Here is a 57,671-nt window from a genome sequence, read left to right on the forward strand (position 1 = left end):
CTCGTCGGGCGGGGCGGGCGCGGCAGGTGCGGCACGGTCGGGCGCGTCCGCCGGCGTCGGCTGCGGTGGGGGCCGGTCCCCCCAGCCCGGCGGCCCCACCGTCCGCAGCACCGAGGCGACCCGCTCGTCGAGGGTGTCCGACGCCTCCGCCGGTCCGACGTCGGCCGGTCCGGCACCGGTCGGCGCACCGGCGGCGGGCGCGGCGCCGGATTGGGCGGCATCACCGGCCGCTCCCCCGCCGCCCGTGCCCTCCCTGCCCTCCCCGCCGTCCTCGCCGTCCTCGCCGTACAACTGCCGCCACCAGTCGTCCTCTTGGCCGCGCCGTGCTCCCTGCTCACTCATGGCGGGCATTTTTCCTGGCCGGTCGCCGTCGAAACAGGGCGCGCACGAGCCTTACGCGCCGCCGACCGGTCCTCCGGAGGAGCCCGTGTCGTCGAGTGTCGCGGGATCCCGCCGCTCGGGCGCACCGGCGCACCCCCGCCCGCACCGAGCAGACGCGACGCGGCACGCCCAACTAGCTTTCCCATACGACCAGTTGCCCCGCTGTTCGGGCTCGGCAGGGTGACTGGCGGAACCGAGCCGGCTCGGCGGGCACCGTCCGGCGGTCTCCGTGGGCACCGGGCCCGGCCGCCAGGAACCGAGGGCGGCCGGAGCGCCGGTACCGCCTTTCCGGCCGGCCACAAGGGTGCGGCGGGGTGAGCACCCGCCCACGACAGGCGTGCCGCCAGGGCACCGGGCCGCCGGCTGACCCTCCTGCGGCCCGGCCGGCAAGCGCGTCCGGGCCGCTTCCGGCACTCTTGGGCCATGAACGTGCGCAGCCCACGAGCCGTCACGGGGCCTACGCCCGCCGGGAGTGAGGCCCGAGCATGAGTTCCTGGCAGCTGGTCGCGGTCGGCCTGGTCATGCTGCTCGGGCTCTTCGGCGTGCTGGTACCCGGCACCCCCGGTCCGCTGCTGGTGTGGGCCGCCGTGCTGTGGTGGGCGGTGACCGACAAGTCCGCCCCGGCCTGGACGGTCCTCATGGGGGCCACCGCGCTGCTGCTCCTGAACCAGGTGCTGAAGTGGCTGCTGCCCGCCCGCGACCTGCGGGCCGCCGGGGCGCCGTACCGCACGCTGTTCCTGGCGGGCACGGCCGGCATCGTCGGCTTCTTCGTGATCCCGGTCATCGGGGGCCTGCTCGGCGCGGTCGGCGGCCTGTACGCCCTGGAGCGGGCCCGGCTCGGCAGCCACGGCGATGCCTGGGCCTCGACCCGTACCGTCATGCGCACCATCGGTCTGAGCGTGCTGATCGAACTGTTCTCCTGCCTGCTGGTGGTCGGGGCCTGGGCGGGAGTCCTCCTGGCGGGCTGACGACGGGCGGACGGGCGACAGGCCGGCAGAGGGCCGCTGCACGGGCGGACGGCGGGCGGCAGGCGCAGACGGCAGAGGGCAGACAGCAGGCGCTTACGGCCGGAGGCGAGGGCCTGGTCGGCGCCGCACGGTCAGCCGACGGGGGCCGCGACCGCCACCGGAGCGGCCTCCTCCCAACCCCTCCCGGCTTCCTCCGCCCTCCCCGGCAGCGCCCCGGCGCACCCCGACAGCTCTCCCACCGACAGCTCCCCCGCCGGAAGCAGCCCCGCCCTCCACAGATGGTGCACGGCATAAGCACCCCACGGCCGCCACGCCCCGGCCACCGCCCGCTCCCCCGCCGGGCCACCCTCCCCGGCGCCCCCGGAGTCCCCGGAGTCCGGATCCCCCAGTGCCCGCATCCTGATGTACGCGGCCGCCTTCGCGCCGACCCCGGGCAGGGCCGCCAGCGCCCGCTCCGCGGCGTACCGGTCGGCGCCCGCGTCCAGGACGACCGTGCCGTCCGCGAGCGCGGTGCACAGTGTCCGCACCGGCTCCGCGACCTCCTCTCCGGTCAGCTCACCGGGCGTGGGAAAGAGGTGGGTGAGCCCGCCGTCCACCGCGTCCAGCGGCTTGCCGTACGCCCGGACCAGCTCGGCGGCGCGCGCCGGCGGCCCGCCCAGCACGATGCGCACGGCCAGCTCCTCGGGGTTCGCGGCGCCGGGCGAGCGCAGCCCCGGGCGTTCGGCCACCAGCGGCCCGAGCGTCGGGTCCGCGCCCAGCCGCTCGGCGACGGCGTACGGGTCGGCATCGAGGTCGAACAGGCGGCGCATCCGCTGCACGGCCGTCGACAGGTCCCGCAGGTCGGTCAGGCGCAGCCGGCACTCCAGCCAGCCGCCGTCCGCCCCGCGCGCGGCCGGGCACACCAGGCCGGCCGGCGGCCGCTTCCGGGTGCGCGGCCCCGTGGGCTCGTCGACCTCGGCGATCCCGATGCCGTAGGTGAGCCGGAGCGTACGGCGGTAGGTGCGGGTGCCGTGGCTCCCGCGCACCTCCTCGACGCCGGGCACGGCACGTACCTGCAGAAAGTCGAAGATCTCGGCCGTCGCGTACGGCCCGCGGTAGGCGAGCCGCAGTGCGATACCGCCGGGCGCGGAACGGCCCCCTCCGGCGGCTCCCTGCGACGGGGCACCGGCCCGGCCCCGGCGTCCGGCCGCCGCTGCCCGCAGTTCGCTGGGCGTCCCCGCGTAGATCTCCCGCATCGTGTCGTTGAACTGCCGGATGCTGGCGAAGCCCGCCGCGAACGCCAGCTCGGTCACCGGCAGGTCCGTGGTCTGCAGCAAGACCCGGGCGGTGTGCGCGCGGCGGGCCCGCGCCAGGGCCACCGGCCCGGCGCCGAGCTCCGCCGTGAGCTGCCGCTGCACCTGCCGCGCGCTGTACCCCAGCCGTCGCGCGAGCCCGCCGACGCCCTCCCGGTCGACCACGCCGTCCCCGATGAACCGCATCGCCCGGCCGACCAGGTCGGCCCGCACGTTCCACTCCGCGGAACCCGGTACCGCGTCCGGCCGGCACCGCCGGCAGGCCCGGAACCCGGCCGCCTGCGCGGCCGCGGCGGAGACGAAGAACCGGACGTTGACCCGCTTGGGAGTGACCGCCGGGCAGCTCGGCCGGCAGTAGATCCCGGTCGTCACGACCGCGAAGAAGAACTCGCCGTCGAACCGCGCGTCCCGGCTGCTCACCGCTTCGTATCTGGCGTCGTCGTCCCTCATGCGTCCAGTCTGCGCCGCGCGCGGGGCCCCGACTGGCGGAAATCGGACCTCACCCTCACGGGGCGCCCCGACGGAGCGCCCCCGTGCACAGGGAGCCCGTGATCAGCTCAGCCCTGCCACCCCCGCCCCCGCTTCCGCTCCATCATGTGCCGGCCCAGTGCCTGCTTCTGCCGCCAGTCCCGCCGGATCTCGGCGCGCAGCCGGGCGTCCGTCTTCGCCACGATCCGCTGGTTCTCGCGCAGCAGCTTCCGGTAGCTCTCCAGCCGTCGTACGGGCAACTCCCCGCTGTCCACGGCCTCTTGCACGGCGCAGCCGGGCTCCGTCCCGTGCGCACAGTCGTGGAAGCGGCACTCCTCGGCCAGCGCCTCGACGTCCGAGAAGGTCCGGGCCAGCCCGCCCTCCGCGTCCCACATTCCGACGCCGCGCAGCCCTGGCGTGTCGATCAGCACCCCGCCGCCCGGCAGCGCGTGCAGGTCCCGGGTGGTCGTGGTGTGCCGCCCCTTGCCGTCCCGGTCCCGGATGGCCTGGACGACCTGCACGGTCGCGCCGACCAGCGAGTTCGCCAGCGTGGACTTGCCCGCTCCGGAGCGTCCCAGGAGTACGGACGTCCCGCCGGCGAGCACGGCGGCCAGCACATCGAGCCCCGCACCGGTCGTCGAACTGACCGCGAGCACCGGCACCCCGGGAGCCGCGGACTCGGCATCGGCGACCAGATGCGCCAGCCCGGCCGGCTCCCCGGCCAGATCCGCCTTGGTCAGCACCACCAGCGGCTGCGCCCCGCTCTCCCAGGCCAGCGAGACGAACCGCTCGATACGTCCCAGGTCCAGCACCTCGGCCAGCGAGACCGCGATCACCGCATGATCGACGTTGGCCGCGAGGATCTGCCCCTCCGAACGCTTCGAGGACGTCGACCGCAGGAACGAGGTGCGCCGCGGCAGCAACGCCCGCACCACACCGTCGAGATGGTCGCCGGTCAGCCCGTTCTCCAGGTCGATGACGGCCCAGTCCCCGGTGCACGGCACGCGCATCGGATCGCGGGTGGCGACCAGTGCGGTATCCGCCAGCACCGTCCGGATGCCGTCGCCTTCGGGCACCACGGCATCCATCCGTCCGCGATCCACCCGGACGACACGGCCGGGCACGAACCCCTGCTCGGCAAAGGGGGTGAAGCTCTCCGCGAACCCGTCGTCCCAGCCGTAGGCGGACAACGGGTGCGCAGCAAAGAAATTGAGGTCGAACAACGGGATGAACCCTTCGGAGAAGAGCAGCCCCGGCCACGCGCACACGGCGCGAGAAAGAACAGAGAAGTCGAGTCAGCCGGAGACCACGGAGGTGACATTGATGAACTCCTGGATGCGGGCAACGCCCTTCGCAAAGACAGTCATCAGTACTCACCTCCCGCATTCCTCGACGGCGACGAAGGCAGCCGTTGGCTGCCCTGAACACCGCCGACCCTAGACCAGCCCTCGACGACGGCGCCAACCCTTTTTTTCCGGACGCGGAGCCGCCCGCCCCCGGGCTCCACCACCCCCATGCCCCCACGTATCCCTCCGCGAGACGCTGAGACATGTAGGCGAGACGGAAAGCCATTCTGCGGATCGTTCGTGCTCTCTACGGTTGAGGACATCAAGCAGGGCACCACACGGCACACCGAGCCGGGGCAGCAGCAACCGGCCGCTATTGAAGGAGAATTACCGTGCGCGCAGTCATCCAGAAGTCCTTCGGCGGTCCCGAGGTCCTGGAGGTCGTGGAGACCGAGCGGCCGCAGCCGCTGTCCGGGGAAGTTCTCGTCAAGGTCCACGCCAGCGCGGTCAACCCGGTGGACGTGGCCGTCAGGTCCGGGGCCTTCCCGCTGCTCGGCGAGCCGCCGTTCGGGGTGGGCTGGGACATCTCCGGGGTGGTCGAGGAGGCCGGGCCCGGCGCCCGGTTCGCGGTGGGCGACGAGGTGTACGGGATGCCGTTCTTCCCCCGCGCCGCGACCGGGTACGCCGAGTACGTCGCCGTGCCGTCCCGCCAGGTGGCCCGCAAGCCCGCCTCGCTCGACCACGTGCACGCCGCCGCCCTTCCGCTCGCGGCGCTCACGGCCTGGCAGGGCCTGGTGCAGGCGGCGGACGTCAAGGCCGGCGACCGGGTGCTGATCCAGCGGGCGGCCGGCGGTGTCGGGCACTTCGCGGTGCAGATCGCCAAGGCCCGCGGCGCCCATGTGATCGCCGTCGCCAGTGCGGCCCGGCACGACTTCGTCCGCGGCCTCGGCGCCGACGAGATCATCGACTACCGGACCACCGACTTCACCGAGGCCGTCAAGGACGCCGACGTGGTCCTCGACTCCACGGCCCAGGGCGACCTCTCGCTCGGTGTGCTGCGCCCCGGCGGCGTCCTCATCAGCATCCTGGAGCACGGCAACCCGGAGCTCGCGGCGCGCGTCGAGGCGGCCGGGCGGCGCATCGCCGGCGTCTCCGTCGAGCCGGACTACGCCGCGCTCGAAGAGATCGCCGAGCTGGTCGACGCGGGCCGGATCCGCCCGTACGTCGAGCGGACGTTCCCGCTGGCGGAGGCCGGTAAGGCGCATGAGCTGGTCGGCTCCGGACACGTGCAGGGCAAGATTGTCCTGACGGTCTGACGCCACGGGCCACGAGGGGCGGCGAAGGGCCGCGCCGGGGGAAACGAGGGAGGGCGAGGCGGATGGACATCCTCACGGAGGCGCTGGCCTCGATGCGCACGGGGCACCCGGCGTCCGTACGGACCAACGGCCGCGCCCCCTGGGGCCTGCGGCTGCCGCCGGTCGCGGGCGCCGGGTTCCACGTGGTGCTGTACGGCACCTGCTGGCTGATCCCCCTCGACGACGCGCCGCCGCATCTGCAGCCGATACCGCTGAACCCGGGGGACGTCGTCTTCCTGCGGGACGGCCGGGGGCACATCCTCGCGGATCAGCCCGCCACCCCGGCCGAGGAGCCCAACGCCGAGCAGTACCGGGCCGGTTCACCGATCGGCTCGGTCACGCTCGGCGGCGACGGGCCGGAGACCAGCCTGCTGTGCGGCAACTACCACCTGGACCAGGGCCGCCCGCACCCGCTGGTGCGCCAGCTGCCCGAGGTGGTCCACCTGTCGACGCGGCACGGCCGCCATCCGGAGCTGAGCGCCGCCGTCCAGCTCCTCGGCTCCGAGCTGGAGAACCCGCGCATCGGCTCGGACGGCATCGTGCCCACCCTGATCGACTCGCTGCTCCTCTACATCCTGCGGGCCTGGCTGGACGATCAGCCGCCGGCCGACGCCAACGGCTGGGCCGCGGCCCTGAGCGACTCGGCGGTGGCGCCCGCCCTGTCGGCCGTGCACGGCGACCCCGCGGCTCCGTGGACGGTCGAGTCGCTGGCCGAGCGGGCCGGGCTGTCCCGCGCCGCCTTCGCCCGGCGGTTCGCGGCGCTGGTGGGCGAGCCGCCGATGGCCTACCTGACGCGCTGGCGCATGACCACCGCCGCCCGGCTGCTGCGCGAGAGCGACGCCCCGCTCACCACCGTCGCCGCGCGCAGCGGCTACGGCTCGGAATTCGCCTTCGCCAAGGCGTTCAAGCGGGAGTACGGGCAGGCCCCGGGCAGCTACCGGCGCCAGGCCAGGGCCGCCTAGGGGTGTCCTTCGGGCGGGTCGGGTCTCCGCTGCCGTACGGCAGGGCCGGTGGCGCCGGCGCTGTGCGAAGGTGGGGGTGTGACGTCGTTGGAGGACCTCGTCCGGCTGCGCCGGGCCCGTGACCTGATGGACCGCGCGTACGCGAAGCCGCTCGACGTTCCGGCGCTGGCGCGCTTCGCCCTCATGTCGCCGGGCCATTTCTCCCGCAGCTTCCGCGCCGCCTACGGAGAGACGCCGTACAGCTACCTCATGACGCGCCGGATCGAGCGGGCCAAGGCGCTGCTGCGGCGCGGCGACCTCACGGTGACGGAGGTCTGCTTCGCGGTCGGCTGTACGTCGCTGGGGTCGTTCAGCTCGCGGTTCACCGAGCTCGTCGGCGAGAGCCCGAGCGCGTACCGGGCCCGCTCCCATGACGCGGGCGCCGCCATCCCGGCGTGCATCGCCAAGATCCACACCCGACCGGTCAGGAATGGAGAAGCGAAAGCCCCGCCCCGCCCGTAGCGTGAAGCGCATGGACATCAAGCTTTCGACGTGCTTCATCGCCGTCGACGACCACGACAAGGCGCTCGCCTTCTACCGGGACGTTCTCGGCCTGGAGGTGCGCAACGACGTCGGTTTCGAGGGGATGCGCTGGGTCACCGTCGGCGCCCCGTCGCAGCCCGACGTGAACATCGTCCTCGAACCGCCCCTCGCGGACCCGAACGCCTCGGCCGCCGACCGGCAGACCATGGCGGAGCTGCTCGCGAAGGGCCTGCTGCGCGGCATCATCTTCCACACCGACGACTGCGACGCCACCTTCGAGCGCCTCCGCGCAGCCGGTGGCGAGGTGCTGCAGGAGCCGGTCGACCAGCCGTACGGCGTCCGCGACTGCGCCTTCCGCGATCCCTCCGGCAACATGCTGCGCTTCACCCAGCCTCGCGGGAAGTGAGCCCCGCTCCCGCGCACCGGCAGCTACTCTGCCGGTGCGCCGGGCCGGGGAGGAGCGAACGAGCCACCCGAACACCGATACCCGGACACAGCGCTCGAAGCCGGCCGGATCGAGCCGGGCGACGCCGACGGAGACCGCACAGGCGGCCCGCGTGACAGAGGGAGACAGGATGAGCCGGGCCCCCGGGACGGACACGCAGGCGCCTGCACCGCACCTCGCCGACACCCACGACCTGATCCGCGTGCACGGCGCGCGCGAGAACAACCTCAAGGACGTCAGCATCGAGATCCCGAAGCGCCGGCTGACGGTGTTCACCGGTGTCTCGGGCTCCGGCAAGAGCTCGCTGGTCTTCGACACGATCGCCGCGGAGTCGCAGCGGCTGATCAACGAGACGTACAGCGCCTTCGTGCAGGGGTTCATGCCGACGCTGGCGCGGCCCGAGGTGGACGTCCTCGACGGGCTGACCACCGTGATCGCCGTCGACCAGCAGCGGATGGGCGGCGACCCCCGCTCCACGGTCGGCACCGCCACCGACGCCAACGCCATGCTGCGCATCCTCTTCAGCCGCCTCGGGACGCCGCACATCGGCTCGCCCGGCGCGTTCGCCTTCAACGTCCCGTCGGTCCGGGCGAGCGGTGCGATCACCGTCGAGCGCGGCACCAAGAAGGCGGTGAAGGCGACCTACTCCCGCACCGGCGGCATGTGTCCGCGCTGCGAGGGCCGGGGCTCGGTCTCCGACCTCGACCTCACGCAGCTCTACGACGACTCCAAGTCTCTCAGCGAGGGTGCGCTCACCGTCCCCGGCTACAAGCCCGGCGGCTGGAACTTCCGGCTGTACAGCGGGTCGGGGTTCTTCGACGTGGACAAGCCGATCGGCAAGTACACCAAGAGGGAGCTGCACGACTTCCTCCACCGCGAGCCGACCAGGATGAAGATCGAGGGCATCAACATGACCTACGAGGGGCTGATCCCTCGGGTCCAGAAGTCGATGCTCGCCAAGGACAGGGAGGCGATGCAGCCGCACATCCGGGAGTTCGTGGACCGGGCGGTCACCTTCACCACCTGCCCCGAGTGCGACGGCACCCGGCTCAGCGAGGCGGCCCGGTCGTCGAAGATCCAGGGGATCAGCATCGCGGATGCCTGCGCGATGCAGATCAGCGACCTGGCCGCCTGGGTCCGCGGCCTCACCGAGCCCTCGGTGGCGCCGCTGCTCACCACGCTCCAGCACACCCTGGAGTCGTTCGTGGAGATCGGCCTCGGCTACCTCGCGCTCGACCGGCCGTCGGGCACGCTGTCGGGCGGCGAGGCGCAGCGCGTCAAGATGATCCGCCACCTCGGCTCCTCGCTCACCGACATCACCTACGTCTTCGACGAGCCCACCATCGGCCTGCACCCCCATGACGTGCAACGGATGAACGACCTGCTGCTGCGGCTGCGGGACAAGGGCAACACGGTCCTGGTCGTGGAGCACAAGCCGGAGACGATCGCGATCGCCGACCATGTCGTCGACCTCGGCCCCGGCGCCGGTACGGCGGGCGGGTCCGTCTGCTACGAGGGCACCGTCGAGGGACTGCGGGCCGGCGGCACGGTCACCGGCCGCCATCTCGACGACCGGGCCGCCCTCAAGGAGACGGTGCGGAAGCCCACCGGCCGGCTTCCCATCCGCGGCGCGACGACGCACAACCTCCAGGGCGTCGACGTGGACCTCCCGCTCGGGGTGCTGTGCGTCGTGACCGGCGTCGCCGGCTCCGGCAAGAGCTCGCTCGTGCACGGGTCGCTGCCGGGGCAGTCGGAGGCCGCCGGCGGGGGCGTGGTCTCGGTCGACCAGAGCCCGATCCGCGGCTCCAGGCGGAGCAACCCGGCGACGTACACCGGACTGCTCGACCCGATCCGCAAGGCGTTCGCGAAGGCCAACGGCGTGAAGCCGGCGCTGTTCAGCGCCAACTCCGAGGGTGCCTGCCCCACGTGCAACGGCGCCGGTGTCATCTACACCGACCTGGCGATGATGGCCGGCGTCGCCACCACCTGCGAGGAGTGCGACGGGAAGCGGTTCGACGCGTCGGTGCTGGAGTACCACCTCGGCGGCCGCGACATCAGCGAGGTGCTCGCGATGTCGGTGACCGAGGCCGAGGAGTTCTTCGGCGCCGGCGAGGCGCGCACACCGGCCGCGCACAAGGTCCTCGAACGGCTCGCGGACGTCGGGCTCGGCTACCTCACCCTCGGCCAGCCGCTCACCACGCTGTCCGGCGGCGAGCGGCAGCGGCTCAAGCTGGCCACGCACATGGCCGAGAAGGGCGGCGTCTACGTCCTCGACGAGCCGACCGCCGGCCTGCACCTCGCCGACGTCGAGCAGCTGCTCGGCCTGCTCGACCGGCTGGTCGACTCCGGCAAGTCGGTGATCGTCGTCGAGCACCACCAGGCGGTGATGGCGCACGCCGACTGGATCGTCGACCTCGGTCCGGGCGCCGGTCACGACGGCGGCCGGATCGTCTTCGAGGGCACCCCGGCCGACCTGGTCGCCGCCCGCTCCACCCTCACCGGCGAGCACCTCGCGGCCTACGTCGGCTCCTGACCGGCGCCCTCGCGGCCGCTTGTGCATCGAGCGGGCCTCCCCGGCCCGCGCCCGGCCTGGGAGGTCCGCGAGGTGCCGGGTGCGCTGATGGCGGTCACGGGCCTCACCGGCAGGCCGTGCGGGAACCGAAAGGGAGTCAGATGCGGCGTATCCGCGCGGCGATCCCGTGGCCGAGCAGCAGGTAAATCACCGCGGGCAGACCGTAATTGAGGACCACGCGCAGACCCTCGACGTCCATGGTGAATATGTCCTGCGACCAGCCGGCCAGCCAGTCGGCCACGCCGTGCACAAATCCGACGAAGACATTTCCCTGGTTTGCTTCGAGGAGGTAAAGCAGGATCCACAGGCCCAGAAACCCTGCGGCGATGTCCGCGATCGTGTGGAGGGCCAGGGCTGCCCGGTTTGCCCCGGCGCCGTCCCGGGTGACCCTTCGGGTGTCGCGGTGGGGTTCGTAGGGGTGGTAGGCGTCGTTTACGGGCATGGGTTCATGAGGACCGTTCATGCCCCCTTACTTGCCTCGCACGGAATCCCGAAACGCCTTTCAAACCTGCGATTCGATATCGGTTTCCGGAGCCGGGATCCCATTTCTCCGGCCGTCCCGCGGATCAAAATCGGACACGGCATTACTTCTCACCGATTCGTGCACATGCGCCGCTCTTGGGGAAATGTATTCGCATCGCAGGGTATTGCGTCGCCGATTGCGGGGGAATCCGGCCCCGTCGGCACCGGGCGGCCCGCCCCTTACAGCAGCGGCCCGCCGAGACCCTGCTCGGCCCAGATGATCTTGCCTTCGGGGGTGTAGCGGGTGCCCCAGCGCTGCGCGAGCTGGGAGACGAGGAAGAGGCCGCGGCCGCCCTCGTCCTCGTCGGCGGCGTAGCGCAGGTGCGGGGACGTGCTGCTGGTGTCGGAGACCTCGCAGATCAGGGTGCGGTCGTAGAGCAGGCGGACCCGGATCGGGCCGGTGGCGTAGCGGATCGCGTTGGTGATCAGTTCGCTGAGGATCAGCTCGGTGGTGAAGGCGCTCTCGTCCAGGTCCCACCGCGTCAGCTGCTGGGAGATCTTCGCCCGGGCGTCGGCCACGGCGGCCGGGTCGGAGGGGACGTCCCACTCCGCGATGTGGTCGGGTTCCAGGAGGCGGGTGCGCGCGACGAGCAGGGCGATGTCGTCGCGCTGGCGGTCCGGGAGCAGGGCGCCCAGCACGGCCTCGCAGGTCTCCTGGGGCGTCCGCCCCGGGCGGGCCAGGGACGTGGCGAGGGTGCGCAGCCCGCTGTCGATGTCCCGGGCCCGGTCCTCGACGAGCCCGTCGGTGTAGAGGACGATGCTGCTGCCCTCGGGCAGCCGCAGGTCCACCGCCTCGAAGGGCAGGCCGCCGAGGCCGAGCGGCGGGCCGGACGGGAGTTCGGGGAACTGCACGGTGCCGTCGGGGTGCACGATCGCCGGCAGGAGGTGCCCGGCGCGGGAGAAGCTGCACACCCCGCCGGCCGGGTCGTAGATCGCGTACAGGCAGGTGGCGCCCGCGACCACGGCGTCCTCGTCCGCCACCACCGCCTCCTGGTCGATGCGGTTGACCAACTCGTCCAGGTAGCTGAGGAGTTCGTCGGGCGGCAGGTCGAGGGTGGAGAAGTTCTGCACCGCCGTGCGCAGCCGGCCCATCATGGCGGCGGCGTGCAGTCCGTGGCCGACCACGTCGCCGATGACCAGGGCGACGCGCGCGCCGGGCAGCGGGATGACGTCGAACCAGTCGCCCCCCACGCCGGTCTGGGCGGGCAGGTAGCGGTGGGCCAGGTCGAGGGCGTTCTGTTCGGGCAGGCCCCGGGGCAGCAGGCTGTGCTGGAGGGTGACGGCCATGGCGTGCTCCCGGGTGTAGCGGCGCGCGTTGTCGATGCACACCGCGGCGCGGGCCGCCATCTCCTCGGCCAGGGACAGGTCGCCCTCCTCGAAGGGGGGCCGCTCCCGGGTGCGCCAGAAGTTGGCCACGCCCATCAGGACGCCACGCGCCTGGAGGGGCACGGTGATCAGGGACCGGCAGCCGTGGTTCACGACCAGCTCGAAGCGCTCGGGGTCCTGTGCGCGCCAGTCGTCGGCGGCCCGCACGTCGGTGATGAGCACGGACTCCCCGGTGAGGAAGCCGGTGGCCATCGGGGTGGTGGAGGGGAACCGGTGGCTCTCGCCCGCTTCGTAGAGGGGATGGTCCTCGCGGATACCGGCGAGCGCCACCCGGAGCAGCTCCGGCGCCTCGCGGGACGACCCGGTCGGCGGCTCCTCACCGCTCAGCACGGGTTCGGCGAGGTCGACGGTGACGTACTCGGCGAACCAGCCGACGGCCACCCCGGTCAGCTCCTCGGCGGTGCGCTGCACGTCGAGGGTGGTGCCGATGGCGACGCTCGCCTCGTAGAGCAGCCGCAGCCGGCTCTGGGCGGCCTCCGCCTTCCCGGCCAGCGCGAGGAGTTCGGTGGAGTCGCGCAGCGTGGCCACGCTGCCGGGCGGGCCGCCCCCGCGGTCCGTGGGCCGGTTGTTCACCGCCAGCAATCGGTCCCCCACCGGGAGCACCTCGTCGGTGGCGACCCGCCCGGAGGCCAGCAGCTCGGTGGTCCGGGGGCCCAGTCCGAGGTCGGCGACCGGGCGCCCGTCGACGTCCGGATCGAGGCCGAGCAGCCGGCGCGCCTCGTCGTTCGCCAGCACCACGCGCCGGTCCGCGTCGACGATGACCACGCCCTCGCGCACGGCGTGCAGCACCGCGTCGTGGTGCTCGTACATGCGGGTCATCTCGGCGGGGCCGAGGCCGTGGGTCTGGCGGCGCAGCCGGCGGTTCGCCAGCGCCGAGCCGGCCGTGGCCACGGCGAGCGCGGCGGCCCCGGCGCCGAGCACCAGCGGCAGTTGCCGGTCGACCGCGCTGCTGACCCGCCTGACCTTCAGGCCGGACGACACCAGGCCCACCACCGCACCGCGCGCGTCGGTGACCGGGACGACGGCCTGTACCTCGTTCCCGAGCGGGCCGTGGACGCTCTCGATGGTGACGTGGCCGTTGAGCGAGGGCTTGATGGTGCCGACGAAGTGCTTGCCGATCTCCTGCGGCTTGGGGTGGGTGTAGCGGATGCCCTGCCGGTTCATGACGACGATGAAGTCGACGCCGCCCCGTTTGCGGGCGTCCTCGGTCAGCGGCTGGAGCACCGCGCTGGGGTGGGGGCTGCGCAACACGGCGACCAGGCCGGGGCTGTGCGCGAAGGCTTCGGCGGCGGCGACCGAGCGGTCCTTCGCTCCCTGGAACCGGTCGCTGCGGGACTGGACCACCAGCGTGGTCACCGCGGCCACGACGAGCAGCAGCACGATGAGGATCTGGAGGAAGAACATCTGGCCCGCGACGCTGCGGTTCCCCGTGAGCGCACGCAGCCGCCCCTTCGAGGGCTTGGCCGTCCCGGCCGAGCCGTCAGGGCGCTCGTGCCGGTCGTTGCGGCCCTGGCGCCGACCGGTGAACCGGCGCCTCCGAGGTGGCCACGGTACGCGGCCGGAGAATCGGGCCATGGCTCATATCTACCCTGCGTCCGAGGGGTCCGACGCACACCACGCCGGGATACCGCATGGCTGTGCGACGGGCCCGCCGGGCGGGCTGCCCGGTGGTGTCACGCCCGTTCCCCGGGTCGCGTACGGCCCGGTCACGCGCGCCTGACCGCCCGCAGCAGCACCATGCCGGTGTCGCCGTAGTCGGGACAGGTGGGGTCGGCCGGCACGTGCGTGAGCGAGAGCCGCTCGGTGTGCGGGGTGAAGACCGCGCGGATGACGGTGCCGTCCACGGGGCAGCCCGGCCACCGGGGTGCGGTGCCGATGCGGTACGTCGGCATGTTCTCCATGAAGGCGGCGACGAGGGGCCCGCCCGGCCGTACCGCGGTGATGAAGGCGCGGCAGAGCTCCGCGAACTCCTCGAAGTCCTCGGTGACGCTCTCGGCGACGAAGTTCATCGAGGCCAGGTCGTAGCTGCCGGCCGGCAGGGTGCGGACGTCCCGGTGCACCACCCGGACGTGGGCCAGCGCCTCCGGGAGGGTGGCGGGCAGGGCGGGGTCGAGCGCGCGGCAGAGCGCGTAGAAGGGCTGCCAGCTGGCGTCGGGGCCGTCGCGGAGCTGGCCGGTCAGGTAGCTGACGTTGGCCGAGCTCAGCTCGATCGCGTCGACGCGCCGGCTGGCGGCGCCGGCGAGCATCAGCGGGTAGAGGTTGGGCCCGGCGCCGAACTCCACCGAGCGGCCGATGCTGCCGGGCGGGAACTGCTGGTAGAAGGCGGAGTGGTGCCGGATGACGGCCGCGTCGCAGGGGTGGATCTGGCGGTAGTTCTCGGCGAGGTAGTCCAGCACCGGCCAGTTGTCCCAGTCGGCGTCGTCATTACGCACAAGATCCGGCGTGTCACCGGCGGGCTGCTTCATGTGCCCTCTTTCACGGAACGTGGGTCACTGTCCCGGTCCACCGAGCGTACGCCGGGGACGTAGAGGAAGACCAATGTGACGACGGCGCCCAGCACGCCGGCGCCGATCAGGGTCGGCCGTACGCCCACCGCGGACGCGACGGGCGCGGCGAGGGCGTAGGACAGCGGCAGCAGGGAGATCGAGACGAACCACTCGACGCTGGAGACCCGGCCGAGCAGCACGCCCGGCACCAGTCGCTGCTTGGCCGTGGCCCAGGCGATCAGGCCGGCGGTCTCGAACCCGTTGACCGCCGCGCAGGCCGCGGCCAGCTGCCAGGAGCCCTGGGACAGGCCGTATCCGGCGACCGCGAGGGTGGCCAGCGTCCACGACACGTAGATGAAGGTCATGAACCGCGACGGCACCCCGAGCTGCCCCACGGCCAGCGCCACCAGCACGGAGCTCAGGCCGCCGCAGGTCAGGACCAGGCCGAGGTCCCCGGCGGTGCCCCCCAGCTCGTTCTTGATCAGGAACGGCAGCAGCACCTCGGCCGGCCCGAGGAAGAGCAGGTAGGCGAAGGTCGCCGAGACGTACGTGGCCCACAGCCAGCTGTTGGCGCGGACGTAGACCAGGCCCTTGAGCAGGTCCGCCCACACCGAGCCGGCCGCCTGCGTCGGCGGCGGCATCGGGCGGATGCAGAGCAGGCAGAACACGGAGACCATGAAGGTGACCGCGTCGAACGCGAACGCCCCGCCGGTCCCGATGCCCGCGACGAGCACCCCGCCCAGCGCGGTCCCGCCGATCTGCACCGCCGCCGGGCGGACGAACTGGTCGAGCGCGTTGGCCTCGACCAGTTCGGACTTCAGGACCAGGGTCGGCACGATGGCGTCGTACGCCGGCGGGTAGAACCCGGCCGCGCCGCCGTACACCATGACGGCGATGATCAGCTGCCACAGCTCCAGCGAGCCGCCGAGGGCCAGCGTCGCGAGCGCCACCAGGCACAGCATGCGGACGATGTCGCTGATCAGCATGGTCCGCCGGCGGTCGAAGCGGTCGCTGACGACGCCGCCCAGCAGGACCAGGGCGACCTGTGGAACGGCGCGCGCCACACCCACCGCGGACATCGCGGCGGGCGAGCCGGAGAGCGTGTAGACCTGCCAGGCCAGGGCGACGAGCAGCACCCCGTCGCCCAGCAGCGAGATGCTCATCCCGATCCACAGGATCCGGAAGTCGCGGTGGGCCAGCGGTGTGAGCAGGCGCACCCGGCGGGCGCGGCCCGCATCGTCCATGACTCGCATTCAGGTCTTTCGCCGCAGTTCGAACCGCTCCGCCAGGACTGAGATCGTCTCGTTGAGCCGGGTTATGTCGTCATCGGTGTTCGCCGCGGTGATCTGGACGCGTACGCCGACGCGGTCACGCGGGACGAGGGGGTAGGCGGCGAGGGTGACGTAGATGCCGTGGTTCCACATGAACAGGCCGACGTCGTCCAGGTCCGCGCCGTTGGCGAGCGGGAGCTCGATGATCGGCAGCCCGCTGGTGTTGGGCGTCTCGACGCCGAGCCGGTGCACGTGCTCCAGCACGCGCGCGGTCTTGCGGTGCAGGTCCGCGCGGATGCCGTCGCCGCGCCGGTCGTTGACGTCGAGTCCGGCGAGCGCGGTGGCGAGCGAGGCCGTCGGCGAGGGGCCGGAGTACAGGTACGGCGCGGCGGTGACCTTGAGGTGGTTCTTCATCCACGTCGGCAGGGCCAGGAACGCCAGCAGCGAGGAGTACGCCTTGGAGAACCCGCCGACCAGCACCATGCCGTCGTAGGTCTCGCCGAGGTGCCGGACGATGCAGTTCCCGCGGGAGCCGTAGGGGGAGGTCTCGTCGGCCCGGCGTTCCCCGATGACGCCGAAGCCGTGCGCGTCGTCGATGTAGAGCAGGGCGTCCCGGGCGCGGCAGATGTCCACGAGGTGGGGGAGGTCGGGGAGGTTCCCGGTCATGCTGTCGACCCCGTCCAGGCACACCATGCGGGTGGCGCCGGCCGGTGCCCTGCTCAGCAGCGCCTCCAGCTCCTCCGGCCGGTCGGCGTGGAAGCGCTGGACCGTGGCGCCCTGTGACCGGGCGACCTGGCACCCGTCGTAGACGGTGCGGTGTGCCCGGGCCTCGACGAAGATGTGCCCTTCGCCGCCGAGCACCGGGATGACGGAGGCGTGGATGAGGGTGATGGTCGGCAGCAGCAGGGTGTCGGGGGCGTCGAGCAGCTCGGCCAGCCGCTCCTCGATCTCCGGGTAGAGCCGGGGGTTGCCGATCAGCCGTGACCAGCTGGGGTGCGTGCCCCAGCGCCTGACCTGCGGTTCGATCGAGTCCATGATCTCGGGATCGAGGTCGAAGCCCAGGTAGTTGCAGGACGCGAAGTCGATGAGCCAGCGTTTGCCGCTGCGCAGGTGCCGGCCCTTCACCTCGTCGATCACCGCATCACACATCGGGTTGGTCTGCCGGAGTCGTTCGAGCTCGCCCCACCGCGGGTCGTGCCGCGCGCCGCTCTGTGTCCCCAGTGCCTTTCGCACGTGATCCTCCTCCACCCCGTGCAGACCGGTGGTCCCCGTCCCTTGGGGGGCCGAGGGTGCGGTGCTCCGGGGAAGGCGGGCATGGCGCTGCGCGGCGTTGCCGGTGAGGGAGGGAAGCCTGTGCTCGCCCATGCTTCGCAGCAGTTGCTCCGCCTGGTCCGCTGTCATCGGGCGGGCGAACAGATAGCCTTGCCCGAATCGACATCCCATGGCAGCCAGCCGGTCTCTTTGTTCAACCTCTTCGATGCCTTCGGCGATGACCTGCAGACCGAGGGTGTCGGCGATGCGCACGATACCCTCGACCAGTGCGACTTGTTGCTTGTCGACGCCGATGTCGTCGATAAATGACTTGTCGACCTTGAGCAGGTCGATGGGGAATTCCCGGAGATAGCTGAGCGATGAGAATCCGGTGCCGAAGTCATCGATCGCCATCCCCACGCCGAGGTCCTTGAGTTCCCTCATCACCTCCCGGATCTGTTCGTCGGAGTGCATGAGGACGGTCTCCGTCAGTTCCAGTACGAGCGAACCGGCGGTGAGACCGGACGAACTGAGCACGTCGCGCACTTCGTCCAGGAAACCGGGGTCCCGGAATTGACGGGCGGAAACATTGACCGTGATGTGCAGGGAATGCGGCCTCGGGATGGACTGCTGCCAGCGGGCGACGTTGGTGGCGGCCTGTTCGAGCACCCAGGCGCCCAGCGGCATGATGTGCCCGGTCTCCTCGGCCAGGGCGATGAACTGGTCGGGCTGCACCAGGCCGTGGCGGGCGTGCGGCCAGCGGGCCAGTGCCTCGAATCCGGCGAGTTCGCCGGTCGCGATCTCCACGATGGGCTGGTAGCGCACGTCGAACGCCTCGCTGTCGATGGCGCCCTCCAGGCGGGCCCGGAGTTCGTGCCGTTCGAGCATTCCGCTGTGCAGTTGCGCCTGGTAGCGGCGCCACTGCCGCTTGCCGGCCGTCTTCGCCGCGTAGAGCGCGAGGTCGGCGTGGCCGAGGAGTTCCTCCGCGTCGGCGCTGTCCTGGGCGGTGGCGATGCCCACGCTGGCCGACATCCGGATCATCTCGCCGGAGAGCCGGAAGGGCTGGTTGAGGTTCTGTACGACCTGTTCACCGAGCACCTCGGCGTCCGCGGGGTCGCGCGCCCCCTCCATCAGCACCCCGAATTCATCGCCTCCCAGGCGGGCCGCGGTGTCGCTGACGCGCAGCGAACCGGACAGCCGCCGGGCCACCGCGACGAGGAGTTCGTCCCCCACCGAGTGGCCACTGGTGTCGTTGACGACCTTGAAGTCGTCGAGGTCGATGAAGAGCACGCACGGCACGGTCCGGTCCCGGCGGCCACGCAGCAACGCGCGCTGGATCCGCTCCACGAGGAGCACCCGGTTGGGCAGCCCGGTCAGGGAGTCGTGGAAGGCGCGGTGGGTCAGTTCGCGCTCCAGCTTGCGCTGCTCGGTCACGTCCCGCAGCGTCAGGACCAGTCCGTGCACGGTCTCGTCGTGCCGCAGGTTGCTGCACCGGGCCTCGACGTCGATGCGCGCCCCGCCCCGCTGGAGCACCTGCCAGTCGTCGCGGGTGTCCTGGTCGCCCTCTTCGCGCATGCGCTGCAGTGCGTGCAGGGCGCGGCTGCCGTCCTGGTCCGCCATCAGCTCGGTGAGCCGGACCCCGCCGAGCGGCGTCCGGCCGAACATCCCCTCGGCGGACGGGCTGGCGTAGCGGATGGTGTTGTCGTCGTCGAGGATCAGGATGACGTCGGAGGTGTTGTGCACGAGGGTGCGGAAGTACGCCTCGCTGTTGCGCCGGTTGATCTCCTGGCCGAGGGCCACGCGTTCCATGGCCAGGGCTACCTGGGAGGCGAGGGTCTCGAAGGAACTCCACCGCTCCACAAGGCTTTTTTCCGTGCCCGCCACGATCAGGGCGCCGATCAGTGAGTCCCCGGCCGGGCCGTTCCTGATGGCCAGCGGGCACAGCAGCGCCTTGGGCAGGGCCCCCAGGGCGACGGTCGCCGTCGCGCCGAGTTCCTCGACCGGCAGGAGCTGCGTCTCCCGGGCGAGGAAGTGGGGGCGCCAGGCGTCGGCCGTCTCGTCGGTCCAGCTGACGGACCAGTTCGCGCGGTGCGTGACGGTGCGTACGGCGCTCAGCCGGGCCTCGTCGGGGGCGAGCCGCAGCAGCGCGACCTCGAACCGCTCCCCCGTCCCGAAGAGGGGCTCCGCGGCGTGCTGGATGGACGTGGCGATGTCCTCCACGCCGGCCGCGGCGACCAGGGACGCGGCCGCCGTCCGCAGGCCCCGCTCCCTGGTCACCGCCATCAGGTGCACGGCGACCAGGCCCGACAGACGGGCGAGGACGAGCAGGAAGAGCACGGCGGAGAACACCGCGATCACGGGCACGTCGTGCATGTCGCCGCGCAGCGACTCCAGAATGAGCATGAGGGGCGCGATGAGCGACGCCATGCCGAGCACGACGAGCCGCCGCGGATGGATTCCGGACGGCCGCACGGGGGTCCGTTCGGTGAGTTCCACCATGGACGGATGCAGCGCGGCCAGCCCCCACGCGGTGAAGAAGACCACCCAGCCCAGGTCCATCGGCGTGCCGACCTGCCAGGTGCCCTTGAGCTGGAGGAGCCCGTACAGCACGTCGGAGAAGAGGATGCCGAGCGTGCCGAGGGTGAGGAACTGGACGGCGCGCGTCCGCACCGCGCCGGGGGCCAGCAGCCGGGCGAGCATCGCCAGCATCAGCACGTCACCGAGCGGATAGGCGATCGAGATCGAGCGCTGCACCCACGTCATGTCGGCGGCCGTGGTGTAGGGGTTGATCAGGAAGTCCCAGGACAGCAGCGCCAGACCGGACGTCAGGATCAGCGCGTCCAGCAGGCTCGCCATGTCGCGGCCGGTCCTGCGGTACCGGATGAAGCCCAGCAGCCCGGCGGCGAAAAGCGGGTAGGTCGCCAGGTAGAAGACGTCGGCCAGCGAGGGAAACGGATTCTGCTGGTCGAAGAAGGTGTTGAGCACGTTGTACGTGGTGTCGCCCGCGGTGAAGGCGAGGTTCGCGGCGGCGAGCAGCAGCCAGGGCCAGGCGTGCGCCGGCCGGTGGATCCGGATGCCGAGCAGGATGGCGCCGACGCTGGCGAGGCCGATCGCGGCCCAGGTGACGGTGTGGGCGGCCGGCACCGTCAGATAGACGACCGTGGGAGGGATCACCGCGAGGACGTACGCGGTCATCAGGTGGTGTGTGCGGATCACGGAGAACCGCCTCCTCCCGTTGCCGGACCGACGACACCAGCGTCTTCGTCAGCAACGCGTGATCCGCCAGCGGCCTGCCCGGCCACACCTCCTCCTGCTTCTGCACGGGGCTGCAACCCGGCGATTTCTTGATACTATGTCCGTTTTTGTTCATGCGCATGGCAGTCTGTTTGGCATATGCCAGTGACATGTGCGGACAGTTGGGCGCTCGACGGCGGCCCACCGAACGACCGCCGCTCACCGCCGCAACCCGCCCGCAGCGGGGCACCTCGGCGCAGTTGGCGGCGCCCGCCGTGAACCCCTCGCGGGTGACGAGGAGTTGAGGGCGTATACGACGTCGCGCCGGGTTGCCGGTGGTCGCGCTGTGCCGCGCGGGGTGCGCCGGGTGGACCGCCGCCGGGCGCGGGCAGTCGGTGAGCAGCCCTCAACGACTCGGACCCGGGCGGACCCGGCCGTCGGCCGCGTGGGGCACCCGCCGTGCGGGCACGACCGCTTCCCCACCGCGCGAGCACCGGCCGCTCACCGCCCCGCGAGCACGGGCCACCCGCCGCTCAGCAGCACAGTCGATCACCACACAAAGGGGCAGAATGCTAAATATGGGGCAGAGAGAAAATTTCCGGCGAGAGGGTGACGACCCCCGCGGCTCGTCGCCCTCACACCGGCAACGCCTTCGCTCCCTGCTGGACGTGCGCAGCGTCGCGGGTCAGGTGTTCGTGCTGCAGCTGGCCCTGGCGGTCCTGCTGGTCGTCGCGGCCGTACTCGCGCTGGTCTTCCAGGCACAGGACGCGACGGTGCGGGAGGCGCGGCAGCGCTCCATCGTGGGGGCGGAGACCTTCGCGCACGCCCCGGGCACCCTCACCGCCATGAAGTCCGCGCACCCCACCGCGCTGCTCCAGCCCCAGGCGGAGTCCGCCCGCAAACACTCCGGGCTCGGCCTGAACACCGTGACCCCGGTCGTCGACACCGGCCACCACGTCGTCGGCCGGGTTTCCGCCGGCATCCGCCCGGCGAAGGCCGACGAGCGGATCGCCGGCCAGCTGCCGCTGCTGCTCGGCTCGGCCGCCGGGGCGCTGCTGCTGGCCGTGGCCGGCACGGCGCTGGTCAACCGCCGGCTGCGGCGGCAGACGCACGGCCTGGACCCGGCGGCGATGTACCGGATGTACGACCACCACCACGCGGTGCTGCACGCCGTCCGCGAGGGGGTGCTGATCGTGAGCAGTGACGGGCGGTTGCTCCTGGCCAACGACGAGGCCCGACGGCTGCTCGAACTGCCCGCGGACGCGGAGGAGAACCGGCGCCCGATCGCCGACCTGGGTCTGGAGCCCCGGCTGAGCGCGCTGCTGACGTCCGGGCGGGAGGCCACCGACGAGGTCCATCTGTCCGGCGACCGGCTGCTGGCGGTGAACGTCCGGCCCACCGCCCCCTACGGCGGCCCGGCGGGGAGCGCGGTGACCCTGCGGGACACCACCGAGCTGCGGGCGCTCACGGGCCGGGCGGCGGTCGCCCAGGAGCGGCTGCGGCTGATTCACGACGCGGGACTGCGGATCGGCACCACGCTGGACGTGGGGCGGACCGCGGCGGAGCTGGCCGATGTCGCGGTTCCCCGGTTCGCCGACGTGGTCACCGTCGAGCTGCTGGAGCCGGTGCTGCGGGGCGACGAGCCGGAGTCCGGGACGACCGCCGACCTGCGGCGGATGGCGGTCCGGGGGGTCCCCCAGGAGTCGGCCATCTATCAGGTCGGCGACGTGATCAGATTCGTGCCCGGCACCCCGATGGCGGCGAGCCTGGAGAGCCGCCGCCCGGTCCTCGTGGACGATCTGCGCAGGTCGGACACGTGGCGGCGACAGGATCTAGAGGGCACCCAGCGGGTGCTGGACGCCCGGATCCGCTCGCTGATCGCGGTACCGCTCCAGGCGCGCGGCGTGGTGCTGGGGCTGGCCAACTTCTGGCGGTCGGACCACGCCGACGACTTCGAGGAGGAGGACCTCTCCTTCGCCGAGGAGCTGACCGCCCGCGCCGCGATCTCCATCGACAACGCCCGCCGCTACACCCGCGAGCACACCACGGCGGTCACCCTGCAGCGCAGCCTGCTGCCGCAGACCCTGCCCGAGCAGTCGGCCCTGGAGGTGGCGCACCGCTATCTGCCGGCCCAGGCCGGGGTCGGCGGCGACTGGTTCGACGTGATCCCGCTGCCCGGCGCCCGGGTCGCGCTGGTCGTCGGCGATGTCGTCGGACACGGTCTGCACGCCGCCGCCACCATGGGCCGGCTGCGTACCGCGGTGCACAACTTCTCCGCCCTGGACCTGCCGCCCGACGAGTTGCTGAGCCATCTGGACGAGTTGGTCAGCCACATCGACACGGACGAGGCGCGGGCCGCCTCCAGGGAGGCCGGCGGCCGGGGCGAAGGCGTCGAGGAGACGGTCCGGCCGGGCACCGGCAGCGACACCGACCGGGCCCGCCCGGACGCCGGGCGTACCGGCATCACCGGCGCGACCTGCCTGTACGCCATCTACGAGCCGGTCGCGGGCCGGGTGACCCTGGCCAGGGCGGGCCACCCGGGGCCGGCCGTGGTCCACCCCGACGGGGCCGTCACGTTCCCCGAGGTCCCGGTCTCCCCTCCCCTGGGCCTGGGCGGCAGCGTCCCGGTGGAAACCGCTGAGCTCACCCTGCCCCAGGGCTCCCGGCTCGTGCTGTACACGAACGGCCTCGTCGAGGACCGCGACCGCGATATCGGGACCGGCCTGGACCAGCTGCGCACGGTGCTGGCCACCGGGGCGGACCGCACCCCCGAGCAGACCTGCGCGGCGGTCCTCGACGCGATGCTGTCCGAGCATCCCAGCGACGACATCGCCCTGCTGGTGGCCCGCACCCACCTGCTGGGCCCCTCCCGGGTCGCCGAGTGGGAGGTCTCCTCGGACCCGGCGGCGGTCGCCCCCGTCCGGGCCGCCTGCCTGCGGACGCTGGAGTCCTGGGGCCTGGAGGCGCTGGAGTTCACCACCGAACTGATCCTCAGCGAGCTGATCACCAACGCCATCCGTTACGGCGCCCAGCCCATCCGTGTCCGCCTCCTCCACGACCGCGCCCTGATCTGCGAGGTCTCCGACGGCACCAGCGCCTCCCCGCACCTGCGCCGGGCCGCCACCACCGACGAGGGCGGCCGCGGACTGTTCCTCGTCGCCCAGTTCGCCCAGCGCTGGGGCACCCGCTACACGCCCGGCGGCAAGGTCATCTGGACCGAGCAGTCCCTCGACGAGGGCCGGCCGGGACGGGGCCCGGACGCGGCCGACGACGTCCTTGACCAGTGGGACGACGTGCCGGCGCTCTGAGACCGCAGAGCCTCTGGGCATATGCCTCCGGCGTGTGTTTGACCGTCCGGAACCCCCTGCCTAGGCTCGAATTGGCGACTCCTCAAGAGCGCACCGCTCACGGAGTCTGCCTGATGTCAGTGAGCAGGTCGGAGCCCTGCGAAGCCGCCCCACCGATGTGCCGGGGCCGCACGCGTTGCCGGCGCCCGGTGATGCGGCCAGGAGCTCCCCATCGATACGCCGAGCAATCGGCAACGCACCAGCCCCGAAAGGGGACGACCATGCGCACGAAGACCAGGACCCGTCGCACAGTCGCAGCACTGTGCGCGGTGCCCTTCCTCCTCCTGGCCGGCGCCGGCACCGCGAGTGCCGTTTCCGACACCGCACCCACCCACTCCTGGAGCTGCGACTCCTGGAGCTGGGACTCGGACTGCTACGGCGGCCACGGCGGCCACGGCGGCCACGGCTACGGGTTCGGTGACGGCGGATACGGATTCGGCGGCGGCTACGGCTTCGGCGGATTCGGCGGCGGCCACGGCGGCGGCGGATACGGCGACGGCGGTCACGGATTCGGCGGCGGCTACGGCGGCGGCGGATACGGCGGCGGAGGCTACGGCGGCGGAGGCGGATACGGCGGCGGAGGCCGCGGCTGAATCTCCTCGCCACGCCACGACAACCATCAACGGAACTCAACCAGAGGGGACCCACCCGTGCGGGCGGGTCCCCTTGCGCGGCCGGGCACCTGCCACCGCCACACCGCAGCCGAGCGGTCTCCGCTGCCCGGGGGCCCGTGCACTCCCGCCCCGTCTTCCCCGGCCGCCACGGTTGCCGCGGAACTCCTCCCCGGCCGGCCGCCGATCACGCAGACTCGGCACAGCGTGTTCAGCACTCGCCGGCCCACGACAGGAGCTCCCCGGATGACCGAGACCCGTCAGAACCCCGCCACCGCACAGACGCTGTACCGCGCGGTGGCCTTCGTCCGTGACGGCCGCTGGCACCTCGAGGTCACCAGCCTCGACAGCGAGCCCGACACCGGCGACACCGAAGCGCTGCTGGTGACCCTCCGGCCGGTCGACGGCACACCCGAGGAAAACGGCTTCCCCGCCGACGCGCTCCGCGAGCAGCTGCGCGAGAACGGCTTCGCACCGGCCGACCCCGCAGGGGGCGACGCCGGCTGGACCCCCGACGGCGACGACCGTTACACGGCCCGCTGCCGGCCGACGGACGAGCCCGCCTGAGCCGTCGTCCGGCCCCTCACGTTTCCGGTCCTTTGGAGCGGTCAGCCCGCGCCGATCGGGCGGACCGGCCCTAGGCTCGATGAAGGGGCCGACGACGCTCACGGGAGGCTCCGATGGTGTTGGTGCCCGACGCGCGTGATGTGGCTCCACGGCTGGTCACGGGCGCGTTCATCCTCAATTCCGGGCTGGAGATGCTGCGCGCGGACGAGGCGACCGTCGAGACCGTGCACGGCATGGCGGCCACGGCGTACCCGTTCCTGCGGCAGCTGTCCGCCGAGCGGTTCACTCGGCTGGTGGCGTGCTCGGAGGTCGCGGTCGGCGGTGTGCTGCTGGCCCCGTTCGTGCCGACCCGGTTGGCCGGGCTGGCGCTGACCGGCTTCTCCGGCGGTCTGGTCGGCCTGTACCTGCGGCTTCCGGGGATGCGCCGGCCCGGCAGTCTGCGACCGACCCCGGAGGGCATGGCGCTGGCCAAGGACGCCTGGATGCTGGGCATCGGGCTGGGTTTCCTGACCGCGCCGTGCCGGCGACGGGCCGCGGCGTCCCGCTCCAGGCGGGCGGCCGCGCGCCGGCACCACGGCCGTTGCCACTGCCCCTGCCACTTCCACTGAGGGCGGCGCCCGGCGGCGTCTCGGGTGTACCCCTGTGCGCCCGGGTGCGCTCGGCCGCCGTCAGCTCGTCCGGCGACGCCGCAGGCTCCGTACGGCAGCGGCACAGCCCGCGCCGGCGGCGCCCGCGAGCAGCAGCACCAGCAGGCCCGTCCGGTCCGGCTGCTGGAAGGCCAGGTCCGAGCGCTGGTGGAGCACGAACCCGTCGTAGAACATCCAGGACACCAGGGCCACCACGGGCATGAGCAGCGGCCTGGCCAGCGCGGACACGAGCAGCGTCAGCAGGGCGAAGCCGGCGAGGGCAACGGCGAGGGTGACGGCGGTGTGGGAGGGGTGGGTGGCGTGGCCGGTGCGGCCGGTCAGCAGCAGGCCGGTGGCCAGCAGGGCGGCGGCGCCGGCGCCGAGCGGTACGGCCAGGTCGCGGGCCAGGGTGCGGCCGGGCGTCGCCGTCCGGCGCACGGTGCGCGGCCGGGGCAGCGCCCGCGAGCGCGGGGTGCCGGGCCGCGGGGCGCGGGGGATGTGCGGGCGGTGGAAGGGCAGCGGGGGATGGAAGACGGCCATGGGAAGCACCTCCTGCCGTGGGGCCTGACGGCTCGGCCCCTACGGTCAGGCTGCGCGTCCCGGACCGGGGCGGGAGCGTTCCGGCGGTGTCCTTGACGCCGTCCGTACGGAGCGGCGGCGCACACTGACGCGCTCTTGACGCCGCCGTGACCGGCCTTGACGCATTCTTAACGCGGAGTGTCGCGCCAGGTGCGGGGTGGACCGTGGCCGGACGTCCGCAGTGATGCATACTCGCTGCTCGTTGCTCGAACCGACGACCGACGAACGGCAGGACACACCGGCATGACCACCCCCACGCAGGCGGACCCCGCGCCTGCCGCGCTCCCTTCCCAACGATGGCGCGGCTGGCTGCTGGACGGACTGAGCAGTCAGTCCGCCCGCCACCCCGGCCCGCACGGCACTCCGCCGGCCGAGCACAAGGGGCACACGTGGTGGCGCGTCATGTGCCTCACGGGTGTCGACTACTTCTCGACGCTGGGCTACCAGCCGGGCATCGCCGCGCTGGCCGCCGGACTGCTCTCGCCGTTCGCCACGCTCGTCCTGATCGCGCTGACCCTGCTCGGTGCCCTGCCCGTCTACCGCAGGGTGGCCAAGGAGAGCCCGAACGGCGAGGGTTCGATCGCCATGCTGGAGCGGCTGCTGCCCTGGTGGGCGGGGAAGCTGCTGGTCCTGGTGCTGCTGGGGTTCGCGGCCACCGACTTCGTGATCACCATGACGCTGTCGGCCGCCGACGCCTCGGCGCACGTGGTGGAGAATCCCTTCGCCCCGGCCGCGCTGCACGGCGCGAACCTGTGGATCACCTTGCTGCTGCTGGCCGCCCTCGGCGCGGTCTTCCTCAAGGGCTTCCGTGAGGCGATCGGCATCGCCGTCGGCCTCGTCGGGGTCTATCTGGTGCTCAACGTCGTGGTGCTGGCCACCTCGGCCTGGCAGGTGCTCGCGCACCCGGTCGTGGTGGGCGACTGGTGGGGGGCGATGACCGCCGCGCACTCCTCGCCGCTGGCGATCGTCGGGGTGGCGCTGCTGGTCTTCCCCAAGCTGGCCCTGGGCATGTCCGGCTTCGAGACCGGTGTCGCGGTGATGCCGCAGGTGCGGGGCGAGGCGACCGACACGGACGCCGCGCCGGCCGGCCGGATCCGCGGCACGCGGCGGCTGCTGACCACCGCGGCCCTGATCATGAGCTGCTTCCTGCTGCTGTCGAGCCTGGCCACCACCCTGCTGATCCCGCAGAAGGAGTTCGAGACGGGCGGCTCGGCCAACGGCCGCGCGCTGGCCTATCTGGCGCACCAGCACCTGGGCGAGGCGTTCGGCACCGTCTACGACATCTCCACCATCGCGATCCTCTGGTTCGCCGGTGCCTCGGCGATGGCCGGCCTGCTGAACCTCGTACCGCGGTACCTGCCGCGCTACGGCATGGCACCGGAGTGGACCAGGGCGGTGCGCCCGCTGGTGCTGATCTTCCTGGCCATCGCGTTCGGTATCACCCTCTTCTTCAACGCCAGCGTCGACGAGCAGAGCGGTGCGTACGCGACCGGCGTGCTGGTGCTGATGCTCTCGGCGTCCTTCGCCTCCACCGTGGCCGCCCGCCACCGGCGCCACCGCGCGGCCGCCGTCGGCTTCGGCGCGATCACCCTGGTCTTCGGCTACACCCTGGTCGCCAACGTCATCGAGCGGCCGGACGGCCTGAAGATCGCGCTGCTGTTCATCCTCGGCATGCTGCTGACCTCGTTCGCCTCCCGCGTCCACCGCGCCTTCGAACTGCGCGCCGTGCAGGTCGAGTTCGACGAGACCGCCGGGCGGCTGATCGACGCCGCGATCACGGCCGGGCCGCTGCGGGTGATCGCCAACGAACCCGACGAGCGGGACGCGGCGGAGTACCAGGAGAAGGAGTACAGCCAGCGCGAGGAGACCCATATACCTGACGGGCGGCCGGTGCTCTTCCTGGAGGTGACGGTCACGGACTCCTCGGACTTCACCACGAACCTGCACGTCCGGGGCGAGGAGCGGTACGGGGCGCAGATCCTTCAGGTGGAGGGCGCCGGCGTGGCCAACACCATCGCCGCGGTGCTGATGCAGCTGCGCGAGCGGACCGGCCAGGTCCCGCACGCGTACTTCAACTGGACCGAGGGCCACCCGCTCAGCCATCTGCTGCGCTTCCTGGTGTTCGGCGACGGTGAGGTCGCGCCGGTCACCCGGGAGGTGCTGCGGCGCGCCGAGCCGGACCCGGCCCGCCGGCCTCGGGTGCACGTCGGCTGACGTCCGGGGCGTCGAGCGGCCCCGGGCCCCGGCTACGGGCGGTGGGCCGCAGCCCCGCCCTCCCTACCTCTCCACCAGACCCGCCCACCCCCCGAAGGGGGGTGGGCGGTGGGGAAAAAAAATACGTACACGTCGCGGCGGCCTCAGTTCCGGCGGCCGGCCGCCTTCGCGCGGGTGTGTGACCAGCCGGCCAGCAGGACTCCGACGGCGACCAGCGCCGCGTGGGCGGCCAGGACGGGCCCGAATCCCCCGCCCAGCCAGCCGAGCAGCCCGGTGTTGTCGTGGTCGAAGAGCAGCCGGATCGCCCCCTGGGCGAAGACCACCGTCATGGCCGCACCGACGATCTGCAGGACGTCGTACTTCATGGTCACCGAAGTCCTCTCGAAGATTTCCGTTTGCCCCCTCAGGACGTTACGAACGTATCATTGAGTGAGAGGCGAAAGTCCCTTTAATTGGCAGGGGAATTCGCTTTACGTCACACAATTTAAGGGGCCGCGGAAAGAAATGGTGCGTGACGAAAAGGGGGCGGCGACCGGGCCTGTGTGCCGGATGTGCCGTACGGCCCTCAGCCCGGCGGGACGCGGCCGGCCCGCGCTGTACTGCTCGCGCAGCTGCCAGGCCAAGGCGTACCGGCGGCGCAGACAGGCCCCTCCGCCGCCGCCCGAACGGCCGGCGGCGGGCGGTACGCAGGCCCCTCGGCGCCGGCAGATCGCCGAGGCGCTCTGGCGGATCGCCGCCGAGCGGGGGCTGCACGAGGCGAGCCTGCGGGAGGTGGCCGCCGAGGCCGGGGTGTCGCTGCGGGCGGTGCAGTACCACTTCGAGAGCAAGCACCAGCTACTGGTGGACGCGCTGCACCTGCTCCACGACGACAACGAGCGGATCGCCCGCTCCCGTATCGACCACGACCCCGCCGACCCGCGCGCCCTGCTGCGCGCCGTACTCGAGGAGTTCCTGCCCGTCGACGCCCAACGTGCCACCGCACTGCGGGTGTTCGCGGCCTACTACGCCCGCAGCCTGACCGACCCCGCGCTCGCCGCGGTCTTCCTGGCCGCCGAGCAGCCCCTGGAGCGGCTGGTGGCGGATCTGATCGAGGCGGCGCAGGCGACGGGGCACACGGCTCCCGGTCTCGACGCCTGGCGGGAGGCCGACCTGCTGGTCTCCGGGGCGGTGGGGCTGGGCGGTGACGTCCTGCACGGGCGCCGCACGCTGGCGGACGTACGGCGCACCCTCGACTACCACCTCGACAAGATCTTCGCCGGTAACCCGGCGCGCTCGGCGCGGGTCCCCGGCGAAGGGGCAAGCGGGCGCGGTCAGCGGGTGGCGGGCTCCGGATAGAACTCGCGCGCACCGCCAGCGGCCCCCTTCGTCCGCGTAACGCTCGCATGACAGCCCTTCGAACCGAGCACATCGTTACGGCCCTACCGCCCGGTAAGCGCCAAGGTATCGGCTATACCCAGTAAGCCAGTTGATGCGTGAAATAGGACAGATAGTGCACATCTCTCGCCCGTGACGGCTCGGCGGTCCGACGCCTTCGACTCGAAGGGGAACTGGAGCTTCGTACCTATGGACCATCTGTTAATCTGCCCGCTCCTGGATGTTCCTCCATCTCTCCGCCCCCAAAGCACCCCTCCATCGCCGGGTGCAGCGAGGTGTCGCGTACGTGTACAGCACTCCCTTCTCTCCTGCAGAGGCCAGATCCGCGCGGGCCCGGGTGGGCCTGACCACGGCTCAGGTCGCCCAGTCCATGACGGCGTGCGGCGAGCCGGTACGTCCCGAGCTCATCGACGCCTGGGAGTACGGCTCCCAGGCGCCGACCGAGGGGCAGCTCTTCGTGCTGGCCGACGTCCTGTGGTGCCCGCCGACCACGCTGATGGGCATCGAGCCCCGCACCCTGGCCGAGCACCGCATGGCCCGGCAGCTGAGCGTGGAGCGGCTGTCCCAGCTCATCGGGATGGACCCGGCCGGGTACCGGGCGGCGGAGTCCGCGCGGCAGTGGAGCGGTGACTACCGCCAGACCAAGGCGTTGGTGGAGGCGCTGGGGCTGTCGCTGCGCAAACTCATCGGGGTGATGGGGCGGGACGAGGAACTCTCGGGGCACCTGCGGTCGGCGATCGAGGGGCGCTGGAAGGCGCATGTCGCACCGGTCATCGAGATCACCACGCTGAACAAGACGCGGGTGAGCGACGCGCTGCGCACCATGCACGCCGAGTTCGCGGAGTTCTCCGAGCGCTACATGGGACATCTGGTGGCGCGTAACGCCGACTCCCGGCTCAAGGAGATCGCGGCCGAGCGCTCGGCGTATCTGCGCCGGCTGGTCGACCACTTCTGGGAGCTGATCGGCGAGGCGGGCGAGGCCCCGCCGTTCAACACGGTGACCACCCACTGACCCCGGGGCGGGCCGGCGAGGGCCCGCCCCCGGGTGCGGAGCCGACGCCGCTCAGTGTGTCGGCAGACCCCAGTGCGGTCCCTGCTGGCCCGGCTGGCCCGGCTGGCCGTACGGCGCCTGGGGCGGCTGGGGAGACTGCGGTCCGTGCGGTCCCTGGGGGGCGTACGGGCCGTACGGGTCGGCCGGCTGGTACCCGCCCTGTGGCTCGTAGCCGCCGGCCGGCTCCTGCACCGCCGTCAGGTGCGGTGCGTCCGCGTCCGCGTCGTCGTCCTCGATCTCGTCCCAGTCGATCTCGATCGCCGAGCGGCGGGTGAAGACGTTGAAGAGCAGGTTGAGCAGGATCGCGGTCAGACCGCCCAGCGTGATCCCGCTGTTGAGGACCGCGCGGACGTCCTCCGGCATCCGGTCGAAGAACGGCGCGACCGCGGTGGGCAGCATCGCGGCACCGAGGCTGACGGCGAGGATGAGCGCATTGCGCTCCTCGCGCAGATCGACCTTGCCGAGAATCTGGATGCCGACCGTGGCGACCATGCCGAACATGGAAATCGCCGCACCACCGAGCACCGGATGCGGAATTGCGGCGACCAGGCTGCCCGCCTTCGGCAGCAGACCCAGGACGATCATGAAGCCGCCGGCCGCGACCACCACGAAGCGGCTCATCACCTTGGACATCCGCACCAGGCCGATGTTTTCGGCAAAGGCCACGTAGGGGAAGGAATTGAAAATTCCGCCGAGCACGGTCGCCACACCGTCGGCGCGCAGCGCCCGGGCCACCGTGTCGTTGTCGACCCGCTTGCGCGTGATCTCCCCGATGGCATAGACGTCGCCGGTGGTCTCCACCATCGTGATCAGCATGACGACGAGCATCGCGATGATGGGGAACACCTCGAACTTCGGCATTCCGTAGTGGAAGGGCGTGCTGACGCCGAACCAGTCGGCCTTCTGCACCGCGCTGAAATCCACATCGCCGAGGAGCCAGGCGACCCCGGTGCCGCCGATAAGGCCGAGCAGAACCGCGAGACTGCTCAGGTACGGCTTGCCGATACGGACCACGGCGAGAATGAACAGCAGGGTTCCCAGGGCATATCCGAGGTTCTTGAGGTCACCGTATTCGGGCTTGCCCATCAACTGCGCACCGCCGGCCGCGTCCTGCAGTGCCTGCGGTATCAGCGTGAGGCCGATGATGGTGAGGATCGTGCCGATGACGACCGGCGGGAAGTACTTCACCAGCTTGCTGAAGAACGGGGCGAACAGGAAGGTCGCGATGCCCGCGGTGATCACCGCGCCGTAGACCACGAGGAGCCCGGCGGTGCCGCCGCCGGCGCCCTGGCCGATGGCGATCATCGGGGAGACCGCGGTAAAGGTGACGCCCTGGACCAGCGGCATCCTCGCGCCGATCCGCCATACCCCGAGGGCCTGGATGATCGAGGCGATTCCGCAGGTCAGCAGGTCCGCGTTGATCAGATAGACAAGCTGTTCGTGGGAGAGCTCCAGGGCATTGCCGAGCAGGATCGGGACGATCACCGCGGCCGCGTAGAAGGCGAGGACGTGCTGGAAACCGTAGAGCGTGAGTTTGCCGACGGGGAGCACCTCGTCGACGGGGTGTGCCCGCTGGCGGGAGAACGTCTGGGGGTCTTGTCGGGGGACTCGTGCCATCTCTGCCTTGCCTTCACGAGGTAGGTGAATAAGAAGGAACCGGCACCGTCGTGTCCCGGATGACGGACGGGCCGGCGCGGTATTGCAAAGCCGACGTCTGGCGGTGTTGCCGACACCACGTAGCCCTGCGCTGCACTTTACGTCCTGGTTCGACAGGACTTCCTTCGATCAGCACAGCAAAGTCCGGCATTTGCTTGGAATTTGCAGGTGGGGCCAATCGGAGCGCTCACCTTAGTTGACCTGGGCTGTTTCTCGCGAGTAACCGGTCGTATTCACTCGCACATAGCGGGATCACACCCGAAATGCCGTTTTGCGGAGGGGTAATTGTGCCTTCGGCGGCGGGCGGTTGAAGAGGCGGGGCCCGCCCCGCCGCCGTAAAATCGCGGTATGGCTGAGCGGCCGGATGCGCCCACCGCGCCTGATCTCGTCGTCGAATCGGACGGCGGCACGCAGGTGATGAACCCCGGTCGCGTTTATCACGTCGGCCGGGACCCGGAGAGCGAGCTCGTCCTCGACGACGCCCGGGTCTCCTGGCACCACGCCGTGCTGGTCGCCCGGGCCGGCCACTGGATGGTGGAGGACGAGGGCAGTACGAACGGCACCTACACCGACGGGCGGCGCATTCAGGAGTCCGGCGTCGGACCGGGCAGCGTGATCCGGTTCGGCAACCCCGCCGACGGGCCGTCCGCGGTCCTCTCCCGGGTGCCGCCGCGACCGCCCCGTATCGACCGGCCCTCGGCCGTCTCCCACCCGGCCGGCACCCGCACCTTCCGCGCCCCCAGCTCCGTACGGCCCATCCCGGCCGCCCGCACCACCCGGATCGGCCGCGGACCGGACAACGACCTGGTCATCGACGATCTGTCGGTCTCCCGCCGGCACGCCGAGCTGCGCGCCGGCGCCGAAGGCTTCGAGATCGTCGACCTCGGCAGTCACAACGGCACCTACCTCAACGGCCAGCCGGTGGCGGACCGGGCCCCGCTGATCCCCGGCGACATCGTCGGCATCGGCCACTCCGCGTTCGCCCTCGTCGGCGACGAGCTCCAGGAGTTCATCGACAACGGCGAGGTCTCACTGGACGTGCAGGGCCTGGCGGTACGGGTCTCCGACGGCAAGAAGACGCAGAAGACGCTGCTGGACGGGGTGTCCTTCCCGGTGGGCGAGAAGTCGCTGCTGGCGGTGGTCGGACCGAGCGGCGCGGGCAAGTCGACGCTGCTCAACGCGCTGACCGGGCTGCGTCCCGCGGACGACGGCACGGTGCTCTACGACGGCCGTGACCTGTACCGCGACTACGCCGAGCTGCGGCAGCGCATCGGACTCGTACCGCAGGACGACATCCTGCACCAGCAGCTGACCGTGCGCCGGGCGCTCGGTTACGCCGCGCAACTGCGCTTCCCCGAGGACACCGCGAAGGCCGAACGGCAGGCGCGGGTCGACGAGGTGATCCACGAACTGGGCCTCGACCAGCGGGCGGACCAGCCCATCCACAGCCTCTCCGGCGGCCAGCGCAAGCGCGTCTCGGTGGCCCTGGAGCTCCTGACCAAGCCGTCGCTGCTGTTCCTCGACGAACCGACCTCCGGTCTCGACCCCGGCATGGACCGCTCCGTGATGCACATGCTGCGCGGCCTGGCGGACGACGGCCGCACGGTCATCGTCGTCACCCACAGCGTGCTCAGCCTCGACGTCTGTGACCGGCTGCTGGTCATGGCGCCGGGCGGGGCGATCGCCTACTACGGGCCGCCGGACGAGGCACTGCCGTACTTCGGGTTCACCCAGTGGCCGGAGGCGTTCGAAGCCTTCGAGAACGACACCGCCCGGCCCTGGGCGAGCGACTACCGCGCCTCACCGGAGCACCGCCGCTACATCGCGATGGACTCCCGCCAGCCGCCGAAAGCCCCGGAGCCGCCGAAGGGCCCGGTGGAAGCGCACAAGGCACAGAGCTGGAGCGGCCAGCTGAACACCCTGGTGCGGCGGTACGCGGCGGCGCTGAGTTCCGACCGGACCTTCCTGATCATCATGGTCGCGCTGCCCTTCGTGATGGGGGCGATGGCGCACGCCCTGGCCGGATCCAGCCTCACCCCGGACTCGGCGCTCAACGCCCTGCTGATCCTCTGCGTCGGCGCGGTGCTGACCGGTGCCGCCAACGCGGTGCGGGAGCTGGTGAAGGAGCGGACGATCTATCAGCGGGAGAGAGCCGTCGGCCTGTCCCGTTCGGCGTATCTGATGTCCAAGGTGCTGGTGCTGGGGGCGATCACGGTCGTCCAGGCCGTGGTGCTGACCATGGTGGGCCTGGTCGGGGTGAAGCTGAACACGCCCGGCGGCAAGGGCGTGTTGATGCCACCACTGATCGAAATCACCCTGGCCGTGGCCCTGTTGGCGTTCACCGCGATGATGCTCGGCCTCTTCGTGTCCGCGCTGGTGCGCAAGGAGGAGGTCACCATGCCGCTGCTGGTCCTCCTCGCGATCATCCAGGTCGTGTTCTGCGGTGCGCTGCTCAAGCTGAACGGCGTGCCGGGGCTGGCGCAGCTGGCCTGGCTGGTGCCGTCCCGGTGGGCGCTCGGCGCCATGGCAGGCACCATCGATCTGCACCGGCTGGTGCCGGGCGACATCACCGCGGATCCGCTCTTCCAGCACAAGCCGGCCGTCTGGCTGCTCAACATGGGCATGATGATTGTGCTCTCCCTGGTACTGGGGTTCCTGGTCACCCGCCTGCTGCGGCGGCACGAGCCCGAGATCATGCGCAAGTAGCGCCGAGGAGGCGCCCGTGACCTCTCCCGAGTTCGCCCCCAGCCATGTCGTTCCGCCGGAGGGCATGGCGACCTGGTCGGCACCGGACTCGTCGCTGCCGAGTTCGCCGCTCGATCCGCTGCTGCCCGTCCAGATCATCGACCGCCGTGGCGACTGGGCGCTGGCGCTGTGCTCCAACGGCTGGGCGGCCTGGGTCGACGGCCGGCTGCTGCTGGCCGTACCGCGGGAACCGCCGGCCGCCGGGCAGCCCGCCGCCCGGACCGCCGACCCCCGGCCGCTGCTGGGCGCCCTGGAGGGCGAACTGGCCCGCTACCGGCGGCTGGTCGAGGAGCTGGTCGCCGGGCAGCTGGACGGCGAGTCGTTCTCCGAGCGGAGCCGCGGCACCCGGATCGGCGTGGTCGTGGACGGCGACGCGCTGTGGCTCTACGACGTCCGGCACGAGCGCTGGTGCTACTGCGACGGGGTGTCGCTGCACACCTACGCGGTGGAGTCGCGGCCGTCGTCGAGGGGCTCCGGCGAGCAGCCGCCGCGGCAGCCACCGACGCCGCAGCCGGCCGAGCCCCCGCCGCGGTCGCAGGCGTACCCGCCGGGTGAGTACCGGTGAACGGCGAAGGGCACGACCGGAGCCGGGAGCGCTCCACCGCGCCCGACTCCTCCGGGCTGCGCGGCCGCCGGATCGCCGAGTACCTGCTCCAGGACGAGATCGGCCGGGGCGGCATGGCGGTGGTCTACCGGGCGGAGGACCTGCGGCTCGGGCGCACCGTGGCGGTGAAGCTGCTGGCGCCGGAACTTGCCCGCAACGACACCTTCCGCAAGCGCTTCACCCACGAGTCGCGGGTGGCCGCGGCCATCGACCATCCGCACATCGTGCCGGTCTTCGAGGCGGGCGAGACCGAGGGCATGCTCTACATCGCGATGCGGTACGTGCAGGGCCGGGACCTGGCGGCGCTGCTGGACCGTGACGGCCCGCTGCCGCTGGAGACCGCCTGCCGGATCGCCCTTCAGGTGGCCTCCGCGCTGGACGCCGCGCACGCGCACGACCTCGTGCACCGGGACGTCAAACCGGGCAACATCCTGGTCGCCGAGGGCACCGACAGCGACCGCCCCGAGCATGTCTATCTGACCGACTTCGGGCTGACGAAGAAGTCGCTGTCGCTGACCGGGTTCACCAGCGTCGGCCAGTTCGTCGGCACGCTGGACTACGTGGCGCCCGAGCAGATCTCGGGCCGCCCGGTGGACGGCCGGTGCGACGTCTACAGCCTGGCCTGTGTGCTGTTCGAGATGCTGACCGGAGGACCGCCGTTCCGGCGGGACGACGACATGGCGCTGCTGTGGGCGCACCAGTACGACCCCCCGCCGGCCGTCACCGGGCTGCGGCCCGACCTGCCGCCGGCCGTCGACGCGGTGTTCGCCCAGTCACTGGCCAAGGCGCCGGCGGACCGCTACGAAACCTGCCGCGGCTTCGTGGCGGCGGTGCGCGCGGCGGGCCGGACCCCGTCGCCCGAGCCGCCGCGGGACGGGCCGAAGAAGCATGATCTGACGCAGGTGGACGCGGGGCCGGGGAGCCGGAGCAGCTGGCGCAGCACCTCTCCCCCGCCGCCGCCGCGCTGGGCGGCTCCGGTCTTCCCGGCCCGCCGCACGGAGTAGCCGCCGCTCAGGCCGGCGGGTGCGGAGGGCGCCGGGTCTCCGGTCCGGGTACCTCGCCGCGGTGCCGTACGCCGCGGGCCAGCAGGCTGCCGAGGAAGCCGGTGACCAGTCCCCAGGCGAGGCCCACGCCCACCAGCCGGAGGAGCTGCGGTTCCACGGTGACCTCACCGCCCAGGTTGCCGCCGAGGTCACCGACGCCGATCAGGGAGAGGCCGTAGTGGGCGGCGATGCGGGTGAGCAGGCCGACGACGAGCAGGGTGAGCGCCAGCGCGACGGCCATCTCGACGGCGTGCCGCCAGGCGGGGAGCCGGGCCGGTGAGCGGACCGCGGCGAGGAAGGCGGCGGACAGCAGGACGACGGCGGCCACCGCCACCAGCAGCCAGGCCCGGCCGTCCTGTTCGGCGAGCGAGCCGACGTCGACGGTCTGCTGCCCGTGGCCGACCAGCACCTGGTCCAGGAGGTGCGGCACGGGCAGCCCGATGGCCTTGTCGACATGGCCCACCCAGGCGCCGCCGGCGCCGATGCCCAGCGCCATCCAGGCCAGGTTCGGCAGTCCGAGGAAGACCACCGCGAGGACGTCGGCCGGGTGCCCCTCCTTGAACAGCTCGACGACCGCGACGACCAGGCCGATCACCACGTAGACCAGCAGCGTCAACACCATCGCGTAGGCGGGCGGGCGTACGGAGTCCTGGAAGTGCAGCAGCCGGGGCGAGAGCGGGGCCCGGCGCGAGACGACGAAGGTCAGCACGAGCAGCGCCAGTATCCACAGCAACCCCACGCCGAGGGTGGCCGGGACATCGGCGTGGAAGCCGACGGTGGGGGTGCTGCCGAGTTCGGCGCCGATCCGGTCGGCGAGGTCGTTGCCCACCGAGATCGTGAAGTTGTGCCGGGCGGCGGGTGTGAGGAGCAGCAGGAGGAGCAGCCAGCACACCGCCGTACGGGCGATCCGGCCGAGCAGTTCGCCGGTGCCGGCCACCGCGCGGTGGCGCAGCGGCAGCAGGAAGAGGGCGGCGGTGACCAGCGCTCCGGCCAGGGTGACCGAGAGCGGTACGACGTCCAGGGAGGCGTCGGCCTGGCCGATGATCCCGGCGTCGCCGGCCAGGGTGACCGAACCGCCGGCGGCGGTCAGGACGGTGGCCGCGACCACCGAGGGAAACGCTCCGCCGGGCAGGTCGGCGGCGCCGGCCGCCCACAGGCCGAGCGCGGCGATCACGAGCATGGTGACGATGCCCGCCACGGCCGTGCCGAGGGCTTCCGCCCAGACGCGGACGACGGACGGTACGCCTCGGGCGCGTACCGGGCCGGGGGGACCGGCCGGCGCGGGGCCTCGCAGGTGGCTCACGCTGTCTCCCGGAAGGTCGGTTGCCTGGGGCCGGTCCACGAGGTGCCGATCACGGCATGTCACGCATCCCTCCCCCACCGTAAGCACGGCAGGTCCCGACCGCTTGCGGAGAGCCCCCTCTCCGGGCACACAATGATTCAGACAGGGATGAATGTGGGCATACCGCTCAGCGCGGAGGACCCACCCGCGCCGGAAGAGGGACCCGTGACATCTCCACCGCCGCCGGACAGCCACCCGACCGGGCCACCGACCGGCCCCCTCTCCGGGCCACCCGGCGCCCCCTCCGGCCGCCCCTCGCAGGGGCACGAGCCGACACAGGCGGGCAAGCCGTGGGAGCCCCAGCGCCAGCCCTCCCGCCCGGGCCCGCCCGGCGGACCCCGCGGACCCCGCGGCGGGGGCGGCGGGGGCGGTGGCGGAGCCGGCGGCGGGCAGCCCTGGTGGCGGTCCGCACCGCGGGTCGCGATCATCGCGGCCATCGTGGTCGCGGCCGTGATCGCGGCCGTCGTCCTCACCCGTCCGGGCGGTGGCGGCCAGACCGAGGTGTTCGCCGAACCGGCCGCGTCGGTCGGCCAGAACCCGGTCACCAGGTCGACGGCGAACACATCCACGGCTTCCCCGTCCCCCACTCCGGTGAAAGCCGGCAGCTCGAACGCAAAAACCGAGATCTCCGGCTCCACGGCGGGCCTGTACGGCGGCACCCAGCACAACGCGGCCTGTGACGTCGAGAAGCAGATCACGTACCTGCAGAGCGCCCCGGCGCGGAACCAGGCGTTCGCCGGTGTCCTGGGTGTCTCCCCGGGCGGGGTCCCGGCCTATCTGCGGTCGCTGACGCCCGTACAGCTCGGTTACGACACCCGGGTCACCAACCACGGCTACAAGGACGGCAAGGCGTACGAATTCCAGTCGGTGCTCCAGGCCGGCACCGCGGTCATGGTGGACCCGTACGGCGTGCCGCGGGTCCGCTGCAAGTGCGGTAATCCGCTGACGAAGCCGAAGCAGGTCCACGACATGAAGGTGGTCGGCGACAAGTGGGCCGGCTTCCAGCCGAACAAGGCCGTCGTCGTCGAACCGGCCCCGACCAAGGTCAAGGAATTCACGCTGCGCAACCCGAAGACGGGCGAGTGGTTCAAGCGGCCCGAGGGCGCCAACGGTCCGGCCGCGGACAGCCCGACCGCCCCGCCGGCCAATACGCCCAGCGGCCCGGCGTCCTCCCAGCCACCGCCCTACGGTTCGACGCCGCCCGGTGCCAGCTCCCCCGGCACCTCCGACACCACAGGTCCGGGAACCAGCAGCTCGGGTCCGTCGGGCGGCCCCAGCTCTCCCGGATCGCCGACGGGGACGGGCGAGTCGAGCACCACCGGCGGGTCCTCCACCAGTGGGCCCACCGGCTCCACCGGGGGCACCCCACCCGGGAGCGGGTCCGAGACGGGCGGCGGGTCCGAGACGGGCGGCGGCTCCACCACGGGAGGTAACTCCACCACGGGCGGTAACTCCACGACGGGCGGCGGCTCCACGGGTGGGTCCAACACCGGTGGTACGTCCACCGGCGGATCGTCCGGCAGCGGCGGCCCGGCCTCGGGCGGAGTCACACCACCGGCGACGTGACCGCCGGACCGGACCGGTAACCGTCAGGAAGGGCACCCGCCGCGGCGGGTGCCCTTCCGATATCGAACTGTGTCCTGATTATCCGGTACGCCGGACAACCTCCACAGCGGACAGACCCTCTGCATATGCGGCGGGTGCAACGGCGGGCTTTGAGGGTTTTGCCCCTCACGGAGCCCGGGCCCGCCACTGCCAGCCGTTCTGCTTTGGAGGGATCCCGTGCACGCCGCACTCCGCCGCCACCCCGCCCGGTTCGTACCCGTCCTGACCGCGGCGGCCGGTCTGCTGACCGCGTGCGGAGCGGGTGCCGGTGCGTCAAAGGCCGACACCCCGGCGGCCAAGGTGACCGTCACCCCGGCCGCGGGCAGCAAGTCGGCCAAGCTCGGCGCGCCGATATCCATACGGGCCGCCGGCGGAAAGCTCACCTCGGTCGAGGTGAAGGACGACAAGGGCGGCACGGTCGGCGGGCAGCTGGCCGGTGACGGCACCTCATGGACGTCGGACGGCAAGGTCCGGCCGCAGACCACCTACACCGTGAAGACCAGGGCGAAGTCGACCGAGGGCAAGGAGTCCGCCGCCACCTCCGTGTTCACCACGGAGCAGGCCGACAAGGTCAACAAGCTCACCAACACCCCGGGCGGCGGGCAGCACGTCGGCACCGGGATGCCGGTCTCGATCCTCTTCGACAACCCGGTGGCCAAGGACCGGCGCGCCGAGATCGAGAAGGCGCTGAAGGTCACCTCCCAGCCGAAGGTCGAGGGCGCCTGGGGCTGGGTCAAGGACTGGTCCGGCAAGGACCGGATCGACTGGCGTCCCAAGGACTACTGGCCGGCCGGCACCAAGGTCTCCGTGAAGGGCGCGCTGTCCGGCGTCAACTCCGGTGCGCAGGGCGGCTGGTTCGCCCGGGACTACAACTTCGGCTTCAGCGTCGGCGCCGACCACAAGGCCGTCATAGACGTCCCCTCGCACACCCTGACCATGTACGAGAACGGCAAGAACGTCGGCAGCATCAGCGGCTCCGCGGGCTCCCCGCAGGACCCGACCCGCGGCGGGGTGCACACCGTCCGCAGCAAGAACGCGGCGGAGACGATGGACTCCGCCACCATCGGCCACGGCTCCGAGTGGATGCTGGACTCCAAGTGGGTCACCCACCTCACCGCGTCCGGGACGTTCCTGCACTCCGCCCCGTGGAACAAGTCGATCGGCGTGGTCAACAACAGCCACGGCTGCTTCGGCATGACCACCGCGGACGCCAAGAAGGTCTACGACTTCCTCACCGTCGGCTCGACGGTCGAGGTGAAGGGCACCAGCAACCCCAACAAGACCGACGTCGGCAACGGCCTGGAGGTCTGGCAGGAGTCCTGGTCGCAGTGGCAGCAGCGCAGCGCGCTCAAGTAGGCAGCCGCACGACGCCGCTCACCTGCGGTGGCGCCGCGGGCTCCGTTCGCGGGTGAGCAGCAGATAGCCGGTGGCGAGCACGGCGACCGCCTGGGCGACGAGGGTGAGCTGCTTGTCGCCGGTCAGGAACGGTTCGTACATGTCGGGCAGCGGCCCCAGCGGGCCGACGTCGACGTAGGTGTAGAGCAGCAGCAACGCGAGTCCGCCGGCCGCCACCAGGCACGCGAAGGCGTCGGCGGCCGGCCGGCGCACGACGAGCACCAGCAGGGCGGCGAGGGCCGCCAGCGCGGCCTCGACGCGGAAGAGCAAGCCCTGGCCGATCGTCGCGGTGATCGCGTCGTACCGGCCGGCGAGCCGGGCGTGGACGTAGGCGTCCAGTGCCAGGCCGGCCGCCGCCAGCAGCCGGGCGGCACCTTCCGCCGGCGACCCGGTCCCGCTCCTCATGGGCGGACGGTGAGCAGTGCCTTCATGTACGGGTGGATGCTGCAGAAGTACGGGTAGGCGCCGGGCCTGGCGGGAGCGGTGAAGGTGGCCCTGGCGCCCGGCTTGATGCTGCCGGTGGCGAACGCCTTGCCGCCGGTGGCGGTCACGTTGTGCGTCACGGAGTCCTGGTTGACCACGGTGACCGAGGCGCCGGGCCGTACGACCAGGGCGGCGGGCTTGAAGGCGTAGTCCTTGACGGTGATCCGCCCGGCCGCGGGCGGGGTGGCGCTGGGGCTGGACGCGCCGGGGCTGCCCGCGGGCGAGGGGGCGCGGGACGTGGCGGGAGCGGTGCCGCCCCCGCCGCCCGAACAGCCACCGGTGGCCGTGGCGAAGAGGGCGACCGTGGCCACGGCGAGCGCCGTCCTGACGAAGTTCCTCATGGTGCGTCGCTCTCCTTCGTTCCGGCCCCGTGGCCGGCCTCCTGACCTCACTAGAGCGCAGACGCCGCCGCCCGGCCATCGGGGCGGCGGCGTTCGGCGTAGCGGGGGCGGCGGTGGCCGGTCAGCGGACCTCGTGCGCCGTGCGGCGGTAGGTCGAGCGGCGGTCCTCGATGTCGGCCCAGCGGTCGCCGTAGATGTTCTCGGTGATGGCCGGCTCGCGCACGAAGTCGTGCGGGAAGCCCAGCTCCACCGCGCTCGCCCGGTCGAGCCGGGCCAGCGCGTCGGCGTCCAGCTCGACGTCGACGGCGGCGAGGTTGTCGGCGAGCTGGCTCTCCTTCGTCGCGCCGATGATCGGGACGATGTTGCCGGGCCGGCTGCGCAGCCAGGCCAGCGCCACCTGCGCCGGGCTCCAGCCGCCCTGCTCGGCGACCTCCAGCACCGCGGTGACGGTCTCCTCCTCGTTCCGGCTCCGCGCGCCGGCCGGGGTGACGAGGTCCAGCCGGCCGGTCCCGCCCCGCCGGTACTTGCCGGTGAGCCTCCCGGCCGCGAGCGGCGCCCAGGCCAGCACGGCCAGGTCGAAGGCGCGGGCCTGCGGCAGCAGCTCCCGCTCCGGCGTCCGCTCCAGCAGGTTGTAGCGCAGCTGCGAGCCGGCGAACGCGGTCCAGCCGCGCAGCTCGGCGAGGGTGTTGGCCTGCGCGATCTCCCAGGCCGGCCAGTCGGAGACGCCCACGTACTGGACCTTGCCCGTGCGCACCACGTCATCGAGCGCCCGCATCACCTCTTCGACGGGGGTGAAGTTGTCCCGGGCGTGCACCCACAGCACGTCGAGGTGGTCGGTGCGCAGCCGCGCCAGGCTCTCCTCCACCGAACGGACCAGGTTCTTGCGGTGGTTGCCCGCCGCGTTCACCTCGCCCTTGTGGGTGGCGCAGGTGTACTTGCTGGCCAGTACGAAGCTGTCCCTGCGCCCTTCGAGCAGTTCGCCCAGGGTCCGCTCGGCGGTGCCTTCGGTGTAGTTGTTGGCGGTGTCGAGGAAGTTGCCGCCGGCGTCCGCGTAGGCGTCCAGAATCCGGCCGCTGGTCTCCTTGGCGGTGCCCCACCCCCACTCCTCGCCGAAGGTCATGGTCCCCAGGCTCAGCTCGCTCACCCGCAGGCCGGTCTTGCCGAACAGTGTGTAGCGCACGGTTTTTCCCTTCGCTCGTCGGTGCCTGCCACGCTAGGAGTTGGAGCGCGCTCCAGCGCAAACGTAACGGCGGTACCGGTCCCGCGCCTTCGGTCAGGTGCGGGGCCGGTACCGCCGTCGTGGTGCGGCGCCGGGCGTGCCGGGCGGTTCAGCCGGTGATGATCGCCGGGTCGCTGACGCCCGGCCGGCCGGTCTCGACGTGGCCGGCGAACCGGCGCAGGAAGGTCTTGTCGGTGTCGGAGGTGACCGACAGGTCGTACCAGCGCTTGCTGGCGCGCAGGTCGAAGGCGTGCTTGACGGTGGCGCCCGCGCGGACCGCGAAGGTCTCGTGCGCCCCGCCGTACGCCTGGGTGACGGTGAGGTGGCAGTCGGTGCCGGTGGGGTTGGTCAGGGTCAGCTCGACGCGGCCGGCGGTCGCGTCGTGACGGGCCGTCACCTCGGGGCCGGTCTTCTTGCCGTCGCCCTTGAAGGTGCGCAGGAAGCCGTTCGGGCCGAAGACCGTCAGGTCGTAGACGCCCTTGGAGTAGGCGGTGTTCCAGGTGTCGGAGAGCGTCTTGCCGGCCCCGGTGGTGTACGTCCAGGGGCCGTCGGTGCGGTTGCCCGCGGTGACGGTGAAGCAGGCGCCGGCCTTGGCCCCGGCACTGAAGGTGAGCGTGAAGCGGCCGGTGGAGGCGGTCCCCGCACCGTCGACCAGCGGCGCGTACGGCAGCGGGCGGGACGGACGGGAGCCCCGCTCCTGCTTGGGCAGCACGGGGTTGGCGGGCGGCTTGGGCACGTAGCTGTCGTGCCGGTCCTTGTCCGGCGGCTGGTAGCCGTCGGTGTCCGGGAGCGCGACCGGCTTGGTGTTCTCCAGGCCGAAGTCGAAAGCGGAGGTCAGATCGCCGCAGATGGCGCGCCGCCAGGGCGAGATGTTCGGCTCGTGGACGCCGAAGCGGCGCTCCAGGAACCGGATGATGGAGGTGTGGTCGAAGGTCTCGGAGCAGACGTAGCCGCCGGTGCTCCAGGGCGAGACGACCAGCATCGGCACGCGCTGGCCCAGGCCGTAGGGGCCGGCGGCGTAGGTGGCGTTGCCGGGGAAGTGGTCGAGCGAGGTGTCCACGGTGGACAGGCCCTGGTCGGCGGAGGCCGGCGGGAACGGCGGGACGATGTGGTCGAAGTAGCCGTCGTTCTCGTCGTACGTGATGAACAGGGCGGTCTTGCTCCACACCTCGGGGTTGGCGGTGAGCGCGTCCAGGACCTGGGAGACGTACCAGGCACCGTAGTTGGCCGGCCAGTTGGGGTGCTCGGAGAAGGCTTCGGGCGCCGCGATCCAGGAGACCTGCGGCAGCTTGCCGGCCTTCACATCGGCCTTGAGCCGGTCGAAGTAGCCGTCGCCCTGCTTGGCGTTGGTGCCGGTGCGGGCCTTGTCGAAGAGCGGGTCGCCGGGCTTGGCGTTGCGGTACTGGTTGAAGAAGAGCAGCGAGTTGTCGCCGTAGTTGCCGCGGTAGGCGTCGTCGATCCAGCCCCACTTGCCGTTCGCGTCCAGGCCGTCGCCGATGTCCTGGTAGATCTTCCAGGACACCCCGGCCTTCTCCAGCCGCTCCGGGTACGTCGTCCAGCTGTAGCCCGCCTCCTCGTTGCCGAGGACCGGGCCGCCGCCCGAGCCGTCGTTGCCGACGTGGCCCGAGAACATGTAGTAGCGGTTGGGGTCGGTGGCGCCGATGATCGAACAGTGGTAGGCGTCACAGATGGTGAAGGCGTCCGCGAGCGCGTAGTGGAACGGGATGTCCTTGCGGGTCAGATAGGCCATCGTCCCGGTGCCCTTGGCCGGGATCCAGTTGTCGTAGTTGCCGTTGTTCCACGCCTTGTGGCCGCCTCCCCAGTCGTGGTTGAGGCCCTCGATGAACTGCATGCCGAGGTCGTCCGCGTCGGGGTGGTAGGGGAGCACGTCCTTGCCGCCGTCGGGCTGGTGCCAGACGGACTTGCCGCTCTCCAGGATGACCGGGCGTGGGTCACCGAAGCCGCGCACGCCCTTCAGCGAGCCGAAGTAGTGGTCGAAGGAACGGTTCTCCTGCATCAGCACGACGACGTGCTCGACGTCGTTGAGGGAGCCGGAGGTCCGCTTGGCGGGGATGGCCGCGGCGCGGGCGATGCTGCTGGACAGCGCCGAGACGCCCGCGGTGGCGCCGGCGATCTGGAGGAAACGCCGCCGGTTGAGTTCAGGCATGAGTGTGGGAACCTCTTCGGATGTGGGGAATTCGCGGTAGGGGACGGACTGCGCGCTCGTGTGAGGGGACAACGGTCAGCAGAGTGTTCCAAGAGGAACGAGTGCCAGGGAAGGGGGGGTGTCACACGGATGACTCATCGCGGTACGCATGACGAACTCCCTGGTGGGGAGCGTTGTACGGCACTCCGGCCAGAACATTTCGGGCAACCGGCGCGTGCCGGGTCAAGACGGCGGCCGGGACGCGGGAGAGCCCGGCGCAGGCGATCACGGGGCGGGTGCTCACGGGGCGGGTGCCCCTTCGTCCCCGTCCGTCGGCGGGCACGGCGAAAGGGCGGGTGTCCGCCCGGCCGTTACCGACCGGGGCGGACACCCGCCCTGAGAGTGCGCGTTATTGGTGGTGCGTCAGGCGCAGGCCACCACCGGTGAGGCCGTCGCGGCCGGTCCGGCCGCGGCGACCTCGGGCACCGGCTCGACGAGCGGCTCGACCGGGAGGACCGGCGGCACCGCCGGCTGGCCCTTGGCGTCGGGCACGCTGCGCAGCGGCGTGGGGGCGGTCAGCGGGACCTTACGGGTCGCCTCGACCCGGCGGGTGAACCAGATGACCTTGCCGTCAGGGGTGCCGCAGGTGCCCCAACTGTCACTCAGCGCCGCCACCCTGGAGAGTCCGCCGCCGCCGGCGCTGGACAGCTTCGGCAGCCGCGGGCCCCCGTCGGCGACGGACGCCGTGAGGTGGCGGCCGGACCAGCGGAGTTCGACGACACAGGGGGCGTCCGGGCCGATATGGCGATGGACGTTGGTCAGGAGTTCCGCCACTCCCCGGCACACGGGCTCGATATGGAGCTCAAGGCTCCAATATCGCAGGTGCGCGGCCAGGATCCGCTGGATCTGCGGCACGCGCTCCGCCGAAGCGTGCAGTTCGACCGTGTAGTGCCGGTCGCTGGGAAGTGTCATGTCGTGGCTCCTCACCGCGAGGCTCACGCCCTTCACCTCGTTGGACCAACGAACCCCGAACACGAAGAGTGAGCATTTATCACGTATGGGTCATTTGTCATGGTGACCCGGCGGCGGGGGTTCCGCAACCGATCGTGAGCTGCCGCAGTCCGGGCGATCGGCCCGTCCTGCCGCCTCACAGGTACGGCAGGACCTTGTCCGGGGTCAGCGGGAGGTCGCGCAGCCGGGCGCCGGTGGCGTGCCACACGGCGTTGCCGATGGCCGCCGCGGTGCCGACGATGCCGATCTCGCCGATGCCCTTGCTGCCCATGGGGTTGAGGTGCGGATCGTCCTCGTCGAGCCAGTGCGCCTCGATCCACGGAACGTCGGCGCAGGCCGGCACGTGGTAGGAGGCCAGATCGCGTTCCGCGAAGTCGCCGAAGGCGGGGTCCAGGCTGCTGCCCTCCATCAGCGCCATGCCCAGCCCCATCGTCATGCCGCCGGTGAACTGGGAGCGCGCCGTACGGGGGTTGAGGATCCGTCCGGCCGCGTAGACGCCCGTCAGCCGGCGCACCCGCACCTCGCCGGTGACGGTGTCGACCTGTACCTCGGCGAAGGTGGCGCCGAAGGAGTGCCGGGAGTACGGGGACCGCTCGGAGGTCTCCTGGCGGGTGTCCGCGGTGACCGTGAAGCCGTCCGCCGGGAGCGGCCCCACGTGGTCCCGCAGCCGCGCCCGCAGCGCCGTGCACGCCTTGTGGACCGCCCAGCCCCAGGAGCCCATGCCCGCCGAGCCGCCGGCCAGCATCGCGGGCGGCAGATCGCTGCTGCCGATCTCCATGCCGACCCGCTCCTCCGGCACGCCCAGCGCGGCGGCGGCGACCTGCGCGAGCGCGGTGCGGGCGCCGGTGCCGATGTCGGTGGCGTTGATGCGGATGCGGAAGCCGCCGTCGGCCGTGGCGTGCGCCTCGGCGGCGGAGGCGGCGATCAGGACGGGGTAGGTGGCCGAGGCGACGCCGGTTCCCAGCAGCAGCCTCCCCTCGCGCCGTACGCCCGGGCGCGGGTCCCGCGGCTGCCAGCCGAACCGCTCGGCGCCCTCCCGCAGACAGCCCACGAGGTGCCGGCTGCTGAAGGCACGGTCGGAGTCCGGCTCGGTGTCCGGCTCGTTGCGCATCCGCAGCTCGACGGGGTCGAGGTCGAGGGCGACGGCCAGTTCGTCGAGGGCCGACTCCAGGGCGTACATCCCGGGGGCCTCGCCGGGGGCCCGCATCCAGGAAGGCGTCGGCACGTCGAGCGGCACGACCCGGTGCGTGGTACGGCTGTTGGGCGAGGTGTACATGACGCGCCCGGGCACCGCGGCCTGCTCGACGAACTCCGTGACGGTCGAGGTGTGGGTGACGCTCTCGTGCGCGAGGGCGGTGAGAACGCCGTCCCTGCCCGCCCCGAGGCGGACGCGCTGGAGGGTGGGCGCGCGGTGGCCGACGACCGCGGGCATCTCCCGGCGCGGCAGGGAGAGTTTGACCGGCCGGCCGGTGTGCCGGGCGGCCATCGCCGCCAGCACGGCCTGCGGCCGGGTCGTCCCCTTGGAGCCGAAGCCGCCGCCGACGTGCTCGGAGACGACGGTGACGTCGCTCTTCTCCAGCTTGAACAGCGCGGCGAGGTCCTCGCACACCTTCGTGGAGCCCTGGCTCGCGTCATGGACGGTGAGATGGCCGTCGCTCCACCAGGCGGTGGCCGCGTGCGGCTCCATGGGGTGGTTGTGCAGCGGCGGAACGGTGTAGAGGGCGTCGACGGTGACCGGGGCGTCGGCGAACGCCCCGTCGAAGTCGCCGCGCTCCCGGGTCGCCGGATAGCCGCCGTTGACGGTCTCCGGCTCGTAGAGCCGCGGATGCCCGGTGGTCAGCTCGACGTCGTGCTCCTCCGTCGCGTAGCTGACCCGGACCGCGTCGGCGGCGGCGCGGGCGGCTTCGAGGCTGTCGGCGACGGCGAGCGCGACGTACCAGCCGCGGTGCGGCACCCGGTCCTCCTGAAGGACCAGCAGCGTCGGATCGTCGGCGGTCGCGAGGCGGGGCGCGTTCTCGTGCGTCAGCACCGCGCACACGCCCGGCAGGGTGAGCGCCGCCGCGGTGTCCACCGCGGTGACCCGGCCGCGGGCCACGGTGGCCGGCACCGGCCAGGCGTAGGCGCAGGCCGGTGGGGTGTGTTCGGCGGCGTAGCGCGCGGTGCCGGTGACCTTCTCGCGGCCTTCGCGGCGGACGAGGGGCGCACCCAGGGGGTACGGGGGCGGGCCTGGGGGGAAGTGCGGATTCATGGGGCGAGTCCTTCGGGTGGGAGCGGTCAGGCCGGCCGGGACGGGCCCGGATCTGCCGGGTCCTCGATCTCTGCCAGGTCCGTCAGCACGCCGACGGCGAGGTTGCGGGCCAGCGGGACCTTGAAGCCGTTGTCGCGCAGCGGGCGGGCGGCGGCGAGTTCGGCCTCGGCGGCACGGGCGAAGGTGTCCTCGGTGGCGGGGGCGCCCTGGAGCACCTCCTCGGCCGCGCGGGCGCGCCAGGGCCGGTGCGCGAGCCCGCCGAAGGCCAGCGCGGCCCGCCGTACGACACCGTCCCGTACGTCCAGTACGGCGCCGACGGAGACCAGCGCGAAGGCGTACGAGGCGCGGTCGCGGGCCTTGCGGTAGCGCGAGCGGGTGCCCGTGGCCACCGGCGGGAGCTGAATCGCGGTGAGCAGTTCGCCGGGCCGGATCACGGTGTCCTGCTCCGGGTGGTCGTCCGGCAGCCGGTGGAAGTCGGTGGCCGGCACGCTGCGTTCGCCGTCGGGGCCGTGCAGGTGAACGGTGGCGTCCAGGGCCGCCAGCGCGACCGCCATGTCCGACGGCTGGGTGGCGACGCAGTGCTGGGAGTGGCCGAGTACGGCCAGGTCGCGATGGACGCCCTCCCGGGCCGGGCAGCCGGTGCCCGGAAGGCGTTTGTTGCAGGGCTTGGAGGTGTCCTGGAAGTACAGGCAGCGGGTGCGCTGGAGGAGGTTGCCGCCGGTGGTCGCGGTGTTGCGCAGCTGCCCGGAGGCTCCCGCCAGCAGCGACTGCGACAGCACGGGGTAGCGCTCGCGCACGGGGACGGACGCGGCGAGGTCGCTGTTGCGGACCATCGCGCCGATCCGCACTCCCCCGTCCGGCAGCTCCTCGATGCGGTCCAGCGGCAGCCGGGTGACGTCGATGAGCGTCCGCGGCTCCTCGACGCCCAGCTTCATCAGGTCCACGAGGTTGGTGCCGCCGGCGAGGAACCGGGCCCCGGGGTGCTCGCCAGCGGCGCGTACCGCCTCCTCGACGCTGCTCACGCGGAGGTATCCGAAGGGTTTCATCAGGCCACCCCCTGTCCCGGGCGGCCGGCCGCACCGGCCGGATGCCCGTCCGCACCGGCCGCGGCGACGTCCTCGACCGCTTCCACGATCCGCGGGTAGGCGCCGCAGCGGCACAGGTTGCCGCTCATCCGCTCGCGGATCTCGTCGGTGCTCAGCTCCACCGGGACCGTGGGGTCCGCGGTGGCCGGGGTGACGTGGGACGGGAAGCCGTCGGCCACCTCCCGCAGCATCCCGACGGCCGAACAGATCTGGCCCGGGGTGCAGTAGCCGCACTGGAGGGCGTCCCGCTCCAGGAACGCCTCCTGCAGCGGGTGCAGCCGCTCGCCCTCCGCCAGGCCCTCGACGGTGGTGATCTGCCGCTCTTCCTGCGCCACGGCCAGCAGCAGGCAGCTGTTGGCGCGCCGTCCGTCGACGAGCACCGTGCAGGCGCCGCACTGGCCGTGGTCGCAGCCCTTCTTGGCGCCGATGAGACCGAGGTGCTCACGGAGCACGTCCAGCAGGGTGGTCCGGTGGTCCAGGGTCAGCCTCTGCGGTGTGCCGTTGATGTGCAGCACGAGCGCGGAGCGCTGCTCGGCCGCCGGCTGGTTGGTGGGCTCCACTCGCTCATACCTTTCGACGCGGGTCGTGTACCTGGCTGTCTCCCCCGCCGCCGCCCACCGTGCCCGCGGGCCCGGGGCCCGTCCGCACACGCTCTAGCGGCTTTCCAGACGCAGTTCGACCTCCTTCTCCTGGTCTCCGGCGGCCATTCCGAGGACGTGCACCACGAACGCCGGCCCCAGGGCCTTGGTCAGCTGGTCGACCGCCCAGTAGCCGCCCTGGGCGCTGAGCAGCACCGGTGCGGTCAACCGCCGGGGCTCGGCCTGCTCCTTGATCTCGCTCACGTCGAAGGTCGAGGTCCACACGGTCGCCCCCGGCCCCGACATCTCCTCGGGCACGTCGTCGGCGGACCGGTCGGAGCTGAAGGAGGTGCGCAGCGCGCTGAAGACGGCGTGCGCGTCCTGTGCGGCGCAGCTCTCCAGCTCCACCACCACCTCGGCCGATACGTGTTCCGTGTGTGATGCCTGTTCCGCGCTGTTCACTGTGGGGCCTTCCTCTGGGGACCTTCCTCCGGCTGCCGGACGTTTCCAGGCTCGCCCCCCGGCCGGGTGTGTGCGACCCGAGGCTCGAACGAGTGGTTTGAACGGGCGCACCGGCACGCCGCGGGACGCGACCATTACGCTGTGTAGTCAATGCGAGCGCTCCGTAACCATCAGTGCGCCCGGCATACCGCCGCGGTGCGCACACCGGCCGGACGCGTCTCGCCCGGACACCGCCGTACGAGCGCCGAACCGATCAGGAGCCCCCGTTGACCAGCCTCACCATCGATCAGAAGGCCATCGCCTACAGCGTCCGCCATGCGCTGTGCATGGCGCGCGCCGCCGAGCTCGCGTACAAGGACGAGAAGGCCGTCGAGGCCGCCGCCCGGGACTGGGGCTTCGACCGGGTCCGGCACCACCACACGGAGTTCCGCCCGCCGTTCCCGCTGGAGGACACCCAGGCGTACACCCTCGGCGGCCGGCACATGATCATCGTCGCTTTCCGTGGGACGGAGCCGGCGAAGATGATCGACTGGCTGTCCGACGCCACCACGCCGCCGTGGCCCGGCCCCGGCGGGAAGGGGTACGTCCACTACGGCTTCGGTGAGGCGCTGCAGAGCATCTGGCCGCAGGTGCGCGCGGCCGTCGACGAGTTCCGCGACAACAACCAGACCGTGTGGTTCACCGGCCACAGCCTCGGCGGCGCGCTGGCGATGCTGGCCGGCGCCCGGCTGCATTTCGAGGAGCCGCACGTGACGGCCACCGGTGTCTACACCTTCGGCCAGCCGCGCACCTGTGACCGGCTGCTCTCGCAGGCGTTCAACTCGGCCTTCAGCGACCGGATGTACCGCTTCGTCAACAACAACGACATCGTGCCCCAGCTCCCCCCGGAGCCGTTCCACCATGTCTCCGCGCTGCGCTACATCGACGCCAAGGGCACCATCCACAACACCATGCCGCTGCTGACCGGCCTCGCCGACCGCGCCAAGGGCTTCACCGCGGACCTGCTCGCGCCCGCCTCCGACGGCGTCCGGGACCACTTCATGCACGCCTACATCGACGCGCTGGAGAAGAACCAGAACTGACCGGCGGGTCGAGGATCGCGCCGGAGACGGGGAGACCCGGCCGCGGCGTGACGTCACACGCCGCGGCGGGGGTTCACCGGCCGCGGCGGGGAGCGGTGAAGGTGACGTCGGCGGCCCGGGGGACGATCTCAACCTCGTCGCCCAGGGCCCACTCGGCGGCGCGGGAGGACAGGGCGGCCGGCACCCGCTCGCTGATCCCGGCCGCCGCGGGGATGTCGTAGGTGGCGTGGGCGTCGTGCGGGAGCACGACCCGGAAGTCGCGGGCCAGCGCGGTGCGGGCGGTCGCGGCGACGCACATCTCGGAGAGCACCCCGCACAGGGCCAGCGCCCGCACCCCGGCCCCGTCGAGCAGCGCGCCGAGCGGGGTGCCGTCGAAGCCGTCGTCCTCGCCCTTGCGGATCACGGACTCGCGGGGGCCCGGCTGGACGGGCAGGTGGAGTTCCCAGCCGGGCGTGTGCGGCTCGTCGACGGTGCCGGGCGCGCCGTCGTTCTGAAGATGGACGACGAGCGCGCCGGCCGCGCGGGCCCGGGCGAGCAGCGCGCGGCCACGGTCGAGCACCCGGGCCGCGTCGGGCACGGCCTCGTCGCCCGCGACGAAGGCCGTCTGGAGGTCGACGAGAAGCAGCGCCTCGACGGCCTCCGCCGCCCCGGCACCGGTGGCGGCACCGGCAGCGGTGTACTCGGCCGCAGCGGCGGTGTCGGTAGCGGGAGCGGCCTCGGTGGGAGTGTCGCTGTCGGAAGCGGTGTCGGTACGGGGCACGGGCGTCGCGGTCATGGTGACCATGGTGCGGGGGCGGCCGGGCGGTGCGGGCCGGCCGCGGCGCGATCCGGCCACCGGGGTGCGCGACGCCCTCCCGCCGCCCCAAGCGCCCCCACCCGCCCCTCTTCCCTCACCAGTCGCGACACCGGGCCGGTCCGCCGCCCGCCCTGTCCGGACACGCGCCGCTGAGCCGTCCGGCCGCACATGGTTGCCAGGGGCATCGACCGGGACGGATCATCCGGTAGGACACGTCGTACGCGCGTACGACGCACCGGATGACCGCACACGGACGACGTGAGGAGAGCCACCATGGGAGCAGCCACGGTCAGCGGCCACTGCGCACCGGGCTTCGACGGCGTACGGGAAGCGTTCGAGCGGAACTTCAGCGAGCACGGCGACGTCGGCGCGGCGGTCGCGGTGACCGTGGACGGTGAGCCGGTGGTCGACCTGTGGGGCGGTCACGCGGACGCCGGCCGCACCCGCGCGTGGGAGCGCGACACCCTCGTCAACGTCTACTCCACGAGCAAGGGGATGACCGCGCTGTGCGCCCATCTCCTGGTGGACCGCGGCGAGTTGGACCTCGACGCGCCGGTGGCCCGCTACTGGCCGGAGTTCGCGCAGGCCGGCAAGCAGGACCTGCCGGTGCGCTGGCTGCTCAGCCACCGGGCCGGTCTGGTCGCGCCCCGCCGGCCGCTCCCGGCCGGGCGCGCCTACGACTGGGACGCGGTGTGCGCCACCCTGGCCGCCACCGAGCCGTGGTGGCAGCCGGGCACCGCGCAGGGCTACCACGCGGTGACCTTCGGATACCTCGTCGGGGAGGTCGTACGGCGGATCACCGGGCAGTCGCTGGGCACGTTCCTGCGCAGCGAGATCACCGGGCCGCTGGGCGCCCGGGTGTTCATCGGCACCCCGGAGGAGGAGCACGCCTCCTGCGCGGACATGGTCGGGCAGCTGGACGAGGCGCGGCTCGCCGAGCAGTTCCCCGGCGCGCCCAAGCCGCCGTTCACCTCGATCGCCGACCACCCGCTGGCCGTTCTGATGCTGGCGCTGACCTCCATCCCCACCGGCGACGTCAACAGTGCCGCCTACCGCTCGGCCGAGATCCCGGCGGGCAACGCGCACGCCTCCGCGCACGGGCTGGCGACCGTCTACGGGGCCCTGGCGGGCGGCCGGCTCGTCGGGCCGGCGACCCTGGAGGCGATGCGCCGCTCCCAGAGCCTGCCCGGCGAGCCCGACCTGACCATCGACGCGCTCGCGCCGGGCGGCGCCTCGCTGCGCTGGGGGCTGGGCTACATGCTGAACCAGGGGCAGGCCGGGCCCAATCCGCGGGCCTTCGGACACGGCGGCGCGGGCGGCTCGTACGCCTTCGCCGACCCGGAGAACCGGCTGTCGTACGCGTACACCATGAACAGGTACGGCGGAGGCACCACCGGCACCGACCCGCGCAACGGCGGCCTGGTCGCCGCGGTCTACCGGGCGCTGGAGCAGGCCCGGAGCTGACGCCGGGGGCCACCCCCGGGCCCCGGCACCGCCCGGAGAGCTGCGCCCGCGCTTGCGGTTGCACGGCGCAATAATGGGAGGTGCGGCATGCATCCGGCCCCGCTGCGAGTGCGGCGGGCCCGGGGAGAGGGCGTGGTGACCATGGAACGGGACACCGAGACGGTTCACGAGGCGTATGCGTTCGTCTGCCTGCACTGCGGACACGGCTGGGAAGAGGAATACGAGATCCGGCACACCACGGATCTGGCCGGCCACCGGCGCGCCGACTACTTCACCCACGGCGTCCGGGTCGCCTCCCCGCTGACCCGGAACGAATGCCCGTCCTGCAACCTCGGCCCGATCCGGATCCTGCGCCCCGGCCGGGTGGACGCGGCCCGGACCTACCTGGCCTGACCCCGCCCCACCCCTGCCTGATGCCCCGTCACCAGCCCGTGTACAGCAGGTGGTTGAGCAACAGGGCGAGCACGGCCTGCGCCGCGAGCCAGGGCCGGCGGTGGGCACCGGGCAGCAGGGCGCAGGCCGCCAGCAGCCACCAGGCGAAGGGCAGCCAGATCCGTTCGGTCTCCGCCTTGCTCATACCGGAGAGGTCGGCGATCAGCACGGCCAGCAGCGCGGCCAGGACGAGGACGGTCAGACGGTCCGCGGGGCCGGGCGGAGGCCCGGCGGAGGGTCGCAGCCGCCGCAGGGCGGCGGGGGCCGCGGCGAGGGCGCGGCGCACCCCCGCCACGGTGGCCGGCCCGGTGATCAGCACGGCGCAGGCGAGGTTGCCCCACACCCAGTACGCGTACGGGCGGACGCCGGCGGCACCCTGGTAGTAGCGCTCGACCAGCAGGCGGTACCCCTCCCACCAGTCGAAGCCGGCGAGGGTGAAGGCCACCGCGACGGTCACCGCACCGGCCACCAGCAGCGGCACCGGGCGGGCGTTCCGGGCGAGCAGCAGCACCGCGGCGGCGGGCAGCACGATCAGGGTGAGGCCGTAGGAGAGGTAGCAGGTCAGGCCGAGGAGGAGGCCCGAGGCCAGGGCGGCGGCAGCGGGGACGGGGGCGCTCCGCCGGCCACCGCCGGTGCGCCGGGTGGCGGCGAGGGCGAGCAGCGCCAGGCACCAGGCGGCGACCGCGGCGAAGTAGCCGTCGGCGGAGGTGCCGACCCAGACGGCGGCCGGCGCCAGGACGAGGAACGGCGCGGCCCGGCGGGCGAGCGGCTCATCGGTCAGCGCGCGCAGCGCGACCAGGACCGCGGCCGCGGCGGAGGTGCCCACCGTGATGCACCAGACGCCGGCCCAGGCGCCGCCGCCCAGACCGATCCGGTCCAGTCCGACGAAGGTGAGCACCGCGGCCGGCGGGTGCCCGGCCACATGGGCGGGCCAGTGGTCCGGCGCGTTGTTGAGGATGTGTCCGGTGAAGCCGCGCAGCGCCGGCCCCAGGTCGTCGAAGCGGCGGATGACGGTCAGGTACTCGTACTCCGTGGTCAGGCGGCGGGCGATACCGGTCTGCCAGCCGTCGATCAGGGCCAGCGACCACGTCCAGGCCATGGCCGCCGCCCAGCAGGCCAGGAGCAGGCCGCGCCAGGGCAGGCGGGCGGCGAGCGGCGGCCCGTAGCCGACGACGAGGACGGCGACGGTCAGGGCTACGGGGGTGCCGGGCCCCACGTGCGGGAACCAGGAGGCGTACAGCGGCGGCCAGTTGACGTGCAGGCTGCCGTTGGCGTGCTCGATGACGGTGCCGATGGCCGCGGCGGCCACGACGAGCAGCAGCCCGGCCGCGGCGGCCAGCACGTCGGCGCGGCGCGCCGCGCGGACCTCGGGGCCGGCGTGGCGGGCCGCGGCGGCGGGGGCTTCGGAGGTCGGTCGGGGGGTCACACCGGCACGCTAGGCCGCGGGGCGGGCGGCGGGGCGCGCCGATCCGCTGACGTCAGAGTTTCGTCATGGGTCGTAGCCTCCTCGGCACAGGGTGTGCGGCATACCTTCGGGGCATGGGCGCCTCTCACCTCACTCCCCCGACCTCGCCGTCGTTCTGGCGCAGCCCCTTGCGCGGCCCGCGGCTGACCGCGCTGCTCGGCGTGGTGCTGCTGGCCGGCATCACGCTGCTGTTCGTCACCGGCCTGCTGTCGTACGCCGCGTACAACCCGGACCTGGCCGGCGGCGTCAACGACAAGACGCCCGGCAAGGGCCTGCTCGGCTTCTACCTCTTCAGCTGGCCGACCGGCCCGTACTGGCTCTACCGGCTCACCCAGGGCCTGCACGTGACCGTCGGCGTCGCGCTGGTGCCCGTCCTGCTGGCGAAGCTGTGGTCGGTGATCCCGAAGCTGTTCACCCTGCCGCCGGCCCGGTCGCTCGGACACGCGATGGAGCGGCTGTCCCTCCTGCTGCTGGTCGGCGGGGCGCTCTTCGAGTTCGCCACCGGCCTGCTCAACATCCAGCTGGAGTACGTCTTCCCCGGGTCCTTCTACCCCCTGCACTTCTACGGCGCCTGGGTGTTCATCGGCGCGTTCGTCGCGCACGTCGCGCTGCGGCTGCCGCGGACCGTGCGGGCCGTGCGGGAACGCACCGACCCGGCGCCGGACGCCGACGACACCGGGCTCGTGGCCCCTCGCCCGGACCCGCCGACGGTGTCCCGGCGCGGCGCGCTGGGGCTGGTCGGCGCCGGCTCGCTGCTGCTGCTCGCGACGACCGCCGGGCAGAGCATCGGCGGGTGGTGGCGGCGTACCGCGCTGCTGGCGCCGCACGGCGGGCGCGACCCGGGCAGCGGGCCGAACGGCTTCCAGATCAACAAGTCCGCCGCCGCGGTCGGGATCCGGGAGCAGGACACCGGTGCGGACTGGCGGCTGACGGTCGAGGGCGGCGGCCGCCGGGTACGGCTGGACCGCGCCGGGCTGCTGCGGCTGCCGCAGCACACCTCGGCACTGCCGATCGCCTGTGTGGAGGGCTGGTCCACCGACAACCAGCAGTGGGGCGGGGTGCGGCTGCGGGACCTCGCGGCGCTGGTGGGGTTCGAGGGGGAGCCGCCCGGTGTGGTGGTGGAGTCGCTGCAACTGCGCGGCGCGTTCCGGCGGGCCGCGCTCAGCGCGCACCAGGTGCGCGATCCGCGGTCGCTGCTCGCCCTGCGGGTCGGCGGGGCCGAGCTGTCCGCCGACCACGGCCACCCGGCGCGGATCATCGTCCCGGCCGCGCCCGGGGTGCTCAACACCAAGTGGGTCTCGCGGCTGACGTTCGGGGAGTGGTGACGGTGGTGCGGATGCGGTGGCGCGAACGCGCGCGGCGGGTACGGCAGTTGCTGTCCGGTCATCACTGGTGCGGCGAGGGGTCGTTGCATCTGCTGCTGATGCTCGCCTCGTTCGCGCTCACCGCCTACGCGGGGCTGCGGCTGCTGGCCGGCGGGCAGTGGCCCCTGGTGGTGGTCTGGTTCGCCGGGGCGGCCCTGCTGCACGACCTCGTGCTGCTGCCGCTGTACGCGCTGGCCGACCGGGCGCTGGCCCGGTACACGGCGGCCCGCGGCGGGCACCGGGCCTGGACCGCGTACGTCCGGGTCCCCGCCGCGCTCTCCGCGCTGCTGCTCCTGGTGTGGTTCCCGCTGATCGCGCCCTCGGCGGGCAGCGCG

45 protein-coding genes and 1 pseudogene (1 of these 46 running past the window's edge) are annotated in these 57,671 nt (G+C 72.4%); 23 read left to right on the plus strand and 23 right to left on the minus strand.

Features of this window, described 5'->3' with window-relative positions; all coding sequences use genetic code 11:
- Nucleotides 1-342, minus strand: a pseudogene (locus OO62_RS29540) (hypothetical protein); the annotation flags it as partial.
- A 524-nt stretch (nucleotides 343-866) separates the two neighbouring features.
- On the opposite strand from OO62_RS29540, the gene OO62_RS29545 reads away from it, so the two are divergent.
- Nucleotides 867-1,349 (plus strand): DUF456 domain-containing protein, encoded by a 483-nt coding sequence (locus OO62_RS29545; RefSeq protein ID WP_033270702.1) that lies wholly within the window; start codon nucleotides 867-869, stop codon nucleotides 1,347-1,349.
- Between the two features lie 131 nt (nucleotides 1,350-1,480).
- On the opposite strand, the gene OO62_RS29550 is transcribed toward OO62_RS29545, so the two are convergent.
- On the minus strand, nucleotides 1,481-3,091 hold the full coding sequence (locus tag OO62_RS29550) for a DNA-3-methyladenine glycosylase 2 family protein (protein ID WP_078617419.1): 1,611 nt from the start codon (nucleotides 3,089-3,091) through the stop codon (nucleotides 1,481-1,483).
- Nucleotides 3,092-3,198: 107 nt separating this feature from the next.
- On the minus strand, nucleotides 3,199-4,332 hold the full coding sequence (rsgA, locus tag OO62_RS29555; RefSeq protein ID WP_033270731.1) for a ribosome small subunit-dependent GTPase A: 1,134 nt from the start codon (nucleotides 4,330-4,332) through the stop codon (nucleotides 3,199-3,201).
- 455 nt (nucleotides 4,333-4,787) lie between these two features.
- Between rsgA and OO62_RS29560 the strand changes: the two genes are divergently transcribed.
- The 5 genes from OO62_RS29560 (at nucleotide 4,788) to OO62_RS29580 (ending at nucleotide 10,212) form a co-directional block, all read left to right on the plus strand.
- On the plus strand, nucleotides 4,788-5,711 hold the full coding sequence (locus OO62_RS29560) for an NADP-dependent oxidoreductase (protein ID WP_033270703.1): 924 nt from the start codon (nucleotides 4,788-4,790) through the stop codon (nucleotides 5,709-5,711).
- Between the two features lie 62 nt (nucleotides 5,712-5,773).
- The gene (locus OO62_RS29565; RefSeq protein WP_033270704.1) at nucleotides 5,774-6,712 is read left to right on the plus strand and encodes an AraC family transcriptional regulator; all 939 of its coding nucleotides are present in this window, start codon (nucleotides 5,774-5,776) and stop codon (nucleotides 6,710-6,712) included.
- Between the two features lie 126 nt (nucleotides 6,713-6,838).
- The gene (locus OO62_RS29570) at nucleotides 6,839-7,213 is read left to right on the plus strand and encodes a helix-turn-helix transcriptional regulator (RefSeq protein ID WP_051733722.1); all 375 of its coding nucleotides are present in this window, start codon (nucleotides 6,839-6,841) and stop codon (nucleotides 7,211-7,213) included.
- A gap of 10 nt (nucleotides 7,214-7,223) precedes the next feature.
- The gene (locus tag OO62_RS29575; protein WP_033270733.1) at nucleotides 7,224-7,640 is read left to right on the plus strand and encodes a VOC family protein; all 417 of its coding nucleotides are present in this window, start codon (nucleotides 7,224-7,226) and stop codon (nucleotides 7,638-7,640) included.
- A 169-nt stretch (nucleotides 7,641-7,809) separates the two neighbouring features.
- The gene (locus tag OO62_RS29580) at nucleotides 7,810-10,212 is read left to right on the plus strand and encodes an ATP-binding cassette domain-containing protein (RefSeq protein ID WP_033270705.1); all 2,403 of its coding nucleotides are present in this window, start codon (nucleotides 7,810-7,812) and stop codon (nucleotides 10,210-10,212) included.
- 136 nt (nucleotides 10,213-10,348) lie between these two features.
- Here OO62_RS29580 and OO62_RS29585 read toward each other — a convergent pair whose 3' ends face one another.
- The 5 genes from OO62_RS29585 to OO62_RS29605 form a co-directional block, all read right to left on the minus strand.
- Nucleotides 10,349-10,693, minus strand: coding sequence for a hypothetical protein (locus tag OO62_RS29585; protein ID WP_033270706.1), 345 nt, complete (start codon nucleotides 10,691-10,693; stop codon nucleotides 10,349-10,351).
- A gap of 260 nt (nucleotides 10,694-10,953) precedes the next feature.
- Nucleotides 10,954-13,734 carry a SpoIIE family protein phosphatase gene (locus OO62_RS29590; RefSeq protein WP_078617420.1) on the minus strand — a complete coding sequence of 927 codons (2,781 nt, stop codon included), beginning with the start codon at nucleotides 13,732-13,734 and terminating at the stop codon, nucleotides 10,954-10,956.
- Between the two features lie 131 nt (nucleotides 13,735-13,865).
- Nucleotides 13,866-14,624, minus strand: a complete 759-nt coding sequence (locus tag OO62_RS29595) for a class I SAM-dependent methyltransferase (protein ID WP_051733715.1) — start codon at nucleotides 14,622-14,624, stop codon at nucleotides 13,866-13,868.
- The gene (locus tag OO62_RS29600) at nucleotides 14,621-15,889 is read right to left on the minus strand and encodes an MFS transporter (protein WP_051733716.1); all 1,269 of its coding nucleotides are present in this window, start codon (nucleotides 15,887-15,889) and stop codon (nucleotides 14,621-14,623) included. The genes OO62_RS29595 and OO62_RS29600 overlap by 4 nt, the downstream gene beginning before the upstream one ends.
- Before the next feature lie 9 nt (nucleotides 15,890-15,898).
- Entirely contained in the window at nucleotides 15,899-20,383 is a 4,485-nt protein-coding gene (locus OO62_RS29605; protein ID WP_318533633.1) for an aminotransferase class I/II-fold pyridoxal phosphate-dependent enzyme, read from the minus strand.
- Between the two features lie 677 nt (nucleotides 20,384-21,060).
- On the opposite strand from OO62_RS29605, the gene OO62_RS29610 reads away from it, so the two are divergent.
- From OO62_RS29610 to OO62_RS29625, 4 genes are all read left to right on the plus strand, one after another.
- Nucleotides 21,061-23,709: a SpoIIE family protein phosphatase/ATP-binding protein gene (locus OO62_RS29610; RefSeq protein WP_033270738.1), complete on the plus strand. Its 2,649-nt coding sequence runs from the start codon at nucleotides 21,061-21,063 to the stop codon at nucleotides 23,707-23,709.
- Between the two features lie 260 nt (nucleotides 23,710-23,969).
- Nucleotides 23,970-24,341 carry a hypothetical protein gene (locus OO62_RS40245; RefSeq protein ID WP_164993235.1) on the plus strand — a complete coding sequence of 124 codons (372 nt, stop codon included), beginning with the start codon at nucleotides 23,970-23,972 and terminating at the stop codon, nucleotides 24,339-24,341.
- Nucleotides 24,342-24,605: 264 nt separating this feature from the next.
- A complete protein-coding gene (locus OO62_RS29620; RefSeq protein ID WP_033270707.1) occupies nucleotides 24,606-24,926 on the plus strand; it encodes a hypothetical protein in 321 nt (106 codons plus the stop codon).
- Between the two features lie 113 nt (nucleotides 24,927-25,039).
- Nucleotides 25,040-25,534 carry a hypothetical protein gene (locus OO62_RS29625; protein WP_033270708.1) on the plus strand — a complete coding sequence of 165 codons (495 nt, stop codon included), beginning with the start codon at nucleotides 25,040-25,042 and terminating at the stop codon, nucleotides 25,532-25,534.
- A gap of 60 nt (nucleotides 25,535-25,594) precedes the next feature.
- Here OO62_RS29625 and OO62_RS29630 read toward each other — a convergent pair whose 3' ends face one another.
- Nucleotides 25,595-26,092, minus strand: coding sequence for a hypothetical protein (locus OO62_RS29630; protein WP_228332563.1), 498 nt, complete (start codon nucleotides 26,090-26,092; stop codon nucleotides 25,595-25,597).
- Between the two features lie 282 nt (nucleotides 26,093-26,374).
- On the opposite strand from OO62_RS29630, the gene OO62_RS29635 reads away from it, so the two are divergent.
- Entirely contained in the window at nucleotides 26,375-28,345 is a 1,971-nt protein-coding gene (locus tag OO62_RS29635) for a hypothetical protein (protein ID WP_051733718.1), read from the plus strand.
- Nucleotides 28,346-28,488: 143 nt separating this feature from the next.
- Here OO62_RS29635 and OO62_RS29640 read toward each other — a convergent pair whose 3' ends face one another.
- Nucleotides 28,489-28,710, minus strand: a complete 222-nt coding sequence (locus OO62_RS29640; protein ID WP_033270709.1) for a hypothetical protein — start codon at nucleotides 28,708-28,710, stop codon at nucleotides 28,489-28,491.
- Between the two features lie 139 nt (nucleotides 28,711-28,849).
- On the opposite strand from OO62_RS29640, the gene OO62_RS29645 reads away from it, so the two are divergent.
- The gene (locus OO62_RS29645; protein WP_228332562.1) at nucleotides 28,850-29,680 is read left to right on the plus strand and encodes a TetR/AcrR family transcriptional regulator; all 831 of its coding nucleotides are present in this window, start codon (nucleotides 28,850-28,852) and stop codon (nucleotides 29,678-29,680) included.
- A 325-nt stretch (nucleotides 29,681-30,005) separates the two neighbouring features.
- Nucleotides 30,006-30,731: a transcriptional regulator gene (locus OO62_RS29650; RefSeq protein WP_077193831.1), complete on the plus strand. Its 726-nt coding sequence runs from the start codon at nucleotides 30,006-30,008 to the stop codon at nucleotides 30,729-30,731.
- A gap of 51 nt (nucleotides 30,732-30,782) precedes the next feature.
- Here the strand turns inward: OO62_RS29650 and OO62_RS29655 are convergent, their stop codons facing one another.
- Entirely contained in the window at nucleotides 30,783-32,387 is a 1,605-nt protein-coding gene (locus tag OO62_RS29655) for a nucleobase:cation symporter-2 family protein (RefSeq protein ID WP_033270710.1), read from the minus strand.
- Between the two features lie 387 nt (nucleotides 32,388-32,774).
- Here OO62_RS29655 and OO62_RS29660 point away from each other — a divergent pair, with 387 nt between their 5' ends.
- Genes OO62_RS29660 through OO62_RS29670 form a run of 3 tightly spaced genes read left to right on the plus strand, consistent with a single transcriptional unit; the run spans nucleotide 32,775 to nucleotide 36,779 of the window.
- Nucleotides 32,775-35,132 (plus strand): ABC transporter ATP-binding protein/permease, encoded by a 2,358-nt coding sequence (locus tag OO62_RS29660; RefSeq protein ID WP_033270711.1) that lies wholly within the window; start codon nucleotides 32,775-32,777, stop codon nucleotides 35,130-35,132.
- Nucleotides 35,133-35,148: 16 nt separating this feature from the next.
- Nucleotides 35,149-35,736 carry a hypothetical protein gene (locus tag OO62_RS29665; RefSeq protein WP_033270712.1) on the plus strand — a complete coding sequence of 196 codons (588 nt, stop codon included), beginning with the start codon at nucleotides 35,149-35,151 and terminating at the stop codon, nucleotides 35,734-35,736.
- Nucleotides 35,733-36,779 (plus strand): serine/threonine-protein kinase, encoded by a 1,047-nt coding sequence (locus OO62_RS29670; RefSeq protein WP_033270713.1) that lies wholly within the window; start codon nucleotides 35,733-35,735, stop codon nucleotides 36,777-36,779. The genes OO62_RS29665 and OO62_RS29670 overlap by 4 nt, the downstream gene beginning before the upstream one ends.
- 7 nt (nucleotides 36,780-36,786) lie before the next feature.
- Here OO62_RS29670 and OO62_RS29675 read toward each other — a convergent pair whose 3' ends face one another.
- On the minus strand, nucleotides 36,787-38,121 hold the full coding sequence (locus OO62_RS29675; RefSeq protein WP_033270714.1) for a streptophobe family protein: 1,335 nt from the start codon (nucleotides 38,119-38,121) through the stop codon (nucleotides 36,787-36,789).
- 204 nt (nucleotides 38,122-38,325) lie between these two features.
- Between OO62_RS29675 and OO62_RS29680 the strand changes: the two genes are divergently transcribed.
- Both OO62_RS29680 and OO62_RS29685 read left to right on the plus strand, forming a co-directional pair.
- A complete protein-coding gene (locus tag OO62_RS29680; protein WP_206738441.1) occupies nucleotides 38,326-39,726 on the plus strand; it encodes a DUF6777 domain-containing protein in 1,401 nt (466 codons plus the stop codon).
- Nucleotides 39,727-39,942: 216 nt separating this feature from the next.
- Nucleotides 39,943-41,121 (plus strand): L,D-transpeptidase family protein, encoded by a 1,179-nt coding sequence (locus OO62_RS29685; RefSeq protein ID WP_078617424.1) that lies wholly within the window; start codon nucleotides 39,943-39,945, stop codon nucleotides 41,119-41,121.
- Between the two features lie 18 nt (nucleotides 41,122-41,139).
- Here OO62_RS29685 and OO62_RS29690 read toward each other — a convergent pair whose 3' ends face one another.
- From OO62_RS29690 to OO62_RS29730, 9 genes are all read right to left on the minus strand, one after another.
- Nucleotides 41,140-41,565, minus strand: a complete 426-nt coding sequence (locus tag OO62_RS29690) for a hypothetical protein (protein ID WP_099871201.1) — start codon at nucleotides 41,563-41,565, stop codon at nucleotides 41,140-41,142.
- On the minus strand, nucleotides 41,562-41,984 hold the full coding sequence (locus OO62_RS37480) for a cupredoxin domain-containing protein (protein WP_063739070.1): 423 nt from the start codon (nucleotides 41,982-41,984) through the stop codon (nucleotides 41,562-41,564). Before OO62_RS37480 ends, OO62_RS29690 begins: the two co-directional genes overlap by 4 nt.
- Before the next feature lie 121 nt (nucleotides 41,985-42,105).
- Nucleotides 42,106-43,164, minus strand: coding sequence for an aldo/keto reductase (locus OO62_RS29700; RefSeq protein ID WP_033270715.1), 1,059 nt, complete (start codon nucleotides 43,162-43,164; stop codon nucleotides 42,106-42,108).
- Nucleotides 43,165-43,312: 148 nt separating this feature from the next.
- Entirely contained in the window at nucleotides 43,313-45,370 is a 2,058-nt protein-coding gene (locus OO62_RS29705) for a phosphocholine-specific phospholipase C (RefSeq protein WP_033270716.1), read from the minus strand.
- Nucleotides 45,371-45,772: 402 nt separating this feature from the next.
- Entirely contained in the window at nucleotides 45,773-46,321 is a 549-nt protein-coding gene (locus OO62_RS29710) for an ATP-binding protein (protein ID WP_033270717.1), read from the minus strand.
- Between the two features lie 175 nt (nucleotides 46,322-46,496).
- Complete coding sequence (locus OO62_RS29715; protein ID WP_033270718.1) at nucleotides 46,497-48,608, minus strand: xanthine dehydrogenase family protein molybdopterin-binding subunit; 2,112 nt, start codon at nucleotides 48,606-48,608, stop codon at nucleotides 46,497-46,499.
- Nucleotides 48,609-48,634: 26 nt separating this feature from the next.
- Nucleotides 48,635-49,654: an FAD binding domain-containing protein gene (locus tag OO62_RS29720; RefSeq protein ID WP_033270719.1), complete on the minus strand. Its 1,020-nt coding sequence runs from the start codon at nucleotides 49,652-49,654 to the stop codon at nucleotides 48,635-48,637.
- The gene (locus OO62_RS29725) at nucleotides 49,654-50,253 is read right to left on the minus strand and encodes a 2Fe-2S iron-sulfur cluster-binding protein (RefSeq protein WP_033270720.1); all 600 of its coding nucleotides are present in this window, start codon (nucleotides 50,251-50,253) and stop codon (nucleotides 49,654-49,656) included. Before OO62_RS29725 ends, OO62_RS29720 begins: the two co-directional genes overlap by 1 nt.
- A gap of 93 nt (nucleotides 50,254-50,346) precedes the next feature.
- Entirely contained in the window at nucleotides 50,347-50,733 is a 387-nt protein-coding gene (locus tag OO62_RS29730) for a hypothetical protein (RefSeq protein WP_033270721.1), read from the minus strand.
- 266 nt (nucleotides 50,734-50,999) lie between these two features.
- Between OO62_RS29730 and OO62_RS29735 the strand changes: the two genes are divergently transcribed.
- Nucleotides 51,000-51,815, plus strand: coding sequence for a lipase family protein (locus OO62_RS29735; RefSeq protein WP_033270722.1), 816 nt, complete (start codon nucleotides 51,000-51,002; stop codon nucleotides 51,813-51,815).
- A gap of 73 nt (nucleotides 51,816-51,888) precedes the next feature.
- Here the strand turns inward: OO62_RS29735 and OO62_RS29740 are convergent, their stop codons facing one another.
- Nucleotides 51,889-52,590, minus strand: a complete 702-nt coding sequence (locus OO62_RS29740) for an isochorismatase family protein (protein ID WP_078617426.1) — start codon at nucleotides 52,588-52,590, stop codon at nucleotides 51,889-51,891.
- 294 nt (nucleotides 52,591-52,884) lie between these two features.
- Here OO62_RS29740 and OO62_RS29745 point away from each other — a divergent pair, with 294 nt between their 5' ends.
- Both OO62_RS29745 and OO62_RS29750 read left to right on the plus strand, forming a co-directional pair.
- Nucleotides 52,885-54,075, plus strand: a complete 1,191-nt coding sequence (locus OO62_RS29745; RefSeq protein ID WP_033270723.1) for a serine hydrolase domain-containing protein — start codon at nucleotides 52,885-52,887, stop codon at nucleotides 54,073-54,075.
- Nucleotides 54,076-54,162: 87 nt separating this feature from the next.
- Nucleotides 54,163-54,468 (plus strand): hypothetical protein, encoded by a 306-nt coding sequence (locus OO62_RS29750; RefSeq protein WP_228332561.1) that lies wholly within the window; start codon nucleotides 54,163-54,165, stop codon nucleotides 54,466-54,468.
- 28 nt (nucleotides 54,469-54,496) lie between these two features.
- On the opposite strand, the gene OO62_RS29755 is transcribed toward OO62_RS29750, so the two are convergent.
- Nucleotides 54,497-55,933, minus strand: a complete 1,437-nt coding sequence (locus OO62_RS29755; protein WP_033270725.1) for a hypothetical protein — start codon at nucleotides 55,931-55,933, stop codon at nucleotides 54,497-54,499.
- 113 nt (nucleotides 55,934-56,046) lie between these two features.
- On the opposite strand from OO62_RS29755, the gene OO62_RS29760 reads away from it, so the two are divergent.
- Nucleotides 56,047-57,297 (plus strand): molybdopterin-dependent oxidoreductase, encoded by a 1,251-nt coding sequence (locus OO62_RS29760; RefSeq protein ID WP_077193820.1) that lies wholly within the window; start codon nucleotides 56,047-56,049, stop codon nucleotides 57,295-57,297.
- 11 nt (nucleotides 57,298-57,308) lie between these two features.
- Nucleotides 57,309-57,671 carry the 5' portion of a hypothetical protein gene (locus OO62_RS39165; protein ID WP_051733723.1) on the plus strand. Its footprint extends 195 nt past the window's final position, so the window shows 363 of its 558 coding nt (coding positions 1-363); its start codon is at nucleotides 57,309-57,311; the stop codon falls past the right edge of the window.

The sequence above is a fragment of the Streptomyces lydicus genome, assembly GCF_000717345.1.
In the GTDB taxonomy this organism is placed as follows: Bacteria; Actinomycetota; Actinomycetes; order Streptomycetales; family Streptomycetaceae; genus Streptomyces; species Streptomyces lydicus.

Excerpts from the sequence above, each read along its gene's own strand:
- OO62_RS29545 (WP_033270702.1), top strand. The coding sequence starts at position 867 with ATGAGTTCCTGGCAGCTGGTCGCGGTCGGCCTGGTCATGCTGCTCGGG.
- OO62_RS29550 (WP_078617419.1), bottom strand. The coding sequence starts at position 3,091 with ATGAGGGACGACGACGCCAGATACGAAGCGGTGAGCAGCCGGGACGCG.
- OO62_RS29565 (WP_033270704.1), top strand. The coding sequence starts at position 5,774 with ATGGACATCCTCACGGAGGCGCTGGCCTCGATGCGCACGGGGCACCCG.
- OO62_RS29570 (WP_051733722.1), top strand. The coding sequence starts at position 6,839 with ATGGACCGCGCGTACGCGAAGCCGCTCGACGTTCCGGCGCTGGCGCGC.
- OO62_RS29575 (WP_033270733.1), top strand. The coding sequence starts at position 7,224 with ATGGACATCAAGCTTTCGACGTGCTTCATCGCCGTCGACGACCACGAC.
- OO62_RS29580 (WP_033270705.1), top strand. The coding sequence starts at position 7,810 with ATGAGCCGGGCCCCCGGGACGGACACGCAGGCGCCTGCACCGCACCTC.
- OO62_RS29585 (WP_033270706.1), bottom strand. The coding sequence starts at position 10,693 with ATGCCCGTAAACGACGCCTACCACCCCTACGAACCCCACCGCGACACC.
- OO62_RS29590 (WP_078617420.1), bottom strand. The coding sequence starts at position 13,734 with ATGGCCCGATTCTCCGGCCGCGTACCGTGGCCACCTCGGAGGCGCCGG.
- OO62_RS29595 (WP_051733715.1), bottom strand. The coding sequence starts at position 14,624 with ATGAAGCAGCCCGCCGGTGACACGCCGGATCTTGTGCGTAATGACGAC.
- OO62_RS29600 (WP_051733716.1), bottom strand. The coding sequence starts at position 15,889 with ATGGACGATGCGGGCCGCGCCCGCCGGGTGCGCCTGCTCACACCGCTG.
- OO62_RS40245 (WP_164993235.1), top strand. The coding sequence starts at position 23,970 with ATGCGCACGAAGACCAGGACCCGTCGCACAGTCGCAGCACTGTGCGCG.
- OO62_RS29620 (WP_033270707.1), top strand. The coding sequence starts at position 24,606 with ATGACCGAGACCCGTCAGAACCCCGCCACCGCACAGACGCTGTACCGC.
- OO62_RS29625 (WP_033270708.1), top strand. The coding sequence starts at position 25,040 with ATGGTGTTGGTGCCCGACGCGCGTGATGTGGCTCCACGGCTGGTCACG.
- OO62_RS29630 (WP_228332563.1), bottom strand. The coding sequence starts at position 26,092 with ATGGCCGTCTTCCATCCCCCGCTGCCCTTCCACCGCCCGCACATCCCC.
- OO62_RS29635 (WP_051733718.1), top strand. The coding sequence starts at position 26,375 with ATGACCACCCCCACGCAGGCGGACCCCGCGCCTGCCGCGCTCCCTTCC.
- OO62_RS29640 (WP_033270709.1), bottom strand. The coding sequence starts at position 28,710 with ATGAAGTACGACGTCCTGCAGATCGTCGGTGCGGCCATGACGGTGGTC.
- OO62_RS29645 (WP_228332562.1), top strand. The coding sequence starts at position 28,850 with ATGGTGCGTGACGAAAAGGGGGCGGCGACCGGGCCTGTGTGCCGGATG.
- OO62_RS29655 (WP_033270710.1), bottom strand. The coding sequence starts at position 32,387 with ATGGCACGAGTCCCCCGACAAGACCCCCAGACGTTCTCCCGCCAGCGG.
- OO62_RS29660 (WP_033270711.1), top strand. The coding sequence starts at position 32,775 with ATGGCTGAGCGGCCGGATGCGCCCACCGCGCCTGATCTCGTCGTCGAA.
- OO62_RS29690 (WP_099871201.1), bottom strand. The coding sequence starts at position 41,565 with ATGAGGAGCGGGACCGGGTCGCCGGCGGAAGGTGCCGCCCGGCTGCTG.
- OO62_RS37480 (WP_063739070.1), bottom strand. The coding sequence starts at position 41,984 with ATGAGGAACTTCGTCAGGACGGCGCTCGCCGTGGCCACGGTCGCCCTC.
- OO62_RS29705 (WP_033270716.1), bottom strand. The coding sequence starts at position 45,370 with ATGCCTGAACTCAACCGGCGGCGTTTCCTCCAGATCGCCGGCGCCACC.
- OO62_RS29710 (WP_033270717.1), bottom strand. The coding sequence starts at position 46,321 with ATGACACTTCCCAGCGACCGGCACTACACGGTCGAACTGCACGCTTCG.
- OO62_RS29715 (WP_033270718.1), bottom strand. The coding sequence starts at position 48,608 with ATGAATCCGCACTTCCCCCCAGGCCCGCCCCCGTACCCCCTGGGTGCG.
- OO62_RS29720 (WP_033270719.1), bottom strand. The coding sequence starts at position 49,654 with ATGAAACCCTTCGGATACCTCCGCGTGAGCAGCGTCGAGGAGGCGGTA.
- OO62_RS29740 (WP_078617426.1), bottom strand. The coding sequence starts at position 52,590 with ATGACCGCGACGCCCGTGCCCCGTACCGACACCGCTTCCGACAGCGAC.
- OO62_RS29745 (WP_033270723.1), top strand. The coding sequence starts at position 52,885 with ATGGGAGCAGCCACGGTCAGCGGCCACTGCGCACCGGGCTTCGACGGC.
- OO62_RS29750 (WP_228332561.1), top strand. The coding sequence starts at position 54,163 with ATGCATCCGGCCCCGCTGCGAGTGCGGCGGGCCCGGGGAGAGGGCGTG.
- OO62_RS29760 (WP_077193820.1), top strand. The coding sequence starts at position 56,047 with ATGGGCGCCTCTCACCTCACTCCCCCGACCTCGCCGTCGTTCTGGCGC.